This window comes from Alteromonas lipotrueae (assembly GCF_019249215.1).
GTDB classification, from domain to species: Bacteria; Pseudomonadota; Gammaproteobacteria; order Enterobacterales; family Alteromonadaceae; genus Alteromonas; species Alteromonas lipotrueae.
In genome coordinates this window covers 1-44646 of record NZ_JAESDI010000024.1, presented here as the reverse complement: position 1 = coordinate 44646, position 44646 = coordinate 1, and the positions used below count along the sequence as shown (strand labels likewise).

The 44646-nt window shown below is 43.1% G+C and carries 44 protein-coding genes and 1 tRNA gene; 21 read left to right on the top strand and 24 right to left on the bottom strand.

The features are described from left to right. Positions 1-34 precede the first annotated feature (34 nt). A complete protein-coding gene (locus JKP82_RS19920) occupies positions 35-295 on the top strand; it encodes a helix-turn-helix domain-containing protein (RefSeq protein WP_159527915.1) in 261 nt (86 codons plus the stop codon). A gap of 1 nt (position 296) precedes the next feature. Beyond that, entirely contained in the window at positions 297-1583 is a 1287-nt protein-coding gene (locus JKP82_RS19915; protein WP_218398439.1) for a type II toxin-antitoxin system HipA family toxin, read from the top strand. 73 nt (positions 1584-1656) lie between these two features. Here the strand turns inward: JKP82_RS19915 and JKP82_RS19910 are convergent. Then, a tRNA-Arg gene (locus tag JKP82_RS19910) sits at positions 1657-1733 on the bottom strand. A 276-nt stretch (positions 1734-2009) separates the two neighbouring features. On the opposite strand from JKP82_RS19910, the gene JKP82_RS19905 reads away from it, so the two are divergent. Beyond that, on the top strand, positions 2010-2417 hold the full coding sequence (locus JKP82_RS19905) for a c-type cytochrome (protein ID WP_159527913.1): 408 nt from the start codon (positions 2010-2012) through the stop codon (positions 2415-2417). Between the two features lie 107 nt (positions 2418-2524). Beyond that, positions 2525-5125 carry a sensor domain-containing phosphodiesterase gene (locus tag JKP82_RS19900; RefSeq protein WP_159527912.1) on the top strand — a complete coding sequence of 867 codons (2601 nt, stop codon included), beginning with the start codon at positions 2525-2527 and terminating at the stop codon, positions 5123-5125. Between the two features lie 111 nt (positions 5126-5236). Here JKP82_RS19900 and rep read toward each other — a convergent pair whose 3' ends face one another. Beyond that, complete coding sequence (rep, locus tag JKP82_RS19895) at positions 5237-7252, bottom strand: DNA helicase Rep (protein ID WP_218398437.1); 2016 nt, start codon at positions 7250-7252, stop codon at positions 5237-5239. A 128-nt stretch (positions 7253-7380) separates the two neighbouring features. On the opposite strand from rep, the gene ubiK reads away from it, so the two are divergent. Beyond that, positions 7381-7644, top strand: coding sequence for a ubiquinone biosynthesis accessory factor UbiK (gene ubiK, locus JKP82_RS19890; protein WP_218398435.1), 264 nt, complete (start codon positions 7381-7383; stop codon positions 7642-7644). 54 nt (positions 7645-7698) lie between these two features. Here the strand turns inward: ubiK and ubiA are convergent, their stop codons facing one another. Both ubiA and JKP82_RS19880 read right to left on the bottom strand, forming a co-directional pair. Further along, complete coding sequence (gene ubiA / locus JKP82_RS19885; protein WP_220100017.1) at positions 7699-8595, bottom strand: 4-hydroxybenzoate octaprenyltransferase; 897 nt, start codon at positions 8593-8595, stop codon at positions 7699-7701. Continuing rightward, positions 8579-9148: a chorismate--pyruvate lyase family protein gene (locus JKP82_RS19880; protein ID WP_218398433.1), complete on the bottom strand. Its 570-nt coding sequence runs from the start codon at positions 9146-9148 to the stop codon at positions 8579-8581. Before JKP82_RS19880 ends, ubiA begins: the two co-directional genes overlap by 17 nt. Positions 9149-9346: 198 nt before the next feature. Here JKP82_RS19880 and JKP82_RS19875 point away from each other — a divergent pair, with 198 nt between their 5' ends. Next, complete coding sequence (locus JKP82_RS19875; protein ID WP_159527908.1) at positions 9347-9760, top strand: flagellar basal body-associated protein FliL; 414 nt, start codon at positions 9347-9349, stop codon at positions 9758-9760. Positions 9761-9797: 37 nt separating this feature from the next. Here JKP82_RS19875 and glpG read toward each other — a convergent pair whose 3' ends face one another. From glpG to JKP82_RS19835, 8 genes are all read right to left on the bottom strand, one after another. Next, on the bottom strand, positions 9798-10676 hold the full coding sequence (glpG, locus tag JKP82_RS19870) for a rhomboid family intramembrane serine protease GlpG (protein WP_159527907.1): 879 nt from the start codon (positions 10674-10676) through the stop codon (positions 9798-9800). After that, entirely contained in the window at positions 10673-10990 is a 318-nt protein-coding gene (gene glpE, locus JKP82_RS19865; protein WP_013786137.1) for a thiosulfate sulfurtransferase GlpE, read from the bottom strand. The genes glpG and glpE overlap by 4 nt, the downstream gene beginning before the upstream one ends. Next, a complete protein-coding gene (tdh, locus tag JKP82_RS19860; RefSeq protein ID WP_159527906.1) occupies positions 10990-12015 on the bottom strand; it encodes an L-threonine 3-dehydrogenase in 1026 nt (341 codons plus the stop codon). Before tdh ends, glpE begins: the two co-directional genes overlap by 1 nt. Continuing rightward, complete coding sequence (gene kbl, locus JKP82_RS19855) at positions 12012-13208, bottom strand: glycine C-acetyltransferase (protein ID WP_159527905.1); 1197 nt, start codon at positions 13206-13208, stop codon at positions 12012-12014. Before kbl ends, tdh begins: the two co-directional genes overlap by 4 nt. A 154-nt stretch (positions 13209-13362) precedes the next feature. Next, a complete protein-coding gene (locus tag JKP82_RS19850; RefSeq protein WP_159527904.1) occupies positions 13363-15816 on the bottom strand; it encodes a bifunctional diguanylate cyclase/phosphodiesterase in 2454 nt (817 codons plus the stop codon). A gap of 8 nt (positions 15817-15824) precedes the next feature. Next, on the bottom strand, positions 15825-17018 hold the full coding sequence (locus tag JKP82_RS19845; protein WP_159527903.1) for a hypothetical protein: 1194 nt from the start codon (positions 17016-17018) through the stop codon (positions 15825-15827). Further along, positions 17015-17413, bottom strand: coding sequence for a substrate-binding domain-containing protein (locus JKP82_RS19840; RefSeq protein WP_232370547.1), 399 nt, complete (start codon positions 17411-17413; stop codon positions 17015-17017). Before JKP82_RS19840 ends, JKP82_RS19845 begins: the two co-directional genes overlap by 4 nt. A gap of 168 nt (positions 17414-17581) precedes the next feature. Continuing rightward, positions 17582-18583 (bottom strand): glycosyltransferase family 9 protein, encoded by a 1002-nt coding sequence (locus JKP82_RS19835; protein ID WP_049791843.1) that lies wholly within the window; start codon positions 18581-18583, stop codon positions 17582-17584. A 94-nt stretch (positions 18584-18677) separates the two neighbouring features. Between JKP82_RS19835 and JKP82_RS19830 the strand changes: the two genes are divergently transcribed. Both JKP82_RS19830 and coaD read left to right on the top strand, forming a co-directional pair. Next, entirely contained in the window at positions 18678-19394 is a 717-nt protein-coding gene (locus JKP82_RS19830) for a 3-deoxy-D-manno-octulosonic acid kinase (protein ID WP_013786144.1), read from the top strand. Between the two features lie 65 nt (positions 19395-19459). Further along, positions 19460-19948: a pantetheine-phosphate adenylyltransferase gene (coaD, locus tag JKP82_RS19825; RefSeq protein ID WP_159527901.1), complete on the top strand. Its 489-nt coding sequence runs from the start codon at positions 19460-19462 to the stop codon at positions 19946-19948. 84 nt (positions 19949-20032) lie between these two features. Here the strand turns inward: coaD and mutM are convergent, their stop codons facing one another. The 4 genes from mutM to rpmB all read right to left on the bottom strand — a co-directional run bounded on the left by mutM (position 20033) and on the right by rpmB (position 21953). Beyond that, on the bottom strand, positions 20033-20842 hold the full coding sequence (mutM, locus tag JKP82_RS19820) for a bifunctional DNA-formamidopyrimidine glycosylase/DNA-(apurinic or apyrimidinic site) lyase (protein WP_159527900.1): 810 nt from the start codon (positions 20840-20842) through the stop codon (positions 20033-20035). 95 nt (positions 20843-20937) lie between these two features. After that, a complete protein-coding gene (locus tag JKP82_RS19815) occupies positions 20938-21414 on the bottom strand; it encodes a hypothetical protein (RefSeq protein WP_309475350.1) in 477 nt (158 codons plus the stop codon). Positions 21415-21549: 135 nt separating this feature from the next. After that, the gene (gene rpmG / locus JKP82_RS19810; RefSeq protein ID WP_013786148.1) at positions 21550-21705 is read right to left on the bottom strand and encodes a 50S ribosomal protein L33; all 156 of its coding nucleotides are present in this window, start codon (positions 21703-21705) and stop codon (positions 21550-21552) included. Positions 21706-21716: 11 nt separating this feature from the next. Then, positions 21717-21953 (bottom strand): 50S ribosomal protein L28, encoded by a 237-nt coding sequence (gene rpmB / locus JKP82_RS19805; RefSeq protein WP_013786149.1) that lies wholly within the window; start codon positions 21951-21953, stop codon positions 21717-21719. Positions 21954-22318: 365 nt separating this feature from the next. Here rpmB and JKP82_RS19800 point away from each other — a divergent pair, with 365 nt between their 5' ends. Next, on the top strand, positions 22319-23395 hold the full coding sequence (locus JKP82_RS19800) for a CDP-glycerol glycerophosphotransferase family protein (protein ID WP_159527899.1): 1077 nt from the start codon (positions 22319-22321) through the stop codon (positions 23393-23395). Positions 23396-23407: 12 nt separating this feature from the next. Further along, a complete protein-coding gene (locus JKP82_RS19795; RefSeq protein ID WP_159527898.1) occupies positions 23408-23806 on the top strand; it encodes an FAD synthase family protein in 399 nt (132 codons plus the stop codon). A gap of 37 nt (positions 23807-23843) precedes the next feature. On the opposite strand, the gene JKP82_RS19790 is transcribed toward JKP82_RS19795, so the two are convergent. From JKP82_RS19790 to radC, 5 genes are all read right to left on the bottom strand, one after another. Then, the gene (locus JKP82_RS19790) at positions 23844-25955 is read right to left on the bottom strand and encodes a YjbH domain-containing protein (protein ID WP_159527897.1); all 2112 of its coding nucleotides are present in this window, start codon (positions 25953-25955) and stop codon (positions 23844-23846) included. After that, complete coding sequence (locus JKP82_RS19785) at positions 25952-26695, bottom strand: capsule biosynthesis GfcC family protein (protein ID WP_159527896.1); 744 nt, start codon at positions 26693-26695, stop codon at positions 25952-25954. The genes JKP82_RS19790 and JKP82_RS19785 overlap by 4 nt, the downstream gene beginning before the upstream one ends. Positions 26696-26700: 5 nt before the next feature. Then, complete coding sequence (locus JKP82_RS19780; RefSeq protein WP_218398431.1) at positions 26701-27384, bottom strand: YjbF family lipoprotein; 684 nt, start codon at positions 27382-27384, stop codon at positions 26701-26703. Positions 27385-27481: 97 nt separating this feature from the next. Further along, the gene (locus tag JKP82_RS19775) at positions 27482-27823 is read right to left on the bottom strand and encodes a hypothetical protein (protein WP_159527894.1); all 342 of its coding nucleotides are present in this window, start codon (positions 27821-27823) and stop codon (positions 27482-27484) included. 94 nt (positions 27824-27917) lie between these two features. Then, the gene (radC, locus tag JKP82_RS19770) at positions 27918-28595 is read right to left on the bottom strand and encodes a RadC family protein (RefSeq protein WP_159527893.1); all 678 of its coding nucleotides are present in this window, start codon (positions 28593-28595) and stop codon (positions 27918-27920) included. A gap of 197 nt (positions 28596-28792) precedes the next feature. Here radC and coaBC point away from each other — a divergent pair, with 197 nt between their 5' ends. Both coaBC and slmA read left to right on the top strand, forming a co-directional pair. Further along, on the top strand, positions 28793-30010 hold the full coding sequence (coaBC, locus tag JKP82_RS19765) for a bifunctional phosphopantothenoylcysteine decarboxylase/phosphopantothenate--cysteine ligase CoaBC (protein WP_218398441.1): 1218 nt from the start codon (positions 28793-28795) through the stop codon (positions 30008-30010). Positions 30011-30171: 161 nt separating this feature from the next. Continuing rightward, entirely contained in the window at positions 30172-30759 is a 588-nt protein-coding gene (gene slmA, locus JKP82_RS19760) for a nucleoid occlusion factor SlmA (protein WP_013786158.1), read from the top strand. Between the two features lie 111 nt (positions 30760-30870). On the opposite strand, the gene JKP82_RS19755 is transcribed toward slmA, so the two are convergent. Continuing rightward, the gene (locus JKP82_RS19755; RefSeq protein ID WP_218398430.1) at positions 30871-31707 is read right to left on the bottom strand and encodes a glycosyltransferase; all 837 of its coding nucleotides are present in this window, start codon (positions 31705-31707) and stop codon (positions 30871-30873) included. A gap of 363 nt (positions 31708-32070) precedes the next feature. Continuing rightward, positions 32071-33708, bottom strand: a complete 1638-nt coding sequence (locus JKP82_RS19750) for a M28 family metallopeptidase (RefSeq protein ID WP_218398428.1) — start codon at positions 33706-33708, stop codon at positions 32071-32073. Between the two features lie 150 nt (positions 33709-33858). On the opposite strand from JKP82_RS19750, the gene JKP82_RS19745 reads away from it, so the two are divergent. From JKP82_RS19745 to JKP82_RS19705, 9 genes are all read left to right on the top strand, one after another. Continuing rightward, entirely contained in the window at positions 33859-34194 is a 336-nt protein-coding gene (locus JKP82_RS19745) for a DUF1820 family protein (protein ID WP_159527890.1), read from the top strand. A 40-nt stretch (positions 34195-34234) separates the two neighbouring features. Continuing rightward, positions 34235-35989 (top strand): DUF885 domain-containing protein, encoded by a 1755-nt coding sequence (locus tag JKP82_RS19740; protein ID WP_218398426.1) that lies wholly within the window; start codon positions 34235-34237, stop codon positions 35987-35989. Continuing rightward, a complete protein-coding gene (locus JKP82_RS19735) occupies positions 35989-36504 on the top strand; it encodes a hypothetical protein (protein ID WP_159527888.1) in 516 nt (171 codons plus the stop codon). The genes JKP82_RS19740 and JKP82_RS19735 overlap by 1 nt, the downstream gene beginning before the upstream one ends. A 118-nt stretch (positions 36505-36622) precedes the next feature. After that, positions 36623-37336 (top strand): translesion DNA synthesis-associated protein ImuA, encoded by a 714-nt coding sequence (gene imuA, locus JKP82_RS19730; RefSeq protein WP_159527887.1) that lies wholly within the window; start codon positions 36623-36625, stop codon positions 37334-37336. Positions 37337-37338: 2 nt separating this feature from the next. Further along, the gene (locus JKP82_RS19725) at positions 37339-38739 is read left to right on the top strand and encodes a Y-family DNA polymerase (RefSeq protein ID WP_218398424.1); all 1401 of its coding nucleotides are present in this window, start codon (positions 37339-37341) and stop codon (positions 38737-38739) included. Beyond that, positions 38739-41810, top strand: coding sequence for an error-prone DNA polymerase (locus JKP82_RS19720; protein WP_218398422.1), 3072 nt, complete (start codon positions 38739-38741; stop codon positions 41808-41810). Before JKP82_RS19725 ends, JKP82_RS19720 begins: the two co-directional genes overlap by 1 nt. 68 nt (positions 41811-41878) lie before the next feature. Then, a complete protein-coding gene (locus JKP82_RS19715) occupies positions 41879-42676 on the top strand; it encodes a type 2 periplasmic-binding domain-containing protein (protein WP_159527884.1) in 798 nt (265 codons plus the stop codon). 64 nt (positions 42677-42740) lie between these two features. Continuing rightward, complete coding sequence (locus tag JKP82_RS19710; RefSeq protein WP_218398420.1) at positions 42741-43547, top strand: transporter substrate-binding domain-containing protein; 807 nt, start codon at positions 42741-42743, stop codon at positions 43545-43547. 138 nt (positions 43548-43685) lie between these two features. Continuing rightward, positions 43686-44213: an acyloxyacyl hydrolase gene (locus tag JKP82_RS19705; RefSeq protein WP_218398418.1), complete on the top strand. Its 528-nt coding sequence runs from the start codon at positions 43686-43688 to the stop codon at positions 44211-44213. Positions 44214-44403: 190 nt separating this feature from the next. On the opposite strand, the gene JKP82_RS19700 is transcribed toward JKP82_RS19705, so the two are convergent. Next, positions 44404-44646 (bottom strand): hypothetical protein (locus JKP82_RS19700; protein ID WP_218398416.1); only part of this gene is annotated, 243 nt, incomplete at its 5' end.

The following is a 44646-nucleotide window of genomic DNA, read 5'->3' as shown; positions in this document are numbered from 1 at the left end:
ATACCTTGAAGGGGGTTAATAGTGGAGAAACATAATGAAGCTTAATAACTCAAAAGAACTGGCTGATTATATAAAGCTGCATCGAAATAATCTGGCACGTACGCAGACCGATGTGGCCGAGCATGTTGGTTTAAAGCAAAAAACCATCTCGGCTATTGAAAATTCCGCCGGTACCTCCCGTATTGATACCCTCTTTAAAATTGCGCATGAATTAGGTCTCTCTATTGAGCTGAAGCCAAAGCAAGAAAATGAAAGCGGCCAAAAGACCGATAGTGGCTGGGATCAGGAGTGGTAATATGGAGCTGATGGTAAGCCTTAACGGGGTCAAAGTAGGTACACTGTTAAAAGACAAGAGCGGTGGGCTCCATTTTTCTTATACCGAACGTTGGATGAAGCGCGCAGGCGCACGGCCTATTTCTTTGTCGCTACCTATTACTAAGCAAAAATACGCTGGCGACGTAGTGTATAACTTCTTCGACAATTTGCTTCCCGATAGTCTAACCATACGAAATAAAATACAGGCTAGGTTCAATGTAGGCTCTGGACATGCGTTCGATCTTTTAGCGGCGGTAGGCAAAGATTGTGTGGGCGCTATTCAATTAGTTTCAGAACAAACCGAGTCTGTACAACAGCTAAACTACAAGGTGCTGTCAGATCTAGACGTTGAGAAGTTATTGCAAGGCTACAAACATACAGCGCTTGGAATGGAAAATGACGATGATGACTTTCGGATTTCAATTGCTGGCGCCCAGGAAAAAACCGCGCTACTTAAAATTGGCCAACAATGGGTGAAACCGACGGGCTCAACACCAACAAGTCACATAATGAAATTACCCATGGGCGAGTTACCGCAAGTGGGTATCGATTTAACCGATAGCTGTGAGAACGAATTTATTTGCCTAGAGCTGGCGAGAGCCTTTGATTTTAATGTGGCTAATGCAGAGGTGCTTTACTTTGGCGACCAGAAAGTTCTAAGCGTTGAACGCTTTGACCGTAAATATGCATCTGACGGTTCATGGCTCATGCGCCTACCCCAAGAAGATTTTTGTCAGGCAATGGGCATTTCATCTGCTCAAAAATACCAATCTGATGGTGGCCCAGGAATTACAGACTGCTTAAATTTGCTCACGGCTTCGTCTAACGGGAAAGATAGAGAAACTTTTTTTAGGACTCAGATATTCTTTTGGCTAATTGCTGCTATTGACGGTCATGGTAAGAATTTTAGCGTATTTTTAGAGCCTGAAAACACGTATAAAATGACCCCTTTATATGATGTCGTGTCGGCGTTTCCTGTAATGACTAAAAAAGCCTTACAGCCGCAAAAGATTAAAATGTCCATGTCTTTAAAAGGTAAAAATACGCACTGGAAATGGAACGATATTCAGCCTCGTCATTTTGTATCGACTGCATTGCAGGTGAAATACCCTTCGGACAAAGCTGCATCACACTACGAATACTTTGTCGATAATGTTGAAAACGCTATTGCTAAAGTCGAAGATAAAATTCCCGATAACTTTCCCCCCTATGTAGCGGAGGCAATTTTTTCTGGACTGAGAAAGCAAGCATCTAAAAAGTTGTTATAAATAACCAGAGATTAAGCGCAACTATACTTGGCCAGTTGTTCTTTTAAAATTCGACACAAGAATTCGAGGAAAATGGCGCACCCGACAGGATTCGAACCTGTGACCTTCGCCTCCGGAGGGCGACGCTCTATCCAGCTGAGCTACGGGTGCATTGAAAATGGCTTAATGTGATAAAAATTTAACCTGTTCTAAAGGAATAAGAACGTGGTGTAGGTAAACTTCCTGCTTAAGCGCGGCGTAATAATACTTAGGCCATGGGCTCGCATCAACTGGTTTATGTAATTCTCTTACTTTAATGGGTTTTAAAGGTACTTTATCCTTACTTTTTATAGGTAATTGGTAGCAAATAGTTGTTCGCCCTTGAATTCCCGTTATAATCTGGCCAGTTATACTTTAATTAAAGTTCGTGATTCCCTGGAGACAGATGTGAAATTGAAAACCTGGTTTATTGTTGCAGCTACAGCACTTACTGTGTTTGCGGCGCAAGCACAAGAAATGAGTAACGACGATATTGCTAACCGTATTAAGCCGGTTGGTCAGATACACGTAGCTGGCGCTGAAGCTGCTGGCCCTGCTGCTGCAGGTGGTGGTGCTAAGTCGGGTGAAGATGTTTATAACTCTGCCTGTGTAGCGTGTCATAGTTCTGGCGTACTTGGTGCACCAAAATTACACGTAGCCGCTGATTGGCAGCCTCGTTTAGACGAAAAAGGCCTAGACGGCGTTTGGCAAAATGCCCTTAACGGCATTAACGCTATGCCTCCTCGTGGAACTTGTGCTTCGTGCTCTGATGATGAAATTAAAGCCGCAATTGAGTACATGATTGAAGGTATATAACCTTCCTCATTTACTAACAATTTGTTGGAAAAAGTAGCGTTTTTCGAGTAGATCGGGTAATTTAACCGCATCTAAGAATAAGCTCTTTTTACTTGCCGGCGAACGGAATGTCATCAGATTCAACGCAATATGAGTTGACAGAAGAAGAGCTGCGGGAAATTATACCGCAGCTTCAACAACTCACTAATAAATATAAGCGTGCTGAACGCGTTCAGAAAGCGCTATTCGACATTTCCGAGCTTGCAAGTTCTGTTAGTCATCTAAACCGCCTTTATACTGCTATTCATGAAATCATTGCTGATTTCATGAACGCTGATAATTTCTTTGTTGCCTTCTATGAACAAGAAAGTCAAATTGTCGACTTCACCTATTTTGTTGACGAATTTGACGAGCAAACTGTGAAGCAATTACCTGCCGATTCGTTAATGGACGGTATGACTGGCTATATACTGCGCACCGGTCAGCATTTGTTTTACAAACGTTCAGAAGAGCAAGTGTTCGCTGAAGATCATGGTATCAAGTTAGTAGGCTCACAGCCTTTCGAATTACTTGGGGTTCCTTTGAAACGTGGCAGCCAGGTAATAGGTGCCATGGTGGTTCAAACCTACGACGACGGCGTGCATTACACCCAAGAAGACTTAGAAGTACTGCTGTTTGTTTCTCAGCACATTGTGACCACGGTTGACCGGGTTAAAAACCGCGAACTTACCGAACGTACCATTCGTGAACGTACTCGCCAGCTAAGAAAAATTAACGACGACCTTCAAGAAGAAATTCTAGAGCGCCAAAAAGTAGAGTCGTTACAGCAAGCCTTGTTTGAAATTTCTGAATTAGCAGCAAACCTAGAAGGCGACATGTCGGTCTTCTATTCTAGCTTGCACGAAATTCTAGCCCGCTTAATTAGTGCACCAAACTGCTTCATCTCTATTATTGATGAATCGAAGCAAATGCTGGAGTTCCCGTATTTCAGTGATATGGAACATGCGGAAGTGGAATCTCGCCCTATGGGGTTGGGGTTAACTGAATTTGTACTGCGTACCGGCCAAGCTGAACTGATTAACCCACCTAGGGTATTAGAACTTGCCGAAGCGGGTGAAATTGACGTGTCTGTTGCCCAAACCATGCTAAACAGTGCCAACTCTTGGCTAGGGTCGCCCCTAGTGGTAGATGGTGAAGTGTTTGGGGTAATTGCGGTGCAAACCTATGGTAAGCATGCCAAATACACCGCAAGAGACTTAGAGCTACTACGCTTTGTTTCGCACCATATTGCAGTAACCATGGAGCGTAAGCGCAGTACTGAAGAAATTCATCGCCACAACAGTGAGCTAGAGCTTAGAGTTGCTGCGCGCACAGCCGAGCTTGATAGAGCTAACAAATACTTAAAGCAGCAGATTGAAGAGCGTAAAGAAATTGAGCTTAAGCTTATTCACGACGCGCATCACGACTCACTTACCGACCTTCCGAACCGGTCAATGTTTACCAGTAGGCTTGAACTAGCCATTGCCAGTAAGCAGCGCTACGCCGAAAACTACTTTGCTGTTTTATTTATCGACTTAGATAGGTTTAAGGTTATTAACGATACCTTAGGCCATCACGCGGGTGATGAGTTCTTAGTTGAAGTGGCTAGGCGTATTGCAATATGCATTCGTGGGCATGACTTGTTAGCCCGATTAGGTGGCGATGAGTTTGTTGTATTACTCGATAATTTTGAAGATTTAACCGACGTACAAGAAGTTGCGTCTCGTATTATCAACTCTATTTCAGAACCATTTTTATTAGACGGCCGCGAAATGTATTCGGGTGCCAGTATCGGTATAGCTAATTTAGAATCGTATTATCGTAGTGCCGATGAAGTACTGCGTGACGCTGATGCCGCTATGTACCAAGCCAAAACTTTGGGCCGTGGCCGATTTGTTATGTTCGATAAGAGCATGCGCGACCGCCTAATTGAAGAACTTGAACTAGAAAACGAATTTCGCCGGGCCTTGCGCGATGAAGAGTTTGAATACTTTTTACAGCCTGTGATTGATTTAAGAGACAACACAACGCTTTATAACGAGATGTATGTGCGTTGGAGTCACCCTACTTTTGGCAAAATAGCCCGAGAGCAGTTTCGCCAAGTGGCTGAACAAAGTGGCTTAACGTTAGATTTAGATTTGTTTCAGTTACGCAAAGCCTGTGAGTTACTGGCCCACGCGAAAACGACAGGTGAAGACACTGGCCGTATTGCGGTGAACGTTTCTATTATTCATTTGCTGCAAGCGTCTATGGTGAATCAAATGATTTCGCTGATAGACGAATACAAAATATCGTCCCATGATCTGGTATTCGAGTTCGATGAAAACGACTTAAATCGCCGTTCACAGTTTATATTACCTGCTATTAAGAAGTTGAAACGCGCTGGGGTTACCTTGGTGCTAGATAACTTTGGTAGCGGTTTAGCATCGCTTAGTTACTTATTTGCCTACCCGTTCGATTTCATCAAAATAGACCACAGGTTTGTGCGTTCGCTACCGCGTTCGCAGCGAAACCTTAAACTTATTCAATCAGTAATGCTTATTTCTGAGCACCTTAAATTTAAGGTTATTGCCGAAGGCGTTGATGCCCCCGCACAGCTAGATGCGCTAACTGACATTGAGTGCAATTATGGGCAGGGTAAAGTGCTTACTCGCGCTACCGTTCTTGATATGAAAAAGCTAGCAGGCTAGCTGTTTGTTGTTATTATCCCCCCGCTATTTATCACTAATATCTTTTCATTCAGATTATCAGTGAGGGTTGTTGCTGTGACTTGTATCACCCTACAATAGTAACCGTCTGCGCTACTTTTTACCCAGCATGTCTCTTAAATTAGCGATACTACTTTGCCCTTTTTGCTGACGCACTTCGGCACTTTCTTTAGGCTTTTGATTTTCCCATTGAAGATCGTCTGTGGGCAGCTCATACAGGAAGCGGCTTGGCTCGGGGTTGATGACTTCACCGAATTGACGGCGCTCTTTTGCTAGACTAAAAATAAGCTCTCGCTGCGCGCGGGTTATGCCTACATACGCCAAGCGACGCTCTTCTTCTACGTTGTCTTCATCTACACTGCTTTGATGCGGTAACAAACCTTCTTCCATGCCCACTAAGAACACAATTGGAAACTCTAGCCCTTTGGAAGCGTGCAGTGTCATTAGTTGTACTTGATCGCCATCGCCGTCGTCTTCGCCTCGCTCCATCATGTCGCGTAAAATAAGGCGGTTTACTACTTCGGTTAGGTTCATGGGACTATCAAGCTCGTTGCCTTCTAGCATGTCGGTTACCCAGCCAAATAGCGTACTCACGTTAGCCATGCCCATTTCAGCCGCTTTAGGGCTAGCGCTTTGTTCGTATAACCATTCTTCGTAGCTCATCGACTTGATCATGCCACGAAGGGCGTCCTTAGTGTCGCCACGAGTTGCGTTATCAGCCACTTCTACTATCCAGCGAGCAAACCCCGATACGGCATCGTAAGCTTTACCAGATAGCACACTGTTCAAATTAGGATGGGTAGCCGCTTCAAACATGGGTACGCCTAAGCTATTGGCAAAGTTGCCGAGTTTTTCCAGCGTTACACGCCCTATGCCGCGACTTGGCGTGTTAATTACCCGTAGTAATGCGTTGTCATCATCTTGGTTCACCAACAAACGCAAGTAAGCCATGATGTCTTTCACTTCGGTGCGCCCGAAGAACGACATACCACCACTAATTTTATATGGAATACGGTTGCTCATCAGTAGCTTTTCGAACAAGCGACTTTGGTGGTTTCCTCGGTATAAAATGGCGTAGTCTTTAAACTTAGTACGGTTCATAAACTTGTGCGCTAACAGTTCAGCCACCACTCGTTCAGCTTCGTGTTCTTCGTTTTTTGCTTCTATGACTCTAAGCTGCTCACCGTATTGCAGTTCTGAGAACAGGGTTTTGTCGAACAAATGGGGGTTGTTCTGAATAAGGATGTTCGCGCAATGCAGTATTCGCCCTGAAGAGCGGTAATTCTGCTGTAGCTTTATTACATTCAAGCGCGGGAAGTCTTGCTGTAGCAAGTTTAAGTTTTGTGGCTTAGCACCGCGCCATGAATAAATAGATTGGTCGTCGTCGCCTACCACGGTAAAGCGCGAGCGCTCACCTACCAATAGCTTTACCAGCTCATATTGACTGGTGTTGGTATCCTGGTACTCATCCACCAGCAGATAACGAATTTTGTTTTGCCACTTGGCTCGTGCGGTTTCACTGGTTTTTAATAGCAGTGTGGGCAACAAAATAAGATCATCGAAATCAAGCGCGTTGTAAGCACGTAAGTTATCTTGATAGCGCTTATAAGCTTCGGCAAATTCCCGTTCACCGGTACTGGTGGCTTGCTTTAATAACGCCTCGGGCAGCAGTAAGTCGTTCTTCCAATTCGAAATACAGCTTTGTAATAGCGAAAGCTGATCTTTGTCGCCGTCTAGCGTGTCTTCGGTTAAATCGGTTAATAGTGCCAACGAGTCTTTGTCATCGAACAATGAAAAACCAGGCTTTAAGCCTAGCTCCTTAATATGGGCTTTTATAATGGTTAGCCCCATGGTGTGAAAGGTACATACCTTCAAACCACGTGCTTCTGGCTTACCTAAGGTTTCGGCTACCCGCTCTTTCATTTCTCGGGCGGCTTTGTTGGTAAAGGTTACCGCGGCGATATACCGTGCTGGCATATCGCAATTTCTTACTAGGTGCGCAATTTTGTTGGTAATAACCCGAGTTTTACCACTGCCGGCACCGGCTAAAACTAAGCAGGGGCCCGACACAAAAGTGACAGCTGATTGTTGCGCATCGTTTAATTTCATTGCGTTCCTAAAACCTAACAGGTGTAATGTGTGCCATGCTTTTCTTTAATGTGCTTTTTCATTGCAAGAAGTGGCGATACCGATAGAATAGAAGCCTATTCTAACGAAGCGCATTATAAGGGAAATCCATGTTGGATCCGAAAAAACTCGAAGATTTAGCGAAACAGATTGCTGACGCCGTACCACCGGGTGTGCGTAACATGGCTGAAGGCGCAGAAGGTAAAATTAAACAGGTTTTACAGTCGCAGCTTTCGAAGCTTGATTTAGTCACTCGTGAAGAGTTCGATATTCAAAGCCAGGTGCTTATTCGCACTCGCGAAAAGTTAGACACAATGGAAGCTCGCATTGTTCAATTAGAAGCGAAAGCGGCAGAAACAACCAAACCTGAATAGCTTTTTACTCATTAATGATAAGCGGTTCATTGTGTTAGCTAATAACTGAACCGCTTAACCTATCCAAAAATTTGCCACTAAACCTAACGTAAATACCAAGCCCACATAGTGATTTTCAATAAAGGCCGTAAAGCAGCCTTCTCGCTGTCTGTTCTTAATAAATTGATACTGGCGGTAAAACAGCCCTGCCCCTATGATTAGCGATAAGTAATACGGCCAATGTGCTTCGATAGCCACGCCAATAAAATACAAAATAACTAGCATGGTGGCTTGAAGCCCAATAATGATAGGCACGTCGTATTTGCCGAATAAAATGGCGGTTGATTTCACCCCTATTTCTAGGTCGTCGTCTCTGTCTACCATGGCATACATGGTGTCGTAGGCTACCGTCCATAATAGATTCGCCACAAACAGCCACCAACCATACGCTGGCACAGTTTCAGACACGGCCATAAACGCCATGGGTATTGCCCACCCAAAGGCAGCACCCAATACCACTTGCGGTAAGTGGGTGTAGCGTTTCATAAAGGGGTAACTAGCAGCTAGTAACAGCGCAATTACAGATAAAGCAACGGTTTGCCAATTTAGCATCAGCACTAACAAGAAGGCCAATACGATTAGACCCGCAAACAGGGTTAGTGCTTGGTTAGTGGTAACTTCGCCCGTGGCCAGTGGCCGCGTGGCAGTGCGTTTTACGCTGCCATCTACTTTTCTATCGGCGTAGTCGTTAATAACACAGCCCGCTGAACGCATAACTACCACGCCGGCGGTAAAAATAAGCGCGATGCCGACACTCGGTAAGCCTTCAGAGGCCATAAGTAATGCCCAAAAAGTAGGCCAAAGCAGCAGGTAAATACCCACTGGCTTATCTAGCCTCATCAGGCGAATATAAGCAGATGGATGCTGCTTTATATGATTGATATTCTGGGCTAGATTAAGAGTCAGTGCCATTGTCGTACCTTGAATAATAAACGGGGGCATCGGGTAGAAATACTTCAGCCACTATCATGCTGTCTTCACCCAACGTAAACAATGAACGTCTGCCCCATAATTGTTGGTCGCGTTCAAAGCCTAATGCTATTGCTGGCAAGCAACATAGTTCAAATTCTGAACGTAAAAACCTAGCATCATTAAACAGTCGCTTACCTAAAGGTTCACTGCCTAAATTTGCTAACTCAGCTTCAACCAAACGCTGAGGAATAACCGAACGAGCAAAAACCCATGGTAGAGTATTGCCACACAACAGTACTTCTCGCACCTGGAATGCCTGTGAAGTCTGATGTGTTAGCGAATTCGATAGCAGGCTTTGCTCATTGGCATGAAGTGCAGTTTCAGCCTGCCCTAGTACGTTTAACGAAAATTGATGGCAAAGCGACTGCACCCGCTCGGTTAACGAACCTGTATCTAACAACCAATTTTTTAAATATGGATTGTTACGGGGCGCACTGTCGGCTTGCATCCACTCTACATTTAGGCCAACGGGAAAGCTGCTAGGAAAACTCACTACCAAATCTCTGTCATAATTTTGCACGATAAAAAAAGTATCATATCACTTGTTGGTGACATGGTGGTTTATCTGATTGCAAATAGCTAGCATATTGATTTTACGTGTACCTTAGTACTTTTGCAGTAGTGTCATTAACCTATGATTTGCTACACTACAGCCTGTCATTTAAATTAATTGGTATTTTCGGCTCAAATCATGACAAAGTCACTTGCTTCACGTTTTATAGCTACCGCTCTATTAGTTAGTAGTGCTTTCACGCCTGCATTTGCGCAAGAAAAGGCAAACTTTGCTTATCTTGGGTTAGAGCCAGACATCGTTACCAATTATATTGGCGAGTCTTCAAAAAAGCTGGGGTACGTTCGCGTTACCGTTGAATTAATGATTTATGACGTAGATCAGTTAGAAATTGCGGAGCACCATATGCCGCTATTACGTGCAACCGCCATCGATATTTTCGGCAGACAACCTGAAGAAAAAGTAAAATCGCTAACGGGCAGAGAAGATATTCGCCGTGCCATTCTTAAAGCGCTTCAAGATCATATGAAAAAAGAAACCGGTGGCGAGGTTGTCAAGAACGTTATTTTCACTAAGTATTTATATCAGGGCTAAACGCTACTACAGCAGCACCGAGTCAATAAAGCAGGCGCTATTGCCCCTGCTTTCGTTTATCGGCCCCAAGACTTAGCAGCCCCGCTAGTAAACAGCCGGTAATTAACCCCGCAGTGTGCGCCGCGTTGGCCATATTCACCCACAAAACATCGGCAAAGCCTAATACTAGCCACACCAACATAAAACCAACTACCGATTTAGGCAGCGACAAGCCCCACTGTGGCTTCAACCAACCTAACCACCATACAAAGCCCATTACGGCGTATACCACCCCCGAAAGACCACCAAAGAGCATTAAGTTACCCTGCACTGGCGTGGTAAACATGGCTTGAGCCACGTTTGATATAATGGCCGACAGTGCAAACACCACAAGCAGCATACTTTTGCCAAAAGTACTCTCAATTTTGGCGCCTAGCATGCACCACCAAAGCAGATTGAAGATAATATGTAGTGCGCTGAAATGAATAAATGCGGGGCCTAATAGCCTCCACCATTCATGATTTTCGGCAAGCACACTAAGTGGCTGCATGAGTAAATGTAGCGCGATAGGACTGAATAAGCCTAACAACGATAAACCGTATACCAGCACGCAAAGCAAAAATACAATGCTAGTAAAAGGCACTGATAAAGCGTTGCTAATAAACCCTTTTGCATCGAACTGACGTGAGGGCACTAAATCGACGTTCTCGCCATGCTGCCAAGCGGCTTGCTGGTATTTAGGATTGTTCGGTTGCTGAATAAATTCTTCAGTAATGGCGCGGGCTTTCAGCGCATCGTTGTCGTCTGCCAATAATACAACAAACTCATCCCCCGCTTCAGTAGGCTTAACCGTGGCGCGAATATTCTGGCTACCTAAGTAGTTAGCCAGTAAATGCGCCACGCCTTGCTGACGAAAAGCAATTAAAGGATGGCTCACGAATTTTCAGACACCACAGACTGGCCTAATCGCCATGCTTCAAAACCGCCATCCATACTATAAACGGTGTTAAAACCTTGCTCAGCAATAACCTGCGCGGCTTGCTGGCTGCTTACGCCGTGATAGCACACCACTACAACAGGGGTTTCTTTTGGCGTTTGTTCTACAAAGGCCGCGAAGTTATCGTTATTTAACGGCTTCGCTTCTGGCATGTGACCATTGGCAAATGATTGTGGGTCACGAATATCTACAATGGCTACATCGCCATTGAAGTTTGCTACGTCTTGTACACTAATGTGTGAAAATGCTGTCATTATTGCCAGTCCAGTATAACTTTGCCTGATTGTCCTGACCCCATGGTATCAAAACCTTTCTGAAAGTCATCAACCGAAAAGGTATGTGTGATGATTGGCGATAAATCTAAGCCACTTTGCAGCAGACTTGCCATTTTGTACCAGGTTTCGAACATTTCACGACCGTATATACCTTTGATCACCAAGCCTTTAAAGATAACTTGGTTCCAATCAACTGAAACATCTTGTGGTGGAATACCTAGCATTGCCACCTTACCGCCGTGATTCATTTTCTTTAGCATGTCGCGAAAGGCTACCGGTACGCCCGACATTTCAAGGCCAACATCAAAGCCTTCACTCATACCAAGCTCGTTCATCACGTCTTGCAAGTCTTCTTTGCTAACATCAACGGCGCGAGTAGCGCCCATCTTGCTGGCAAGCTCTAGGCGATACGGGTTGATGTCGGTGATAACCACATGGCGGGCACCCACGTGACGCGCCACTGCAGCTGCCATAATACCAATAGGGCCTGCACCGGTAATGAGTACATCTTCACCCACTAGGTCAAAACTTAGTGCGGTATGTACGGCATTTCCAAATGGGTCGAAAATAGAAGCCAGTTCATCAGAGATGTTGTCAGGGATTTTGAACGCGTTAAAGGCAGGAATAACCAAATATTCTGCAAATGCGCCTGGACGATTTACGCCTACACCTTCGGTATTGCGGCATAAATGGCGACGGCCTGCACGACAGTTTCTGCAGTGACCACAAGTAATGTGGCCTTCGCCAGACACTCTATCCCCAACAGCAAAGCCGCGTACTTCTTGACCCATGCCAACCACTTCACCAACATACTCATGGCCCACTACCATAGGTACAGGAATGGTTTGTTGAGACCAATCGTCCCAGTTGTAAATATGCATGTCGGTACCGCAAATGGCGGTTTTACGAATTTTGATTAATAAATCGTTGTGGCCAACTTCAGGCTCTTGGGTATCTTGAAGCCAAATACCTTTTTCGGCTTTTGCTTTAACTAACGACTTCATGCAATCACTCCCATTTCACGGCCTACTTCAATAAATGCATCAATGGCTTTGTCTACGTGTTCAATAGAATGCCCTGCTGACATTTGGGTACGAATTCTGGCTTGTCCTTTTGGCACTACTGGGTATGAGAAACCAATCACATAAATGCCTTTTTCAAGCAGCTTGTCTGCCATGTCGCTAGCAATGCGTGCATCGCCTAGCATTACCGGAATGATGGCGTGATCTTTACCAGCAAGGGTAAAGCCCGCGTCTTCCATGCGAGCACGGAAGTGTGCCGAGTTGCGCCACAGTTGTTCGCGTAGTGCGGCGCCATCTTTCATCATCTCGAATACTTTTAAAGACGCCGATACAATAGGTGGCGCAACAGAGTTTGAGAATAAGTAAGGACGAGAGCGTTGACGCAACCATTCAACCACTTCTTTTTTACCTGATGTATAGCCGCCTGATGCGCCGCCTAGGGCTTTACCTAAGGTGCCGGTGATAATATCAACGCGACCCATTACGCCGCAGTATTCATGGCTACCTTTGCCATTTTCGCCTAAAAACCCCGTGGCGTGGCAATCGTCTACCATTACCAATGCATCGTACTTTTCAGCCAGATCACAAATCCCTGCTAGGTTGGCAATAACACCGTCCATCGAGAATACGCCATCTGTGGCAATCACTTTAAAGCGTGCCCCGTCGGCAATGGCTTGCTTAAGCTGGTCTTCCAATGCTTCCATGTCGTTGTTGGCATAACGGTAGCGCTTAGCTTTACATAAACGTACGCCGTCGATGATGCTGGCATGGTTTAGCGCATCGGAAATAATAGCGTCTTCTGGGCCAAGTAAGGTTTCAAATAACCCACCGTTAGCATCGAAGCATGAGGGGTATAAAATGGTATCTTCGGTACCTAGGAAGCCACTGATTTCAGTTTCTAGCTGCTTGTGTATGTCTTGCGTACCACAAATAAAGCGCACAGACGCCATACCAAACCCGTGGGTTTCAAGGCCGTTTTTGGCCGCAGCGATAAGGTCGGGGTGATTAGCCAACCCCAAATAGTTGTTCGCACAGAAGTTGATGACATGCTCGCCATTAGCCACGTCTATATCTGCTTGTTGCTGTGAAGTAATAACGCGCTCTTTTTTATACAGACCATCTTCTTTAGTGGCCTCAATTTGCGCTTGCAGGTGAGAGATAAATGCCGCTGACATGTCAGACTCCGAAATTAAAAAAAATGTATTTTAAAGAAAGCGATAGAAAGCTTACACAAGAAAGGGGGCGTTTTAACAGTTTTAAAACTCGCAGCCGTAAACTTTTTCGTACACTTGTTAGCTATAGCTAACAAATCTAGCAGGCTAGTAGGCCTTACTCGTTAGATTGCGTGCTGTCCCATATGCCCAAGTGTACGTTTTTGCTTAGGGTAGTCCAAATATCTGGCTCTGGAATAGGCCGACTAATTAAGTACCCCTGCCCCATCTGACAATCAAAGTGACATAGCATTTCAAATTGCTCTGCTGTTTCAATACCTTCAGCTACCACAATTAACCCCATTTTTCGCACCATGGCAATAGTGGAATGCACGATGTTTCTATCGTCAGCATTCTCGATGATATTGGCAACGAATGAACGGTCGATTTTTATGAAGTCTGCAGGTAGTGATTTTAAGTAACTGAGTGACGAATAGCCCGTTCCAAAATCATCAATGGCCAGTGTACACCCCATATCTCTAATAGTACGCATAATAGAGGTTGCCCGCTCAATATCGGTGACCAATACCGTTTCAGTTAATTCCAAACATACTTGGGATGGCGAAATATCATTGCGAATAATTTGTTGCTGTAAAAAATCAGGAAGACTGGGATCGAGAAACTGCCCCGCAGAGAGGTTAATCGCTAACTTCACATTCGGGTAACCGTTCGCGTTAAGCTCTCTAATGAGGTAGGTAGCCTTGGCTATCACCCAGTAATCAAGCTCTAGCATGAAAGAGGTATTTTCAAGCGAAGGAATAAACTCTGCCGGTGATATGGTGCCCTTAACAGGGTGATACCAACGAAGCAGTGCTTCGAACCCTATTAACTCATTGGTTCGCAGGTCGATTTGTGGCTGCAAGGCTAAACTAAACTGACTTTCCCTTAGGGCCACCCGCGCTTCGGCTTCAAGTTCAACCTTTTTCATTACCTTCAGGTTCATGGTGGCATCGTAAACTCTAAAGCTCGCGCCTTTTTTCGATTTTGCTTCGTACATAGCAATATCGGCATGCCGCAATAGCTCCACTGGCGTAGCTCTGGCATGGCGGCTCACGGCTACACCTATACTGATAGAGACGTAGAATTGCATGCCATCCACTTCAATGGGCTGGTCGAATTCTTCAATAATTTTCTTCGCAACGTGTTCCACTTGTTCTTTGTTTTCGATGCTAGATAACAATACAACGAACTCGTCACCACCAAATCGTGACGCAATATCGGTTTCCCTGATAGGTCGTGATATCCGCATAGCGGCTGCTTTTAAAAGCTTATCCCCCACGTCATGACCATAGCTGTCGTTGACTTTTTTAAAGTCGTCTAAGTCCATGAACATCAGTGCAACCAACCTATCGTCTCGCGCGGAGTGGGCAAGTTGGTTTTCAATCTGAAAGGTCAGCATATTCCGATTTGGCAGGCCGGTAAGCACATCAAACATAGCCATTTTTTCAAGCTTGGCAGTATTCACCGCCATTTGGCCATCGAAATCTTCCAACTGTTTTGCCAGTGCATTGGCGGCATCCTCTACCACATCAAGTTCGTCGTTTAATCGCCAAAGCGATGCGTGCTGCTTTTTTTCAACCAGTTTGCGGTATTCGATAAATTTGTGGTCGGCAAGCATAGGCAAACGTTCACTTATACCTAATAGCCTCAAGCGGTATTGATTAAGAAAGAGCCTTAGAAGCAATGAGAACACGATAAACAGCACAATCGCACTGATTATAACCAGTAGTTCGTACTGCTCTTTTTGATGTACTAATGCAGAAATATCTTGCACAACCATGAGGTAAGGCTGCTCTGTTAAGCTGTGGGGGAAGGCCAATAAACTGACCGATAGTTCTTTTCCTTGAAACGACACCCGAAGCCCTTTAACCACTAACTTTTCTACACTCCAATCTTTAGGGAAGGCGGCAATGAGCTCGGCTAAATAATCTTGGTTAGATTGTGAAAGCTGGCTGGACAGCGTTAAGGCGGGTTCATTTTCAGTGCCTTGTTTATGCTGAACCATCACAACCTTATGAGCGTCGGTAGAGCGATTAAACAACGACAAAAGTTCACGCAATGAAGCAGACAAAATAACGACAGGAACCACCTCGTCATCGGTCATAATAGGCACTGATAAATAATGTGTGCATACACCCTCGCAGCGAATTAACGCTCTACTGCTAAGAGACTGCTGCGTGCTACGCACCAATTTTAGAACAAAATCACTGACGGGGGCTGGCTGCTCTCCTACTACGCCGTCTTGGTCAAACAGATACAACTGTTCCACATGAAAGTTCAGCATCAGGTATTCCTGATTTCGCTGAAGTTTTTCATAAAAATAATCTAAATCTTGATGCTTCGCCATTTCGATGTGGCTAAACATGTCTACCCATAACACCATACGGTTATGCAGAATATCTTCAAAAAGCTGAAGTCGACGCTGGTTTTTTAGTTGCTCTTCTTGCTGCTGAAAAACCAGGCTTGAATCAGACTCTCGAATCAGCACCATAGAAATGACCACTGTGACGGTTAGCACCATCGCCATCAACATAATGATGGTTTTAGTGGTAAAGGACATCTCCACTTTCATGAGTTAACCTAGAACCAGTACATCAGCTGTACAGACCACATACGCCAGTGTTCCTGCGAATGATCTCTTATACTAGGGTCGAGTAAGCTCACGACTCTTGCGGCTCCGTCAACCCAATGATGCTCGGCCTGTAAACGCCATCTAGGCGAGATATCCCACCTTGCCCCAACGGTCACTGTATCCATATAACCAAAGTAAGAAGGAACAAGGCCCCCAGTACTTATTTCAAGGGCATCCCCATTGGGATCATTGTCGTTGTTCACATAGGTGTCGTAGCCAATAAGGCCGCTAAAACGGTTGTTAAATAGGTACCTAAATTGAACAAAACCGCCTTCACCGGTTAGCCTATCGACATAATCAGGTGCAAAGAGGCCATCATATTCTTGTAATTCTCTTACTAGCTCGGTACTTAATTGCCATTTTTCGCTAAAATATTGCATAGAAAACATTAATCTACGAATGCTAGCGCCACCGTCTAATCGATTGTCCACTTCTGCTGCCTTATATCCGAAATCGGACTCAAGCCAACTTACGCCAACTCTCCAAGCCATACTAGCCGGTTGCCAAAAAGCGCTGGCTTGGTGCACAAAGTCTTGCTCTATACTCCCCTTGGCATCGTCGCCTAGGAAGAAGTCTCTTTGAGCGTCATTCAATGGAGAACGACCGTAACTCCAATTTACTTCCCAAATGTTGTCCGTTGAGTATTTCTTAAATTTTGCCTGAAGCCCGTCACTACCTAACGCGATATCACGAAAGCCATCGAAGTAAACTGATTGAGGGAGAACCGTGGTATCTCTCGTTTGGGGAACATCGCGAGTTACTGAATATAACCAGTGCGTATTTTTGAAGCGGCCTATGTGTACTTGTGCTTGCCACCCAGCCACATCGGGCATAGTCCAATCTACAAACAGATAATCTAACCTTGTCCCCTTTTCAAACCTATTCCCCGCATCCAAATAAACCACCTGCCCGGCAACTGATAAATTATTACTCAAGCGGTAATGGCCGTTAATACCTACTTCAGACAACTCACCAGTAATATTATTATCTTCGGTAATAAAATTGCCATCAATCGATTGTGTTAGTCCTTGCGCTATATACCCATGCCATGAAAACTTAGGCTCTTCTTGTGCCATGACCATTGAGCTAGATGCCGCAAGTAAAACCGCGCGTAGAAACCATACGAACACTTGCTTATTCATTGTTCACGCACCTCAATAATTTGTTCATTTTTTATTTTGTCGATATCTGCATACCCTATAGCGCCTGCAGTACTCTCTACCATTTTAAGAAGGGCTTCTTGGGATGATACCCGTGTAGGTGTAACACCTTGACCAGAATACGTAAGTTGGTCCCAAAGGCGAGAGAGTTGGTAAGGAAACATTTGTAAGTTTTCACGACAAAATGCTTTGTGTAGAGTGTGAACATCTTCAAGCACAACAACGTGGATTTTTTCTCCGTCGCGCCAGTATTGTTTGTGGCCGGTAAATATTTGGCGCAATTCTGACTGAGTAAGGGATGTGGTATCCACTGACTCATTGGCGACCACGACGGCCTGTTGTGCGAGCGCAACTGGACTACAAGTTAAAAATAGCATGCTGAGCACCAGTGCCGAGTACTCGGTATTGCTAGTTAAAGCTCGTATTCGCTTAATCAATGCGAGCATAATCACCAAAGGGGGCTCTCCATGTCTTAGAAAAATTGGCGCGTGTAAGCTAAGTGTAGATAATGGTTAAAAGAAATTCCCAGAAATAGTGCGTATTCGTTAAAGCACTGCTTTAATTTTTGAAAAAACCGCATCAGTGGTAACACCTTTCATCAAGTTATCGCCCTTCGCGCGAATTCCCCAAGGTAATTGTTCCCACTTTTTTCCTTTTTGCTTTTCAATACACGCATCGTACACAGAAACCGTGTTATCTATACTGTTATACGGCCCCGTGCGAATAGGGTTCGAATGCGCATATAATCCAATAACGGGTGTGCCTACGGTAGTAGCCATGTGAGCAGGACCGGTATCGGGTGCAAGCACTAAACTCGCGTGCTTTAGCAATACCAATAATTGGTGAAGACTGGTTTTGCCAGTAAAGTCTGCTTTTATACTTGGCTTATACGCTGAAATAGCATTGGCAGTGGTTTTATCGAGCTCACCAGGCCCCCCGACTAATATGACTGATTTACCTTGTTGTGATAAGTAGTCAGCAGTTTCAGCGTACCTTTCAGGAAGCCAGTTACGTTCTGCCTTGCTGGCAGCAGGCGCAATTACAACATAGTCGCCTAATGCCTCGGCTTGCTTTCTACCCCAACGCTCATCTTCTTCGCTAACAGGAATATTCCATGATGGCGTATCGACTTTTGGTACACCTAGCGCATCGGCAAAATCCATAAAGCCATCAAGCACGTGAGAGTATTGACGTGGCGCGACTCGCTCGTTAGCGAATAACCAGTGCAGCTCTTTGCTTCTGGCCCAGTCGAAGCCAATTCTGCGCTTCGCCTTTATAACTCTAGAGGCTAGGTTCGCGCGCAGGGCAACTTGCATCATAAGCAGTGCGTCGAAGGTTTCACCTTTCACTGCATTTTTTAAGCTCTCAACGGCGGCTTTGCCTTGTTTTTTATCAAAAATGATAAAGCGCACATTCGGCATTAGCTTAACCAGCTGATACTCTACCTTGCCAATGACCCAAGTTAACTCAGCGTCCGGCCAATGGGTTTGAATACGTGTTACCATAGCGGCTGCATGGCAGACATCACCAATAGCAGATAGACGCATTAAGCAAATCTTTTTTCCCACAAATGCTCTCTCGTTGCTGAAATGCCGAAATAATTCATTAGAATGGTAAATTTTACCATAAGTAACGGGCGTCATGGCGATAATACGACGAGACTTAGGTGCTGGGCATCACTTCTTATACAACGATGAACTCATGACTGAACCTAGCGTAGATATGTTCAGTCATGAATTTTGGCTATTCCAAAATAAAATTACCGGTGAGGCCAAAGGCCGTGGTACCACTGTTTTTATCGACCATGATGCTCAGCATTGGGTGCTACGACATTTTAAGCGTGGCGGATTGGTTGGGAAATTACTTAGTGATCAGTATTTTTTTCTTGGTGTAGAGCGTTCTCGTCCGTTTGAAGAGTTTCGCCTTTTGACTAAAATGCGAGAACATGGCCTTCGCGTGCCTGTACCGGTTGGCGCCCGTATTCATCGCCGTGGTTTTATTTATCGTGGGGATCTTATTACCCAGAATATTCCGGCAAGCCAAGACTTGCATCACATGCTTACCCGAGAACCCTTATCAAAAGATGATTGGTATGCGGTGGGCGAAGCTTTGGCTAAAATGCATGCCTGCCAGATTTATCATCACGATGCGAACATCAGAAATATTATGATGGATAATGAGCGTAATATTTGGTTGATAGATTTTGATCGCTGTCATGAACGTCGCGGACACCATTGGAAGAAAGATAACCTGTCCCGTTTGTTACGCTCGTTGAATAAAGAAAAAGGCTTGAATACCCAGTTTTACTGGACTCAAGATGACTGGCAGTATTGTTTAGCGGGCTATAGAAGCAGCTGAATTGCAATTGCATCTACCCATATTTATCGATACTGTTGCCCTACAACAATAAAGATTAGATTAACATGCATACACGAGCACTTTATCCAGGCACTTTTGATCCCATTACCAATGGGCACGCAGACCTGATAGAAAGGGCATCACAGCTTTTCTCTCGGGTCATAGTTGGTATTGCCGCGAACCCCAGCAAACAACCCTTATTCACCCTTGATGAAAGAGTGGAAATGATTCGCAAGGTCACCGCCGATTTACCGAATGTAGAAGTGATGGGTTTCACGGGCTTACTTGCAGATTTTGCCGATGAACAACAAGCCACCATTCTTATTCGCGGATTACGTGCGGTATCTGATTTCGAATACGAATTTCAGCTAGCCAACATGAATCGCCGTTTGAATCCAAAATTAGAAAGTGTGTTTTTGACACCAGCAGAAGAAAACTCTTTTATATCATCTACGTTAGTAAAAGAAGTGGCGCTGCATCGGGGTAAAGTAGGTGGTTTTTGCCATCCGGTGGTCGATCAAGCATTGCAAGATAGACTGCGCCGCGAAGACTAAAACACTTTAATAATAATATTGTAAAACACACTGGTCTCAACCTGCCTATTGAGCGCAGTGTGTTCTATCTAGCGTCTATACTGACTAGCGCTGACACTGTTTACAAAAGAATGTATTTCGCTGGCCAATCACCTTGCTTTGTATTTCTGTTTTGCATACCTCACATGGTTCCCCTTTTCTTCCATACACATTTAAATGCTGTGCAAAGTACCCAGGGTTACCATCGGTTTGTGCAAAATCTTTTAGCGTTGTGCCGCCTTGTTCTATCGCTTTTGCTAATACTTGTTTAATAATTTGCGTAAGGTTCTTATAGCGGGCGCGGCTTACTTTACCCGCCTCTCTTCTTGGGTCGATACCCGCTAAAAATAAAGCTTCGTTGGCATAAATATTCCCTACGCCCACCACAACAGCGTTATCCATGATGAAGTTTTTTACCGTACTTTTTTTGCCTCTAGACAGAGTGAACAAACGTGTATCATCGAAATCGTCAGTTAATGGCTCTGGCCCAAGGTTGGCAAGTAATTTCAACGCTTCCCCTGGGGGTTGCCATAAGAAGGCCCCAAAACGTCTAGGGTCGTTAAAACGTAAGCATTTCCCCGAAGCCATTACGATATCCACATGATCGTGTTTCGCAACAGGTGTAGACGCATCAATGACTCGCAACTTACCCGACATACCTAAATGCAAAATAAGCGTGCCCGCTTCGGTTTCGATCATGAGGTATTTGGCTCTACGCTTAACGGCTGTCACCTTCTGATCGATAGCTAACGCCACTTCCTCGGGAATAGGCCAGCGCATTCTGCGTTCACGCACAATGATATTTTCTATCGTTTCGTTTAGCAGATAAGGAGAAACGCCTAAACGGCTTACTTCAACTTCTGGTAACTCAGGCATTTTCCCCTCCACCTTTGGGTGATCTAATTCGTTGTAATGAAGATTGGTTAAGTGTCATAGGTTACGGGTAGCAATGATTAGGCTAATACGCTTAATTAACTAGCGGGTTCACTAAGCCAAGGAAGAAGCGTATGCAGCTCAGTATTTTCAAGGGTGTACCAAACGCCGTTGTACTTTACGGTAACCGGCTGCGTATTGTTATAAAACGCAAAGACATGGCCATTTGCTTGCCCTGCTAGCCAGATAACCACCACTATGGGCTCAATTGAGTGAAATGCTTCGTCAACCAAAGACGTGGTTTTAAGCTGAGCAACTTGCCACGCTGCAATTTGATCCTGTGCTGATACTGGTAAGTCGCCTTCAGAGGACACTTGACGCCACTGCTGCCCGTTTCTCTCTAACTTGTTACTGGCATGCTCTATTTTAAGTACGTAGGCGTCAGGTGGCAGTAGCGGCCTTAATTCGGGAGCACTTCGTTTAGGCAGAAAACTATCTAAATTGAAAAGCGCAATCATGACCAACATGGCAACTATAACCACATTGTTCATAGCGCGTTGTGAGAGTCTTGCCACCAGCAGTCCTATTTAACGAATATAGTTTGTATGGTAATGCCTGAGACTGACATATTCCAGCGGCAATATTTTCATATTAGTAAAAGCAAAAAACCCAGCAAAGGCTGGGTTTTCGTGGAGACAAAAGCAAGTTTATTACTTGATTTTGGCCTCTTTGAACATAACGTGCTTACGTACAACAGGATCAAATTTTTTGATCTCCATTTTACCAGGCATGTTACGTTTGTTCTTATCAGTGGTGTAGAAGAAACCTGTACCTGCTGAAGAAACTAATTTAATTTTATCACGCATTGTAGGCTTCCTTAGATTTTCTCACCACGGGCACGGATGTCAGTTAGTACTGAATCGATACCATTTTTATCGATGATACGCATACCTTTAGCAGATAAACGTAGCTTAACGAAACGGTTTTCGCTCTCAACCCAAAAACGGTGAGAGTGAAGGTTTGGTAAAAAACGACGACGAGTCGCGTTTCTTGCGTGCGAACGGTTATTACCAACCGTAGGGCGCTTACCTGTTACTTGACATACTCTTGACATTGATTTGTCTCCAGAACAACGATAACTGTCGCGTCAATCGATTCCACCTATCAAAAGGTCACTGGATCAAATGACGTATTACTATAAATTAGAGGGCGCATTTTATACAGCAAACAGATCCCAATTTCAATAAGAAAAGGGAAAAAGCTCAATTTTTGTCACATTTTTAGTCAAAAATGACGATTATCTTTAAAAAGAGCTAAAAAATTACACTTAAGTGTAAAGTCATCGCGCTTTAAACTCTGTTACTGTTTTACGAACGCGCGCTATACTGCGTTAAACGCAGATTATACGCAATAAAAATAATAATAATTGACGGTGCGCCTGTTTAATAACTTTGCCGCCGCGATGTTGGAGCGTTTCAAATGCTAGGTAAAGTCCTCTTTGATGTGCAACACCTTTACTACATTCCGCAATATATACCTGTCGCTCGTATGCTGTTAAAAGCGGGTATTTTATGCGAGTTCGTCCTACACCAAGAACTTGGGTTAGATGCTCTGAAACAAGAAGTCATAGAAAAAGAAGGCTTTCGGTTTCAGTTTATTTCAGATAAAACTGAAACGCTTTCTCTTTACACCAAAAGCAACGCTGACTGGATTGTATTCGGAAATCGCCCTTATTTTAATGCGGAACAAAAAAAGCATATTAATGCCCGTCTTGCACTTATGCTGCACGGCATTGGGCCTAAAGCTTGTTATTACGATGTGTCTGAATTTCCCTTCGATGTCAGATTTGTTGAAGGGGAAAGCCGCCTTCAACGGTTACAAAAAATGTATCCCGATAGACATTTTATAAACTCAGGCTATGCGAAACTCGACCCAATATTTAATGCAACTGAACAATTACTCGATTTGTCAGCATTGGGGCTAGATTCAAATAAGCCGACCGTGTTGTATGCACCCACCTTTTTCCCATCAAGTATCGAGTGCTTTCCCCCAAACTGGCCTGAAACATTGAGCAATGTAAATATTATTGTTAAACCTCATTTTTTTAGCCTGACAAAACCTAAATATAAGTCTCAAAAACAAAGAGTTGAAGCCTGGGAAAGTTATGAAAATGTGTATCTGGCAAATGCAAAAGACTTTGATCTACTGCCGTTCATGCAGGTCGCTGATATTATGCTTTCTGATGCATCATCCGCCATTTTTGAATTTGCTTCTATCGATCGTCCTATCGTATGGTGCGACTTTTTTCATACACGCTGGAATTATTCAGGTCTCTTCAATTTCAGATTAAAGAAACGACTCGATCCTGATATCGCATTATTTAACGAGATTTCCCATCGAGCTAACAATGCTTTTCAAGCGAATATGTTAATAGAAGAGTGTTTAAAACAACCGATGGAATTAAGCGCAAATCGTAAAAAAATCACGCAAGAAATGGTAGGCATTACTGATGGTCAATGCAGCAACCGCATTGCCGAATATCTTACAACACAATAATCAGGTGGTATTTTGAGACGCGTTATAACCTTCGGAACATTTGATGTACTGCACATAGGTCACATAAGAATACTTAAACGTGCTCGCGCAGAAGGTGATGCTCTCATAGTGGGCCTTTCTTCAGATGAACTCAATTTGAGCAAAAAAGGGCGAAATCCTATTTACCCCTACCACAGCAGAGAGGAATTACTTGCATCCCTGCGCTTTGTCGACAAAATTTTCACAGAAGAATCTCTAGAAAAGAAACGCGACTATATCATTCAACACCAAGCGGACGTGCTGGTCATGGGAGATGACTGGCACGGTAAGTTTGATGAGTTTAAGGATATATGCGATGTGGTTTATCTACCCCGAACTCCCTCCATTTCAACCACTGAAATTATTGAAATAATAAAGGATAGTAACGAGTAAGCACGGAATTGCTGTTATTCCGTGCTTACCAAACCCGCTAGTCGTAAAACGGTGAGCGTACTGCCGTAGAATCGATAAGACGCACGGGACGTCTTAACACCTGGCCACCATCACGAGAGATCGGCACCCATGGGAATGTTCCTCGACCTTTCGAAGGTTGCAGCAAGAATAAGTCTGAAGGAATTGAGATATAGAAACCTTTGGTAAAGCTACCTTCCCCATATTCTTCAGATGAGACATCGGTGAAAGCCGCATAAGCCCCCACAACAATCCCACTATCGAAACGTTTTGCGAAATCGATATTCACGCCTTTGTCTTTTGCTAAAAATTGCCCAGCACTAACGGTTAATTGCGTACCTTTCAGCATTTCAGGTTGCCAATACACGCTGGCATGGCCGGTGATAGCGTCATAATCTAAGGTTGAATATTGGTTGTAGGGGTCCCGCTGCTGCACATAGTTTATGTCAACCCCATATGCCAATCGGCTATCAACAGGACGATATAAAATCTCACCACCGACACCTGCAAACATAGTTTCTAGATAACCCGCGTATACCTGCCCAAATACGTTCTCACTAATATTGTCTTTATAGTGAATGAAGGCGGTATCCATGCCCACTTTATTCTCAGACACATACTCTCGTACCCGCGTTCTTACTCGCGGTAATGCAGTTTCTTCGTTATCAACCAAAAAGTTAAATTTATCAAAGTTATCTAATAAGGTTACCCGCGCACTGCCCATAACAGATAGCTTATTATTAAACGCATATCCTGCATTCAAAATTAGACCTGTTTGATATAAATAGAAGTCTTCAGGATTACCGAATGATTGCGTCCAGAAGAAGTTAGCGTTATAGAACAGCCCATGGGTGTTCGTAGGCTCATAAGCATCCATCATCTCTTTGGAAGGTGTAGTACGTGCGTATGACGTGGTGATGTCCGCATCTATCGACTCATAGCGTGCTGCCGCAATAAACGGTTCAGCATCAATTGTGGTATCAACCATGGGCTGACCACCGCTATTTTCAACAATGTGATATTTCGTCACTGAATCTGGAAGTTCTGAGGCAACAATGCGCCCTATCCGCTCAATCGCTTCATCTTGGTCGCGGTAAGCGAACTGGGTACCATAAAATACAGCTTTATCTTCTTCAATACTGGCATCAGAGAGGGCAAATCCGGCTGAGCGATACAAGGTATTGTACAATCTAGATTTATCAACGTTGTCGATAGTGTCAGGTACTTGCCTAGCCATTAAAGTTTTGGGTGGTTTATCGTACTTAGCTTGGCTTAAGGTGTTCATGTTGAAGCGATACGTTACGCCAAAACCAAACGTGTTTCCGCGCTGATAATTCATACTGAAATCAAATTCTTTCCAGCGATATACCGCGCCCACATTCCAACGAGAATCTTGCTCTAATTCCCCAGCCCTATCCAACGAATAATCGTTACCTTCAAACTCAAGTTTAAGGGTTAATGGCTCCCAAGGTGTTTGATATTCGATACCACCAAAAAAGGCCGTCGTTCCCTTGAAAAATTGGTCGTAATCAACTTTTCCACCGCGCCCAGAAAACCCCGCGGGTCGATCACAGTAACTGTCTCTAAACTCACAAAGCGGGTTAGTAATATCGTCTGCCGTGCCTAAGTAGCCCCAACCTAAGCCTAAGTGAACATCAAAAGGTCCAAATGATTTACTGGCGTTAATATACTCGCTTTCGAAGAAGCCTGTACCACCAAAATCGCGAAAACCAACGGAAATATCTGGCGTATAATAGCCTTCTTTCCACAACCTAAATTTTACATCTAAGCCTTTATCTTTAAGGGTTTGGTCACCACTAAACGACTCAACATCGCTATAAAACTGCGTTCGCACGTCAGTATAGCGAGCCGTAGCTTCCATCCAATCGAATAATTGTAGGTTGACTGACCAAAAGCGATATTCACCATTGTCGGTATAATTTATTGCAAATCCCCCTTCTTCACGCATACGCGCTGTAGGGGTTTGGATAAGCCCGTTCCCACCTTGTACCATTTGCGAAGGGGTAACCCGGAACTCGGTATCAACGGTATCTGTATCAGCCAAGACGGGACAGGCTGATGCACTAATGATGAGTGCTAACGATGTTTTCTTATAAGGAAAAGCGCTCATTGAGGAAGGATCCTATGTACTGCTAAATTTGCGATGCGGGTATTGAGTGCATCCAAGGTTGAACTGAATATCTGTCCCGTGATGGGTACATAAATTTGGCTTCCTGGCATTAATTGTGAGTAATCTATATTCCAGTAAGCAATACCACGTTTCTCTATCTCGCCCATTGGGGTAATCACGAAAACATGGCTTTTATCAGCGTCTGTGGCTTTAGTGACTGACTTTGCAGTAGAAAAAATAGAAAGATCATTACCGTGTCTGTAAGCACCAGGTTTAATAACTAACCCAGAAAAGTGTATAACTGATGGACGAGGACTAATGCGAAGCAAATATCGTCCAGGTTGAAACATAGGATTTTCTTCAGCATTCAAACGTGCACGGTTATAGGATATTGGCGTGATAATACGCGTAGATACTGTCCATGAAGAGACTTGCTGATACAGGTTTTCTAATGCGCGGTATGTATCGCTGTTCGCATTGTAATCTTTCAATACCATACGAATTTCTGATAAAACAGCGTCTTTTTCGCGCTCAGCATAAGCATCATTTAAGTTATATATGCCTGATGTTGGCCAATACCAATCACCAGATTCAGCCACAATTGACAATACACTGTTAAGCCTAATGGGCTGCGCGAACTCGTAAGATTGCTTATTAATTATGATAGTCACTTGGGCAGATACAGACGCGGAAAATAGCAAAAGCCAAAAGCTCATTAGTAAGGTAATAAAAACTCTCATTTTATTTACTGCTCCTTACTTTTCATTAAACGCACTACTCGACTTAAATACACCATGTCGTAGACATCACCTTGTGGGCTTAACTTTTGCGTAGAGGCTAAAAGCTGTTTCGATTTTGCGTCAAGATAGTAAGTATTTTCCCATTCCAAATGGGTGTCGATATAAGGCGTGGTTTCTGGAAAAATAACACTTTCCGTTATTTTAGTGACCGTAAAAAGGGTATCTAGATAGGTTTGGCTTTCCTCACCGTGCACTCGCCATGTAGAGCTAACAGGTAACCCGTAACCTACATTTTCTAAGTCGAGTTTTCTTTGCCACGAGTAGGCTAAAACATCGTTGCTGGCCAAGGGGTTATGCTTTAAATTTCCCGTATAGTATAACTCATTATCTAGCCCTTCAGTGCGAACAATCACGCCATGATGCATGGTGAAGATAACCTTATCGCCTGATACCCAACGGTATTTATCACCATCAATATAGGCAAGGGCAAGTGAAGCAGCATCACGTCCACCCGCTTTAATTTGTAATAAATCGGCTTTGCTTGCCGCTATTTCATCTACGGTGTAGGAAACGGTGCGATCCTCAAGGGCAAGACTAACAGTTTTAATATAGGCATTAATGGTAGTGGAGCACCCTGAAACAAGAAGAGATAACAGGCTGATAGTAGTCAGTAAAAGGGATTTTTTCATTGAAAATTTCGACAACTGTTATTTAGTAATAAGAACACTTTCTTGGTATAAATAAAAAAGCCGCTAATGAAAGCGGCTTTTTCGAAACTATTTATTATTACTGTACGGTCGGTGCGTAAGTAAATGTCACTGGAACCGTGATAGTAGAGGTTGCAGTTGCAGTACCTGTAACTGTAACTGTGTTAGTAGTACCAACACAAACGCCATCTACTAATGGATCATCGCCTTCACAAGTAGCTGTACCTTCATCATCAACAGCTGTTGATGAATTGTTAGAAACCACACCAGCAACAACGCCAGCAACAACAGCAGCAGTCGCTACAACTGGAGCAGTTACAGCGCCAAGTCCTGTAGTTCCAGCTCCGCCTTCGGCATCTTGAGCGCTAACACCAGCAGACATAGCAGCTGCTGCGAACAATGCAATAATTGACTTTTTCATATTAGTCCTTTCAGAAAATTTACCCATTAGATTGATATGCTAAATCATTTTCAACGATTTGACTAGATTATATTCGATGAATGACTAACAAAATCTATATTAACAGGCCTCGCTGGGCAAATGAAACCGTTTCCGTGTCTCCGACCACAAAATGATCTAAAACAGAAACATCGATCATTCCCATCGCATTTTGGATCTCCCCGGTCAGCCTAATATCTGCCTGACTCGGTTCAGCAACGCCTGAGGGGTGATTGTGAACTAAGATCACGGCCGCTGCATTATCTTTGATCACTTGCTTTAAAAGTTCTCGAGGATACACCGCCGCACTATTAATTGTTCCGGTAAACATGGTTCTACAAGCAATAAGTTGGTGCTGACTGTCTAACATTAACAGCAGGAATTTTTCTTGCTGACAGTCTCGTAGTTTTGCTTGCAAGTAACGCTTCGTATCATCCACATTATTAAATACGTCTTGTCGAGCAAGTGGAATTTCTAAGTTTCGTCTAAATATCTCAAAGGCAGCTTGAAATTGTGCAAATTTACAAGCGCCGAGGCCATTTACATCGGTAAATTCGGCTTCGTTTGCCACGACTAAACCTCGTAGCGATCCCACTTTTTCTAACAGATCTCTGGCCAAACCTACTGCGGTTTTCCCTGCCACACCTGCACCTAGCATAACGGCAATCAACTCAGCGTCACTTAAGTATTCTGCGCCATAATAAAGTAGTTTTTCCCTTGGCCGTTCTTTAATAGGCCACACTTTTATCGACATTATCAATTTCTCACACACCAAATGAATATAGGGTTTATAGCGCAGTAGTCTATTTACAATCGACTGATCATTGGGCGAGTTCTTGTTGAAATGACATACTATTTTGTTGTTCGAGTCGGTGAATGTACTTTTGTTCAGCTACCGCAAAAATCGCCATCATGATAGTCTTGGGTTACGTAAAAAATGATGTTTCAAATATGTCTTTAGCCAATAAAAATGTTCTGCTTGGTGTTAGTGGTGGGATTGCCGCCTATAAAACCCCTGATTTAGTGCGTAAGCTTACCGCGCTAGGCGCGAATGTACGCGTGGTATTAACGGGGTCAGCGGCTGAATTTGTAAGCCCGCTTTCGTTACAGGCGGTATCTGGTAACCCGGTACACCAACATTTGCTAGACCCAGCTGCAGAAGCGGCAATGGGTCACATTGAGTTGGCTAAATGGGCTGATGCGTTACTTATCGCCCCCGCTACAGCCAATATTATGGCTAAGCTGGCTCATGGATTGGCTGACGATTTGCTCACCACTTTATATTTAGCCACAGAAGCGAAAACTTTTATTGCCCCTGCAATGAATCAGCAAATGTGGAAGGCCACGGCAACGCAAGTGAACTTAGGCATCTTAACGCAGCATGGTGCGTTATTTATAGGTCCAGCTGATGGAGAGCAAGCTTGTGGTGATGTAGGCTCTGGCCGCATGGTGGAGCCAGTAGAAATAGCTTCTACCATCAACCGAAACCTAAGCGCACCAAACGATAAGATCTTGTCAGGTAAGCACGTCCTAATTACAGCAGGCCCAACCCGAGAACCACTGGATCCGGTCCGCTACATCTCCAATCATAGTTCGGGAAAAATGGGTTTTGCTATTGCTGACATGGCCATTAAAGCAGGCGCCGACGTCACCCTTATCGCAGGGCCAGTAAACTTGCCTACCCCTGATGGATGTAAGCGTATTGATGTCACTACCGCTGATGAAATGTTAGTGGCATGTGAGCAAGCGGTTTCTCATTCCGATATTTTTATAGCTACGGCTGCGGTAGCAGATTATAAAGCGGTGCAGGTTGCCGAAAATAAAATTAAGAAAGCAGGTGATGAGTTAACACTTACTTTTATTAAAAACCCTGATATTCTAGCAACGATTGCAACGCGAACTGATAAACCTTTTTGTGTTGGTTTTGCTGCCGAAAGCCAAGATGTGGAGTTGTACGCCCGTGGAAAGCTGAAAAACAAAAAGCTTGATATGATTGCGGCAAACGACATAACTGCCGACGGACTTGGCTTCAATAGCGATAATAATGCGTTACATGTAATTTGGGACGATGGCGATAAACACCTACCTGCCACCACAAAACCTAAGTTAGCTGAAGCATTGTTACTACTTATTGCGAATCGATTTAACAGTAAGAATATTGTTCAATAGCCAAGCTTAGAACATCATTTAAAAATAAAAAATAACGATATACGCTAATACAAGTATTCAGCGTGTCGATAATAACAAGAACTCATCATAACGATTTGGCCTGAGCCAACTTAACATGGAACGGACTTCTTAAGTCCGGTTGCGGAGGAATTACTCTCATCATGCCTGCTGTCAAAAAAACAAATCGCAGAGCCCAAATTCTGCAAGCCCTAGCGGGAATGTTGGAAACAAACCCTGGTCAACGTATCACTACAGCAAAATTAGCTGAAAAAGTGGGCGTTTCAGAAGCGGCGCTATATCGCCACTTTCCAAGTAAAGCCAGAATGTTCGAAGGACTCATTGAGTTCATCGAAGAAACCTTGTTTACCCGCATTAATAAAATAGTTAACGAAGAGAAAGACTCGCTGACTCGTTGTCAGCTAATTCTTCACCTCATTTTAGGCTTTGCCGAAAAGAACCCCGGCATTACCCGTATATTAAACGGTGATGCATTAATGGGAGAGCAAGACCGACTTCGCGCTCGTATCGCAAAACTCTTTGAACGTCTTGAAACCCAGCTTAAACAAGTACTCCGTGAACGAAAGTTGCGTGAAGGGAAAACCCTATCAGCCGATGAAGCGATAATTGCTAACATGCTTATTTGTTACACCGACGGCCGCATTAACTTGTTTATTCGAAGTGGTTTCACCCGTAAACCAACTGAACAGTTCAATGAGCAATGGGCAGCTTTTAAGCAGATGTTTGTATAAGGCAGATCTCAGATTAGAAAAAGGCGCTTTAATACAGCGCCTTTTTGATTTGTGTGGGGTTAAATAATTTCAGCAAATTAGATTTTATTTATTTTCGTCTTTAATAGTTAATTAAGAAAATAACCTTCTCTCTAATAGCTTGAAGTTAACTTTCCAATTTGTTCTTAGCTTATGCTTAAAAGCGCCAGCGCTGTTTAACTGAAGATCTTCAGCATTAGATTTGAAATTTTCTAATGCTTGCGGGTGCAAATTAAATGAATCAATAGCACTCTTTGCTACGTTACCGTAACCTTTATATTCATTTGCTTTGTTTTCAATGTGAATAACTGACATCCACAACCTTTTACCACGTAAAGGAGTAACTTCTTTTACACTGCGCCAATAGCCATGCCTTTCCTGAGTCCATATTGTTTTAAAGTTTTCACTCTTTTCAATCAAACTCATAAATGGGTTGTGAACATGTGAATGCAGACCAAATCTTACCCGTGGCGAAACCTGTAGCGTATATCCGTCAACGAAATCGATAACTCTAAACTCTTGCTTAGAGAATTGATTGTGTACTTCTTTTACAAAATCTTGATGAAGACTGTCGTCGTTATCTAGCCTCGTTGTAATTAAATAAGGCGTTGTGAGACGATTTTTTATTTCTCTGGTAATAGACGGTAAAAAATCGTCCATTCCATCTGCATAAATAGGTATGAATTTGGAAAAATTTGAAGAGAGCTCACTAATTTTTTCACGAAAGAGTTGTGGTGTCGTTTTATCGAAAAACACTAACCATTCAAAATCCTTTTTAGTTTGCGCTTTTATCGAAGAATAGCAATACTGTTCAAACAGCTCTAATCTATTCTCCATCCACTTATCGGTTAAAACTTTAGATTGAGATTTTGTCTCATCCCAACCTTTTTTCCTAAGATTAAAGCGCGTCAATATAAAGTGCTGAAACATAATGATGCCATTAAATATTTAGAAGATACTTTTTTACTAATTGATAACTCAAACGTAAAAATTCCATGTAATCCCTGATTTAGAGTAAAAAAAAGCTTACTAGTTCTGTATTAGTAAAAAATAAGTTTAAATATTCTCTAATATCATCTTCCAAGTGCAACATCGCTCATTTGCGTACAATCATCATGGTGGTATAAGGCTAGAATGTTTTCTCTAGCGAATATCAACAACGACTCTATCTCGTTACATCGATACAGGTTATGTTTAACCTCAATGGGCTTTCAAATCGCATAACGTAGTTCGCACGTTACCTACAAAAAAGCAGCATAGATATGCTGCTTTTTTATTTAAGATAAAGCTACGTTATTTACTAAACGTATTCCCGAAGAAATCACCCTTATTCCATTTCGGTTTCTCTTCTTGATTAGCTAGGGTCCAACCAATTTGCGCATTTACTTTGGTAAAGGCTTCAGCAGCATTCCAATTAAATGGCTGGTTAATATCGTCGCTAGGTTTGTGATAATTCGTTGATAAGAAGTGACCAAACACTTTACTACCATCTACTTCTGGATCTTTTGATGTTAAGCCAGGCACTAAAAATACCGCTGGTACGCCTTGTTTCACAAATGCGTAGTGATCTGAGCGAGTAAATAGCGCTTGGTCTGGCCAAGGATCTGGGCTTAATGAAATATCAGCATTACTTGCAGCGGTTTCAACCGACGCTTTCAAATCACTGTGGTTTGCACCAAACGCAATTACGTCGGCAAACTCATAGGTTAAAATGGGCATATCAAGGTTAACGTTTGCCACCATTGACGTCACCGGCACGGTAGGATTGCGAGCAAAGTAATCTGCCCCTAATAATCCTTTTTCCTCACCTGTTACCGATACAAACAATATCGAACGTTTAGGTTTTACGTCCATTTCGCTAAATAAGCGTGCAGTTTCTAGCATTACCGATGTGCCAGAGGCATTATCCATAGCGCCGTTGTTGATATTGTCTTTTTTAACTGTTTTCGCGAAACCAATGTGGTCAGAGTGCGCGGAAAAGACGACATATTCATCTTTAAGGGCGGGATCTGAACCTTCAAGCACGCCAACAACATTCGGGCTAGTCACTACTTCGTGAGTGCTCTTTTTACTTAAGCTTACTGTGCCAGGTAATGCAAAGCCTGTTGGTACTTTATCTGCCTCAAGATCGGCATAAATATCATCAAGTTCTCGTTCTGCACCTTCAAACAAGGTTTTTGCCGCAGCTTCACTTAAATAAGCACCGCCTTTAATTTGTGGGAAGGTATTGGCGGGCTGACCTTCGTCGTTTAGCCAAGCCATGCGCGGTGTATGAATATAGCTTAAGCGACTTTGATAAGGCCGTACTTTTTCGTTTTTAGGCGTGGTGATGGTGATCATACCAATTGCACCATGCTCAGCGGCGTATTTTTGCTTTTGATACCCTGAGGCAAAATGCGCACCTTCTTCCGAAGGAAAATCACTTGGTTTACCGGCTAGGGAAACCACAATTTTGCCTTCCACATCGATATTTTCGTAATCGTTGTGAGACAACTCGTCAGCCACTATGCCATAGCCAACAAACACAAGTTCGCCAGAAACATTAGCATCTACACTAAGTAAACTAGGACCCGCTAAATATTCTTTGGGGTAAGCAAAGTCAATTTTTTCGCCATTACGGTTAAGCGTAAATTCGGGGGACTCTTGCAATAGATTGGCTTTACGGAAGCTCACCTGCTGCATGTAACCTTCGGTGCCTGCTGGCTTTAAACCGTATTTTGCGAATTCTGTCGCAATATATAACGCGGCAATTTCATGCCCTCGAGAACCCGTATCACGACCTTCAAGTAAGTCATCGGCTAAGAAAAATAAGTGTGACTTTATACGCTGAGTATCAGGGTTAAAGCTATTTTCTGTCGTTTCATGGTTATGCGCAGTGGCAGCCAATGCCATCGCCGTCATCGCACTTCCAAGTAATAGTTTTTTTATCATTGTATTTCCACTATTTTTAAGGTCTTTACATAGTACCTTACCCTAACGATTCCGTAACGTTTAAGCCTAACGATTTTCGACCATTGCCCGTATTCATAGACCATTGTAATATTCACGCTCTTCAAAGCATCATGAAATTAACGACAACTTATGACAAAAACAGACCCTTTGTATCGCGTGCAGTTCGTCAGTAATGGGGAGCGCTACGATGTGTACGTCAAATCACTTTCTCAAAGTGGCTTATTTGGATTTGTAGAAATAGGTGAATTTGTGTGGGATACCCATACCGGCATAGTGGTAGATCCCAGCCATGAAAAGCTCAAATCAGAGTTCTCAGACGTTACCAGTACTTACATTCCTATGCATAACATCCTTAGAATTGATGCGGTCAGTAAAAAAGGTACGGCCAAAATTACTAAATTAGATAATAAGTCTGATAAAGTGATGCCTTTCCCTAGCCCAATTTATACACCTAACAAAGAGTAACCCGCCGAGATAATCCGGCTTAAGGTTACCGGAGGCTCTAATGTATCGTTATTTGTTACTTTTTACGCTGGCTATGAATAGCTTTTCTTCTATGGCGAATGCCAATGAGGATAAACCTTTTTATGCTCTGTTAGACGAAATTTGGCAGTATGAGCTAAGTGTTTCTCCGCTTCTCGCGTCGAGACAAGGTGATAGTTCGCAAAATAACAAGCTACCCGATATTTCACCAGAAGGGTTGGCAACGCAAGATCAACAATGGCAAGCGTATCGTAAAGCGTTAAAGGCGTATTCTAAGGAAAACCTATCTGATGATGCGTTTATTTCCTTACTTATGCAGCAATATCGGCTAGAGAACTATATTAGCCAATATCACTTCCGCGCTTATCTTATCCCCATAAACTCCGAATACGGTTTTCATGGTGCCATGGCATCATTGCCAAATTTATCCACGTTTAAAACTGTGGAGGATTACCAAGCATATATATCTCGTTTGCATGCACTTAAACCCTACTTTGAACAGCAAATTGTCTATATGCGTCAAGGCCTAGAAGAAGGTTATACTCAACCTAAGGTTGTTTTAGAAGGCTTTGAAAACGCTGTAGCCGCCTATATTGTGGATGATGCAACTAAGAGCGGCTTCTACAAGCCATTTCTCCAGTTTTCCAAACACATTGATACTTCACAACAAGCAGCGTTGAAGCAACAAGGCCAAAAAGCTATCGCCACCAGCGTAATGCCAGCTTACCAAGCATTTTATGACTTTATGGTTGATGAGTATATTCCTGGCGCCCGAGCCGCCATTGCTGCTAACGAGTGGCCTGATGGCAAAGCTTATTACGCTAATCGAGCTAAGCATTACACTACAACAGATATAAGCCCCGAAGACATTCACACCCTTGGCTTAAAAGAAGTGAAGCGCATTCGCGCTGAAATGCAAAGCGTAGTAGATAGCCTTAATTTCGATGGCAGTATTGATGCATTCATTACCTTTTTGCGTGAAGACCCACAATTTTATGCCACCAGCGCTGAAGAGCTGCTTAAAGAAGCCTCTTTTATTGCAAAAAAAATGGATGCAAAATTACCTTCGCTATTTGAATACTTGCCTCGCACACCTTATGGTGTAGCGCCGGTTCCCGATAGTATCGCCCCTAAGTACACCACGGGTCGTTATATTCATCCAAGTCGTGACGATCAGCCTGGTTACTATTGGGTAAATACTTATGCACTAGATAAGCGCCCGCTTTATGCCCTTCCAGCACTTACATTGCACGAAGCTGTGCCTGGCCATCATTTACAAATATCTTTAGCTGCGGAATTAGAAAATTTACCCATGGTTCGTCGTAACACTTATATTTCGGCCTTTGGTGAAGGTTGGGGTTTGTATTCTGAATTCTTAGGAATTGAAGCGGGAATCTATGAAGACCCCTATGATAATTTCGGCCGCTTAAGCTATGAAATGTGGCGCGCGTGTCGTCTTGTAGTAGATACCGGCATGCACACCATGGGATGGAGCCGAGATAGAGCCATTGATTTTATGATGTCCAATACGGCTTTGTCAGAGCACAATGTGAATACTGAGATTGACCGATATATATCATGGCCTGCTCAAGCCCTATCCTATAAAATTGGTGAAATTAAGATAAAGGCGCTGCGTGAAAGAGCTGAGGTTGCACTAGGCCAGCATTTCAACGTACGTAAATTTCACCGAGCAGTATTGGAAAATGGCTCTGTACCTTTATTCATATTAGAGCAAAAAATTAATCAATTCATAGAAGAACAAAAGGCGGCAATGTAATGATATTTGCATTTGGGATCATAGGGCTGCTTGTCCTGTTTTTGATTTATCTAGCGCTTCGTGTGCAAACACTACAACGAGAACTTACGCTTACACGCTCATCAGCAAAACAAAATGGCAATAAAGTTAATCATGCCTATAGAAACTTAGTGCTAGTGACAGATGCGTTAGAAAAAGCGTATGCAGCTCGCATTGAAAGTGCTTACAAAAGTCGCTTGATAAGTCAGCAACAACATACTGCTCTTATGCCGCTTATGCATAACTTCTCAAGTATCGTAATGGCTTGCTGTGAAAAAGGCGCTACGCTAGAAGAAGCATTAGACTCTGCATTAAGCAGCACCGATGTATCGCAAAGCGATGTACGAGACGTGATTAAAGAAATGCCTGGCCCCATTCGTATGGCATGGTCTAAAAATAGCGCTGATGGCTTTATCGCGGCCTGCCAATTAATTACTAGTTCGGTTGGCGGTAACACTAAAAAAAGCCCTGCCAGTAGCGATTCCAGCACAGCATAAAAATTTGAGTAACTTTTTCAGATAGTTAGATGTCTTCTCAGATTTAACTATTCGCCTCATCTTGAAAAGACAAGCCTCTACACTATAATACTGTACATACATACAGTATTATAGTGTTATGAATATTCCTACATCACCCATTAATGAAACTCGTTCTAAAGCGGCGCTTTTTGATAAGCACCCTCATATATGGCGAGCCCGAGAGAAGCCTGTAAGCGAAAACAAATTTTTGCTGGGTGCTCGTGTTTTAGATGAAGCCCTGCACGGTGGTATCGCTACTTCCGGAGTAGTAAGAATTGCGTCATTAACCGGTATTGGGGAAATCACACTTTTTAAACAGGTTTTGACTACGCATCGGGCGCACAAACTGCGTGTATTTATAAAACCTCCAGCTCAGCTCCAAGCGCCTTGGTTAAGCAACTTAGGCGTAGACCTAGAACAAGTCATCGTTGTGCTTCCAAAAACAGACCAAGAAGCCTTGTGGGCAGCAGAGCAATGCTTAAAAAGTGCTGCTTGTCACTGTGTATTGCTTTGGAATAATACCATGGAAGCAAAAGCAGCTCGGCGTTTGCAAGTGGCTGCATCGCATAACGATACACTTTGCTTACTGTTTACCTCCCCTCATCACCAAGGGGCTTCTTTTCCTATTACTCTCGATTTAACTCTGCATATTCGTGATGCGAAATTGGTTGTTAACATCATTAAACAACGTCATGGATGGCCCGTTTCCGATATAGTCATCCCTCATTCATGGACCCCTAACAACCACGCTATTCAAGCAGCCATGCAAAATAATAAGAAAACCGAGCCAGCATTACACTCGGTGATTTAATCATGCTATGGGCTTATTTTTACTGTTATCAGTTAACCCTTGATGCCTATAAAAAAGATGATGGCTTTACCGACTGTGAAACTCCCGCTGTGGTTTATCACGAACAAGGCAATCAAGTAGTACAAGCTAATTCGCAGGCTATTAAAGAAGGTGTTGAATGCGGCCAAGGGCTTGCACAAGCCGCTGCGCTCTGCCCTCACGTACACATTCTAGCGTTTAATCGTGAAGCCGAGAAAGAGACGCTTCTATTTCTTGCACATCGGATATACCCACTCGCATCAGATATTGTAATTGACTCTCACAACGCCATTGCTATTCGATTAGACAATTTACTGCAGTATTACGGTGGCCTTGACGCTTTATGGCATGTACTTATAAACGAACTACATTCTGCGGGTATTCATTTTTACTTCTCGACAGCATGGGGGGTGGAGGCAGCTCGTCTTCTCGCTCACAATAAAACAAACAGTTATACCGATAATAAAGAAAGCATAACATTGCTATTGTCACGGTGTAAGCTAGAGCAAACCTCGCTTGATTCAAAAACCATTGCCACACTTGCCAAGGTAGGAGTTAGGCAGGTAGGTCAACTACTTAAGCTTCCTATTCATGAACTTGGACAGCGCTTCTCAAACGATACGATTCGCTATTTAACCGCCCTGCGGGGGGAAACCTTTCCCAAATACGTTTTATTCAGGCCTTCGATAAGTTTTCAGCAAACGAAAACGCTATCGTTTGAAGTGGAAAACACTCAACACTTATTGCCGAGTATTAAAACCCTGCTAGTTACGTTAGAGCACTACTTACGCGCACGAAATTTACTCACCTCATCTATTTTTTTTCAGGTGCACTTTAGAGAAGAAGAGCCCTTATCAATAGAGGTTAATGGGGCTATGCCTTTTGCAACACAAAAGGACTGGTTGGCGCTGGTTGAACTTAAAGTTGAGACTCTTCTGCTGCCAGAACCCGCCGTTGCTATATCCCTAACCTGCCAGCAATTCGAGCCCATTAAAAATGATGGAAACGATTTATTTTCCCATCGATTTACCACCGTGGCACAAAAGCAACTTATTGGAAAATTAAAAGCCAAATTAGGCGATGACAGTACGCTTCATCCTAAGGCGGGAAACAGCCATGCGTTTGAAGGCATGACAGTAAATCAAGTAGAGGAAACTACACCTGCTTATACCGCTGATATGGCTCCTGCGTTCTTGTTTCTACAGCCTATGCCCTTAAACCTAGCGACACGTATTTGCTTTGGCCCTATACGACTTCAGACACAGTGGTGGAGTGGTACTGCCAGCAAAAAAGATTATTTTATAGCCGAAACTAGTCACGGTGTGCGCTTGTTAGTCTTTAAAGATGCTAAAGCCTGTTGGTGGACACAAGGCGTATACAGCTAATGTATAGCGAGCTTTTTTGTCAAAGCCACTACAGCTTTTTAACAGGAGCATCTTCTCCTGCACAGTTAGTGACTACCGCCTCTTTTCTTGGATACGAAGCGTTAGCGATTACCGATGAATGTTCTGTAGCGGGCGTGGTGCGAGCTTATGCTGAAATAGAACAGCAAAAACTCCCTATTAAGCTCATTATCGGCAGCTATTTTCGCTTCGATGATGCATTGTCTTTTGTATTACTCTGCCCCAATAAAGCGGCATATACCGAACTTTGCCGCATAGTTACTAATGCCAGAAGGCGCAGCCAAAAAGGTGAGTATCAACTTGCAGAATGGGATTTGCGGACGATACGTCACTGCACGCTTATTTGGATACCCAGTACGCAGGAAGAAAAAGATAATTACTGGGCGACTTGGCTAACCAGCCTACCCAATATCAAAACATACATAGGTGCTCAACGTTTACTTGATGGTTATGACCATCGCCGATTTGCGACTTACACACAACTACAGGAAAAATTTGAGTTTCCTATTCTTGCTTGTACTGGCGTGCTTATGCACCATACGGATAACCTTCCACTTCAACATGTTCTTCATGCCACCCAAGCGCATACGCAAGTAAGTAAATTGGGGCGAGCAGCACTAAGCAATGCTGAGCGTAGCTTGCGTACCGTTTCAAAATTAAAAAAGCTTTTCCCTGAAAAGTGGATTTTCAATGCTATTGATGTCGCGAGAGACTGCCTTTTTTCGTTAGCAGAACTACGCTATCAATATCCTTCTGAACTTATACCCAAAGGTGCATCGCCCACTTCATATTTAAGAGAGCGCGTAGAAGCAGGGATAAAGGTGCGTTTCCCAGATGGCCTGACCGATGCGCTTAGGGCGCTTATTGAAAAAGAGCTCTCACTTATTCGTGAACAAGAGTACGAGTACTTTTTTCTTACCATTTACGATATTGTTCAATTCGCCAAAGCGCGCAAAATCCTCTATCAAGGTAGAGGGTCGGCAGCTAACTCTATTGTGTGTTATTGCTTAGAAATTACCGCCGTTGATCCACGCCAAATCAATGTGCTTTTTGAACGCTTTATCTCTAAAGAACGAAACGAACCACCTGACATCGACGTAGATTTCGAGCACCAACGTCGTGAAGAAGTTATCCAATATATCTATGAAAAATATGGCAGGGAAAGAACCGCCATTGCTTCTACAGTTATCAGTTATCGCTTCAAATCAGCGTTTAAAGATGCAGGTAAAGCCTTGGGCTTCAGTGAGTCGCAATTAAGCTTTGTGATGAAGCAAATTAATCGCCGAGACAGTGTCATTCCTTGGCAGTCTCAGCTTGCGAATTTAGGCCTCGACCCGGCAAATGAAAGGGTAAAACATTTAATTAGTATCACCGAGCAACTTCTCGGTACTCCTCGACATCTTTCTCAGCACGTTGGTGGTTTCGTTATTAGTTCAGGACCACTGTATGAGTTGGTACCTGTTGAGAACGCAGCGATGCCAGAGCGTACAATTATCCAATGGGACAAAGATGATATTGAGACCCTAGGGCTACTTAAAGTTGATGTATTGGCTTTAGGTATGCTCAGCGCCATTCGCCGTACCTTTGACTTACTTAATATGCAATTTCCTATCGGTGTAGATATTCCTTTCATTACCAAATTAGGCGATGACAAGCAGGTTTACGATATGATTTGCCAAGCAGATACCGTCGGCGTTTTTCAAATTGAATCCCGTGCACAGATGTCGATGCTTCCTCGTTTAAAGCCTCGCCGTTATTACGACTTGGTGGTGCAAATAGCTATTGTTAGGCCAGGGCCTATACAGGGGGATATGGTTCACCCTTATCTTCTAAGACGGCATGGGAAAGAAGCCATAACCTACCCTTCAGAAGAAGTAAAAGAAGTGCTATCGCGCACCATGGGCGTTCCAATTTTTCAGGAACAAGTGATAAAACTCGCCATGGTAGCGGCTGGTTTTAGTGGCGGTGAAGCAGATCAATTACGTCGTGCAATGGCTAGCTGGAAAAAAGACGGTCGAATTTTTGAGTTTAAAGAAAAGCTAATAAAAGGCATGGTATCGAGAGGCTACGAAGCCTCTTTTTCAAATAATCTATTCGAACAAATTAAAGGCTTTGCTGGCTATGGTTTTCCAGAGTCCCACTCAGCATCGTTCGCCGTGTTAGCTTACGTATCATGCTGGTTAAAATATTATTTCCCTGTTGAGTTTTATGTCGCCTTATTAAACAGCTGGCCAATGGGTTTCTATACGCCATCTCAGCTGGTACTAGATGCAAAGCGCCATCATGTTGCGGTTCATGCGCCTTGTGTGAATGCATCAAACTACGAACACTTAATTGTTGAATACAAAGGCGAGAAACAGATACAACTTGGGCTAACGCTTGTAAAAGGCTTAAGTGAAAAGAGTGCTAACCTCATTGTGAGCCACAAGCCGGCTACAGGTTATAAAAATATAGAGGCCGTGCGAACGCTCGCAATACGTTCTGATGAATTAGAGGCTCTTGCTAGTGCTGATGCATTTAGAGCTATTGCAGGTAATCGCTATCAAACTCGCTGGCGGTTAATGGATAAACAAGCCGATTTACCGCTTTTTGAAAATACTAATAACGCGGACACTTTTAAAACTGCTCCAAGCGTAGCTGAAACCTTAATTGAAGATTATGCTTCTATTGGACTTTCGGTTAACGACCACCCTGTGGCACTTTTACATAGAGAACGAAAGTTAAGTTTTATTACCCCAGCTAAATCTTTGCTGCAAAAAAACCATAAATCAATTGTAAAAGTACTCGGATGCGTAACTGGTCGACAAGCGCCAAGCAGTGCCGCTGGGGTTACATTTCTAACATTAGAAGACCATACCGGAAATATTAACGTCATAGTATGGCAGGCCACCTCTCGCGCCCAGCATAAGACCTTTTTAAAGGCTAAACTTATGCAAGTTGATGGTATTATTGAACGCTCTAAAGAAGGAGTTATTCATATTATTGCGGGAAAGTTAATAGACCGAACACCATGGCTTGAGGATATCAGTATGCCATCCAGAGACTTTCATTAAGTCCAATTGCGTACATACGCGTTTTGCAGTCTTAGGTATTTTAGTATCAAAATTAGTAGGAGTATGGCATGAAACACGGGGTGTTTTGCCTTTTACTGATATGGATTAGTACAGCGGTAACTGCTGAAAAATTTATTGTAGGCTCACAAAACATTGAGTATTACCCACATTACGATTTTGCTTCACCTATTGATAAGGGAGTAGGCTGGGCAATACTCGAAGCCTTTTCAGAAGCATCTGGTCACGAATTTTCGTACCTAACAATGCCTATTCGTCGTCTTCAAATGGAAATGCTTAAAGGTCATGTGGATTTTGTATATCCCGATAACCCTGGCTGGTATAACGAGGTCACTAAAACCAAAGAAAAATATTTCTCGGTTGCACTTACCCGTGCCGTTACCGGTACTTTTGTAAAACCGAAAAATGTAAATAAAGGTATCAATTCCATTAAGAGAATTGCTATGCCTCTTGGCTTTACACCAGTGAATTGGCAAACGAGGTTAGATCAAAACCTCATTAGGATAGTTTCCATATCTGATACTTTTGCAGGCTTGTCGTTACTACAGCTAGAGCGTGTAGACGCCATAGACTTCGAATACCACGTGGGTAATTACTATTCTAGTCAATCGCCGCAAATCGGCCCTTTCGTATTAGATATTACTCTACCCCATAACGAGATCCCTTTTATGCTTTCTGCTTTAAGACACCAGGACGTCATTGAGGAGCTAAACAGTTTTATAAATAATAACCCAACGCTTATTGATTCGATTAGGGCACGCTATGGCATGACTTCATTAGAAGCACTGACACAACAAATACAAACTGAATTTAGTATAGAAGATAAAGACATTTGGCAGCCTCAATAGCCGTTTATACGCTACTATTAACTTTTGTGTTTAGTAATAGTATTCATTCAAAAAGGTAATATCAGTGGGCTACATAAAACGGACTTTCTACTGCCTTCTCTTTTTTTTCGGCGGTAACTTAGCGCAAGCAGAACAGTATATTATTGGTGCTCAAAATATTGAGTACTTTCCTCACTATGATTTCACATCTAAAGTTGATAAAGGTGTGGGATGGGCAATCTTACAAGCATTTTCCGATGCGTCAGGACATGAGTTCGTATATTTAGACATGCCGGTTCGAAGGTTACAAATTGAATTAAATAAAGGGAATGTAGATTTCATTTACCCTGATAACCCACGCTGGAATAGCGGAGATACTACCGCTGCCGAAAAAACCTTTTCGAAACCTATTGCTCATACATTATCTGGAACACTTGTTAGATCAGCAGATCTTGGAAAGGGGATAAATTTTGTTAAGAAATTAGGGATTCCGCAAGGGTTTACGCCAGTTAAATGGCAAAGCAGAATAGATGACAAACTTGTATCTTTAGTTCCCATTGAAGAAACTTATAACGCACTTTCACTACTTCAACATGAAGAAGTGGATGCTGTAGATCTTGAATATCACGTTGGAAAGTATTTTACGCAAAGTTACCCCCAACTAGGCCCGTTCTCCATTGATGTTACCCTTCCCTTTATTGATGTCCCTTTTCTACTATCTACTTTACGTCACCCCGAAATTATAAAAGAGCTAAACCTATTCTTAGTGAATAACCCTAACTTAGTATCTGACATTTATGAAAAGTACGATATTAGTTTACCTAAAGCGCTTATAGAGAGGTTTCGAATAGAGCAAGGCATTGGAAAAGACGATTTATGGAAGCCTCTGTAATAATTACTTATTCCAAGGATAATAGAAAAATAGCTAAAAAGGTATAATCACTCTAAATTACCTCAAAGCCATGAAAGTTATCACTTTTTATTTCTGGTAATGATTTTGCTTTTCTCCTTATATATTAAAGGAGAAAACATGCTTAAAAACATTTTCAAAGTAACTACTTTTGCATTTTTATTACTACCCTGCATGCTTCAGGCTAAACAAACAGTCAGTGTCGACTTAATGAAAGGTTTTGACGACATAGACGGTATTCGGTTGGCTTATAGACCACTAGAACATAATTTCAGTTCTCAATGGTTCGGAGATATCAAATTATATTGGGAACTAAGCGCCTACCATTGGGAGTATGGCGAAGATAATAACCACAGTACTAGTTACGCACTATCAATCACGCCAATTTTTATGAAACAAATCAGTACGGTATATAATTACCCGTTATATGTCGAAGCAGGCATAGGCGCTAGTTTCATAAATGATGAGAAAGTAGCCGGTAAGGACATTGGTTCAAATTATCAATTTGAAGATAGAGTAGGTTTATTGCTCGAACTCGATAATAGCCAGCAAGTAGCACTTCGCTATATGCATTTTTCAAACGGCGGGTTTAACAGTGACAACCCTGGTTTGGACTTCATCAACCTTTCATACGCTTACCGCTTTTAATTACACGCTCTTATAATTCTTTGTGCACTGACATAGCACTCAAATTAACTCGGTAGTGATCTGTAGGCGTATTTAAATCGAGCTTAGATATCATGGGAAGCAATTGAAAGATAACCTGCATCTGTAGCTATCTACCGTCTATTATATAATTCTTCAGATATCGATTCACAGTTCTTGCCGCTAATACGTTTCACTTCTGAGTTCGGTTACTTATACAGTATCGGGGTGCAGAATCATGATTCTTTTTTGGAATGAGCACGCGAGGAGGCTCTTCAGTACGCTCAGTTTTTTCTACGGCGTACCTGCTAATTTCACTTTCAATCACGCATAAAAAAGGGCTATCCGTTAGGATAGCCCTTTCTTCGAATGGGACCTGGCAGTGTGCTACTCTCACATGGGGAAACCCCACACTACCATCGCCGCTAATACGTTT

Bases quoted from the DNA above. Each gene is read 5' to 3' on its own strand.
- JKP82_RS19920 (WP_159527915.1), top strand. From the start codon at position 35: ATGAAGCTTAATAACTCAAAAGAACTGGCTGATTATATAAAGCTGCAT.
- JKP82_RS19915 (WP_218398439.1), top strand. From the start codon at position 297: ATGGAGCTGATGGTAAGCCTTAACGGGGTCAAAGTAGGTACACTGTTA.
- JKP82_RS19900 (WP_159527912.1), top strand. From the start codon at position 2,525: ATGTCATCAGATTCAACGCAATATGAGTTGACAGAAGAAGAGCTGCGG.
- rep (WP_218398437.1), bottom strand. From the start codon at position 7,252: ATGAAATTAAACGATGCGCAACAATCAGCTGTCACTTTTGTGTCGGGC.
- ubiK (WP_218398435.1), top strand. From the start codon at position 7,381: ATGTTGGATCCGAAAAAACTCGAAGATTTAGCGAAACAGATTGCTGAC.
- ubiA (WP_220100017.1), bottom strand. From the start codon at position 8,595: ATGGCACTGACTCTTAATCTAGCCCAGAATATCAATCATATAAAGCAG.
- JKP82_RS19875 (WP_159527908.1), top strand. From the start codon at position 9,347: ATGACAAAGTCACTTGCTTCACGTTTTATAGCTACCGCTCTATTAGTT.
- glpE (WP_013786137.1), bottom strand. From the start codon at position 10,990: ATGACAGCATTTTCACACATTAGTGTACAAGACGTAGCAAACTTCAAT.
- tdh (WP_159527906.1), bottom strand. From the start codon at position 12,015: ATGAAGTCGTTAGTTAAAGCAAAAGCCGAAAAAGGTATTTGGCTTCAA.
- kbl (WP_159527905.1), bottom strand. From the start codon at position 13,208: ATGTCAGCGGCATTTATCTCTCACCTGCAAGCGCAAATTGAGGCCACT.
- JKP82_RS19850 (WP_159527904.1), bottom strand. From the start codon at position 15,816: ATGAAAGTGGAGATGTCCTTTACCACTAAAACCATCATTATGTTGATG.
- JKP82_RS19845 (WP_159527903.1), bottom strand. From the start codon at position 17,018: ATGAATAAGCAAGTGTTCGTATGGTTTCTACGCGCGGTTTTACTTGCG.
- JKP82_RS19840 (WP_232370547.1), bottom strand. From the start codon at position 17,413: ATGCTATTTTTAACTTGTAGTCCAGTTGCGCTCGCACAACAGGCCGTC.
- JKP82_RS19835 (WP_049791843.1), bottom strand. From the start codon at position 18,583: ATGCGTCTATCTGCTATTGGTGATGTCTGCCATGCAGCCGCTATGGTA.
- JKP82_RS19830 (WP_013786144.1), top strand. From the start codon at position 18,678: ATGGCGATAATACGACGAGACTTAGGTGCTGGGCATCACTTCTTATAC.
- coaD (WP_159527901.1), top strand. From the start codon at position 19,460: ATGCATACACGAGCACTTTATCCAGGCACTTTTGATCCCATTACCAAT.
- mutM (WP_159527900.1), bottom strand. From the start codon at position 20,842: ATGCCTGAGTTACCAGAAGTTGAAGTAAGCCGTTTAGGCGTTTCTCCT.
- rpmG (WP_013786148.1), bottom strand. From the start codon at position 21,705: ATGCGTGATAAAATTAAATTAGTTTCTTCAGCAGGTACAGGTTTCTTC.
- rpmB (WP_013786149.1), bottom strand. From the start codon at position 21,953: ATGTCAAGAGTATGTCAAGTAACAGGTAAGCGCCCTACGGTTGGTAAT.
- JKP82_RS19800 (WP_159527899.1), top strand. From the start codon at position 22,319: ATGCTAGGTAAAGTCCTCTTTGATGTGCAACACCTTTACTACATTCCG.
- JKP82_RS19790 (WP_159527897.1), bottom strand. From the start codon at position 25,955: ATGAGCGCTTTTCCTTATAAGAAAACATCGTTAGCACTCATCATTAGT.
- JKP82_RS19785 (WP_159527896.1), bottom strand. From the start codon at position 26,695: ATGAGAGTTTTTATTACCTTACTAATGAGCTTTTGGCTTTTGCTATTT.
- JKP82_RS19780 (WP_218398431.1), bottom strand. From the start codon at position 27,384: ATGAAAAAATCCCTTTTACTGACTACTATCAGCCTGTTATCTCTTCTT.
- JKP82_RS19775 (WP_159527894.1), bottom strand. From the start codon at position 27,823: ATGAAAAAGTCAATTATTGCATTGTTCGCAGCAGCTGCTATGTCTGCT.
- radC (WP_159527893.1), bottom strand. From the start codon at position 28,595: ATGTCGATAAAAGTGTGGCCTATTAAAGAACGGCCAAGGGAAAAACTA.
- coaBC (WP_218398441.1), top strand. From the start codon at position 28,793: ATGTCTTTAGCCAATAAAAATGTTCTGCTTGGTGTTAGTGGTGGGATT.
- slmA (WP_013786158.1), top strand. From the start codon at position 30,172: ATGCCTGCTGTCAAAAAAACAAATCGCAGAGCCCAAATTCTGCAAGCC.
- JKP82_RS19755 (WP_218398430.1), bottom strand. From the start codon at position 31,707: ATGTTTCAGCACTTTATATTGACGCGCTTTAATCTTAGGAAAAAAGGT.
- JKP82_RS19750 (WP_218398428.1), bottom strand. From the start codon at position 33,708: ATGATAAAAAAACTATTACTTGGAAGTGCGATGACGGCGATGGCATTG.
- JKP82_RS19745 (WP_159527890.1), top strand. From the start codon at position 33,859: ATGACAAAAACAGACCCTTTGTATCGCGTGCAGTTCGTCAGTAATGGG.
- JKP82_RS19740 (WP_218398426.1), top strand. From the start codon at position 34,235: ATGTATCGTTATTTGTTACTTTTTACGCTGGCTATGAATAGCTTTTCT.
- JKP82_RS19735 (WP_159527888.1), top strand. From the start codon at position 35,989: ATGATATTTGCATTTGGGATCATAGGGCTGCTTGTCCTGTTTTTGATT.
- imuA (WP_159527887.1), top strand. From the start codon at position 36,623: ATGAATATTCCTACATCACCCATTAATGAAACTCGTTCTAAAGCGGCG.
- JKP82_RS19725 (WP_218398424.1), top strand. From the start codon at position 37,339: ATGCTATGGGCTTATTTTTACTGTTATCAGTTAACCCTTGATGCCTAT.
- JKP82_RS19720 (WP_218398422.1), top strand. From the start codon at position 38,739: ATGTATAGCGAGCTTTTTTGTCAAAGCCACTACAGCTTTTTAACAGGA.
- JKP82_RS19715 (WP_159527884.1), top strand. From the start codon at position 41,879: ATGAAACACGGGGTGTTTTGCCTTTTACTGATATGGATTAGTACAGCG.
- JKP82_RS19705 (WP_218398418.1), top strand. From the start codon at position 43,686: ATGCTTAAAAACATTTTCAAAGTAACTACTTTTGCATTTTTATTACTA.